The 55,228-nt window shown below is 68.2% G+C and carries 55 protein-coding genes (2 of these 55 running past the window's edge); 36 read left to right on the forward strand and 19 right to left on the reverse strand.

Features of this window, described 5'->3' with window-relative positions; all coding sequences use genetic code 11:
* The 9 genes from ACTIEY_RS12955 to ACTIEY_RS12995 all read left to right on the forward strand — a co-directional run.
* Nucleotides 1–887, forward strand: partial view of an ATPase domain-containing protein gene (locus ACTIEY_RS12955; RefSeq protein WP_439519546.1) — the 3' portion only. Its footprint begins 631 nt before the window's first position; 887 of the gene's 1,518 nt are visible here — the last part of the coding sequence; the start codon falls outside the window, past its left edge; its stop codon occupies nucleotides 885–887.
* The gene (locus ACTIEY_RS12960) at nucleotides 884–2,434 is read left to right on the forward strand and encodes an ATP-binding protein (RefSeq protein WP_439519547.1); all 1,551 of its coding nucleotides are present in this window, start codon (nucleotides 884–886) and stop codon (nucleotides 2,432–2,434) included. The genes ACTIEY_RS12955 and ACTIEY_RS12960 overlap by 4 nt, the downstream gene beginning before the upstream one ends.
* A gap of 60 nt (nucleotides 2,435–2,494) precedes the next feature.
* A complete protein-coding gene (gene chrA / locus ACTIEY_RS12965) occupies nucleotides 2,495–3,823 on the forward strand; it encodes a chromate efflux transporter (protein ID WP_439519548.1) in 1,329 nt (442 codons plus the stop codon).
* A gap of 141 nt (nucleotides 3,824–3,964) precedes the next feature.
* Nucleotides 3,965–5,560: a DUF4331 domain-containing protein gene (locus ACTIEY_RS12970; RefSeq protein ID WP_439519549.1), complete on the forward strand. Its 1,596-nt coding sequence runs from the start codon at nucleotides 3,965–3,967 to the stop codon at nucleotides 5,558–5,560.
* A gap of 28 nt (nucleotides 5,561–5,588) precedes the next feature.
* A complete protein-coding gene (locus ACTIEY_RS12975) occupies nucleotides 5,589–5,831 on the forward strand; it encodes a hypothetical protein (RefSeq protein ID WP_439519550.1) in 243 nt (80 codons plus the stop codon).
* A 63-nt stretch (nucleotides 5,832–5,894) separates the two neighbouring features.
* Complete coding sequence (locus tag ACTIEY_RS12980; RefSeq protein ID WP_439519551.1) at nucleotides 5,895–6,701, forward strand: DUF4198 domain-containing protein; 807 nt, start codon at nucleotides 5,895–5,897, stop codon at nucleotides 6,699–6,701.
* A gap of 152 nt (nucleotides 6,702–6,853) precedes the next feature.
* On the forward strand, nucleotides 6,854–8,089 hold the full coding sequence (locus tag ACTIEY_RS12985; RefSeq protein WP_439519552.1) for an ABC transporter substrate-binding protein: 1,236 nt from the start codon (nucleotides 6,854–6,856) through the stop codon (nucleotides 8,087–8,089).
* Between the two features lie 151 nt (nucleotides 8,090–8,240).
* On the forward strand, nucleotides 8,241–9,038 hold the full coding sequence (locus ACTIEY_RS12990; RefSeq protein WP_439519553.1) for an ABC transporter ATP-binding protein: 798 nt from the start codon (nucleotides 8,241–8,243) through the stop codon (nucleotides 9,036–9,038).
* Entirely contained in the window at nucleotides 9,031–9,735 is a 705-nt protein-coding gene (locus tag ACTIEY_RS12995) for an ABC transporter ATP-binding protein (protein ID WP_439519554.1), read from the forward strand. The genes ACTIEY_RS12990 and ACTIEY_RS12995 overlap by 8 nt, the downstream gene beginning before the upstream one ends.
* On the opposite strand, the gene ACTIEY_RS13000 is transcribed toward ACTIEY_RS12995, so the two are convergent.
* A complete protein-coding gene (locus tag ACTIEY_RS13000) occupies nucleotides 9,732–10,574 on the reverse strand; it encodes an AraC family transcriptional regulator (protein ID WP_439519555.1) in 843 nt (280 codons plus the stop codon). The genes ACTIEY_RS12995 and ACTIEY_RS13000 overlap by 4 nt on opposite strands.
* 25 nt (nucleotides 10,575–10,599) lie before the next feature.
* On the opposite strand from ACTIEY_RS13000, the gene ACTIEY_RS13005 reads away from it, so the two are divergent.
* Genes ACTIEY_RS13005 through ACTIEY_RS13030 form a run of 6 tightly spaced genes read left to right on the forward strand, consistent with a single transcriptional unit; the run spans nucleotide 10,600 to nucleotide 16,220 of the window.
* Nucleotides 10,600–11,493 carry a branched-chain amino acid ABC transporter permease gene (locus ACTIEY_RS13005; protein WP_439519556.1) on the forward strand — a complete coding sequence of 298 codons (894 nt, stop codon included), beginning with the start codon at nucleotides 10,600–10,602 and terminating at the stop codon, nucleotides 11,491–11,493.
* Nucleotides 11,490–12,443: a branched-chain amino acid ABC transporter permease gene (locus tag ACTIEY_RS13010; RefSeq protein WP_439519557.1), complete on the forward strand. Its 954-nt coding sequence runs from the start codon at nucleotides 11,490–11,492 to the stop codon at nucleotides 12,441–12,443. Before ACTIEY_RS13005 ends, ACTIEY_RS13010 begins: the two co-directional genes overlap by 4 nt.
* Nucleotides 12,444–12,486: 43 nt before the next feature.
* Nucleotides 12,487–13,317 carry a phosphoenolpyruvate hydrolase family protein gene (locus tag ACTIEY_RS13015; protein ID WP_439519558.1) on the forward strand — a complete coding sequence of 277 codons (831 nt, stop codon included), beginning with the start codon at nucleotides 12,487–12,489 and terminating at the stop codon, nucleotides 13,315–13,317.
* 22 nt (nucleotides 13,318–13,339) lie between these two features.
* Nucleotides 13,340–13,783 carry an SRPBCC family protein gene (locus ACTIEY_RS13020; protein ID WP_439519559.1) on the forward strand — a complete coding sequence of 148 codons (444 nt, stop codon included), beginning with the start codon at nucleotides 13,340–13,342 and terminating at the stop codon, nucleotides 13,781–13,783.
* On the forward strand, nucleotides 13,780–15,000 hold the full coding sequence (locus tag ACTIEY_RS13025; RefSeq protein WP_439519560.1) for a Tm-1-like ATP-binding domain-containing protein: 1,221 nt from the start codon (nucleotides 13,780–13,782) through the stop codon (nucleotides 14,998–15,000). Before ACTIEY_RS13020 ends, ACTIEY_RS13025 begins: the two co-directional genes overlap by 4 nt.
* Before the next feature lie 11 nt (nucleotides 15,001–15,011).
* Nucleotides 15,012–16,220: a tetratricopeptide repeat protein gene (locus ACTIEY_RS13030; protein ID WP_439519561.1), complete on the forward strand. Its 1,209-nt coding sequence runs from the start codon at nucleotides 15,012–15,014 to the stop codon at nucleotides 16,218–16,220.
* A 15-nt stretch (nucleotides 16,221–16,235) separates the two neighbouring features.
* On the opposite strand, the gene ACTIEY_RS13035 is transcribed toward ACTIEY_RS13030, so the two are convergent.
* Entirely contained in the window at nucleotides 16,236–16,517 is a 282-nt protein-coding gene (locus ACTIEY_RS13035) for a cupin domain-containing protein (protein ID WP_439519562.1), read from the reverse strand.
* Nucleotides 16,518–16,602: 85 nt separating this feature from the next.
* On the opposite strand from ACTIEY_RS13035, the gene ACTIEY_RS13040 reads away from it, so the two are divergent.
* From ACTIEY_RS13040 to ACTIEY_RS13065, 6 genes are all read left to right on the forward strand, one after another.
* Nucleotides 16,603–16,959, forward strand: coding sequence for a YciI family protein (locus ACTIEY_RS13040; RefSeq protein ID WP_439519563.1), 357 nt, complete (start codon nucleotides 16,603–16,605; stop codon nucleotides 16,957–16,959).
* Nucleotides 16,960–17,061: 102 nt separating this feature from the next.
* Nucleotides 17,062–17,484, forward strand: a complete 423-nt coding sequence (locus ACTIEY_RS13045; protein WP_439519564.1) for a YciI family protein — start codon at nucleotides 17,062–17,064, stop codon at nucleotides 17,482–17,484.
* A 27-nt stretch (nucleotides 17,485–17,511) separates the two neighbouring features.
* On the forward strand, nucleotides 17,512–17,952 hold the full coding sequence (locus ACTIEY_RS13050; protein WP_439519565.1) for an SRPBCC family protein: 441 nt from the start codon (nucleotides 17,512–17,514) through the stop codon (nucleotides 17,950–17,952).
* Nucleotides 17,953–17,974: 22 nt separating this feature from the next.
* Entirely contained in the window at nucleotides 17,975–18,385 is a 411-nt protein-coding gene (locus ACTIEY_RS13055) for a VOC family protein (protein ID WP_439519566.1), read from the forward strand.
* A 10-nt stretch (nucleotides 18,386–18,395) separates the two neighbouring features.
* The gene (locus tag ACTIEY_RS13060) at nucleotides 18,396–19,664 is read left to right on the forward strand and encodes an RNA polymerase sigma factor (protein ID WP_439519567.1); all 1,269 of its coding nucleotides are present in this window, start codon (nucleotides 18,396–18,398) and stop codon (nucleotides 19,662–19,664) included.
* Nucleotides 19,665–19,739: 75 nt separating this feature from the next.
* Nucleotides 19,740–20,903, forward strand: coding sequence for a flavin-containing monooxygenase (locus ACTIEY_RS13065; RefSeq protein ID WP_439519568.1), 1,164 nt, complete (start codon nucleotides 19,740–19,742; stop codon nucleotides 20,901–20,903).
* Between the two features lie 21 nt (nucleotides 20,904–20,924).
* On the opposite strand, the gene ACTIEY_RS13070 is transcribed toward ACTIEY_RS13065, so the two are convergent.
* Nucleotides 20,925–21,836 (reverse strand): LysR family transcriptional regulator, encoded by a 912-nt coding sequence (locus tag ACTIEY_RS13070; protein ID WP_439519569.1) that lies wholly within the window; start codon nucleotides 21,834–21,836, stop codon nucleotides 20,925–20,927.
* A gap of 109 nt (nucleotides 21,837–21,945) precedes the next feature.
* Between ACTIEY_RS13070 and ACTIEY_RS13075 the strand changes: the two genes are divergently transcribed.
* The 4 genes from ACTIEY_RS13075 (at nucleotide 21,946) to ACTIEY_RS13090 (ending at nucleotide 28,767) form a co-directional block, all read left to right on the forward strand.
* Nucleotides 21,946–22,779 (forward strand): alpha/beta hydrolase, encoded by an 834-nt coding sequence (locus tag ACTIEY_RS13075; RefSeq protein WP_439519570.1) that lies wholly within the window; start codon nucleotides 21,946–21,948, stop codon nucleotides 22,777–22,779.
* Between the two features lie 89 nt (nucleotides 22,780–22,868).
* Complete coding sequence (locus ACTIEY_RS13080; protein ID WP_439519571.1) at nucleotides 22,869–24,080, forward strand: efflux RND transporter periplasmic adaptor subunit; 1,212 nt, start codon at nucleotides 22,869–22,871, stop codon at nucleotides 24,078–24,080.
* A gap of 29 nt (nucleotides 24,081–24,109) precedes the next feature.
* Nucleotides 24,110–27,337 carry an efflux RND transporter permease subunit gene (locus ACTIEY_RS13085; RefSeq protein ID WP_439519572.1) on the forward strand — a complete coding sequence of 1,076 codons (3,228 nt, stop codon included), beginning with the start codon at nucleotides 24,110–24,112 and terminating at the stop codon, nucleotides 27,335–27,337.
* A gap of 23 nt (nucleotides 27,338–27,360) precedes the next feature.
* Nucleotides 27,361–28,767, forward strand: coding sequence for an efflux transporter outer membrane subunit (locus ACTIEY_RS13090; RefSeq protein WP_439519573.1), 1,407 nt, complete (start codon nucleotides 27,361–27,363; stop codon nucleotides 28,765–28,767).
* Nucleotides 28,768–28,769: 2 nt separating this feature from the next.
* Here ACTIEY_RS13090 and ACTIEY_RS13095 read toward each other — a convergent pair whose 3' ends face one another.
* Nucleotides 28,770–29,855, reverse strand: coding sequence for an AI-2E family transporter (locus ACTIEY_RS13095; protein ID WP_439519574.1), 1,086 nt, complete (start codon nucleotides 29,853–29,855; stop codon nucleotides 28,770–28,772).
* Between the two features lie 43 nt (nucleotides 29,856–29,898).
* On the opposite strand from ACTIEY_RS13095, the gene ACTIEY_RS13100 reads away from it, so the two are divergent.
* Complete coding sequence (locus ACTIEY_RS13100; protein ID WP_439519575.1) at nucleotides 29,899–30,369, forward strand: hypothetical protein; 471 nt, start codon at nucleotides 29,899–29,901, stop codon at nucleotides 30,367–30,369.
* Nucleotides 30,366–30,776: a YciI family protein gene (locus ACTIEY_RS13105; RefSeq protein WP_439519576.1), complete on the forward strand. Its 411-nt coding sequence runs from the start codon at nucleotides 30,366–30,368 to the stop codon at nucleotides 30,774–30,776. Before ACTIEY_RS13100 ends, ACTIEY_RS13105 begins: the two co-directional genes overlap by 4 nt.
* On the opposite strand, the gene ACTIEY_RS13110 is transcribed toward ACTIEY_RS13105, so the two are convergent.
* From ACTIEY_RS13110 to atzF, 15 genes are all read right to left on the reverse strand, one after another.
* Complete coding sequence (locus ACTIEY_RS13110) at nucleotides 30,763–31,230, reverse strand: DUF3237 domain-containing protein (protein ID WP_439519577.1); 468 nt, start codon at nucleotides 31,228–31,230, stop codon at nucleotides 30,763–30,765. The genes ACTIEY_RS13105 and ACTIEY_RS13110 overlap by 14 nt on opposite strands.
* Before the next feature lie 33 nt (nucleotides 31,231–31,263).
* Nucleotides 31,264–31,956 (reverse strand): GntR family transcriptional regulator, encoded by a 693-nt coding sequence (locus ACTIEY_RS13115; RefSeq protein WP_439519578.1) that lies wholly within the window; start codon nucleotides 31,954–31,956, stop codon nucleotides 31,264–31,266.
* A 14-nt stretch (nucleotides 31,957–31,970) separates the two neighbouring features.
* On the reverse strand, nucleotides 31,971–32,636 hold the full coding sequence (locus tag ACTIEY_RS13120; RefSeq protein ID WP_439519579.1) for a cysteine hydrolase family protein: 666 nt from the start codon (nucleotides 32,634–32,636) through the stop codon (nucleotides 31,971–31,973).
* A 2-nt stretch (nucleotides 32,637–32,638) separates the two neighbouring features.
* The gene (locus tag ACTIEY_RS13125) at nucleotides 32,639–34,213 is read right to left on the reverse strand and encodes an ABC transporter ATP-binding protein (RefSeq protein ID WP_439519580.1); all 1,575 of its coding nucleotides are present in this window, start codon (nucleotides 34,211–34,213) and stop codon (nucleotides 32,639–32,641) included.
* Nucleotides 34,210–34,899 (reverse strand): biuret amidohydrolase, encoded by a 690-nt coding sequence (gene biuH, locus ACTIEY_RS13130; protein WP_439519581.1) that lies wholly within the window; start codon nucleotides 34,897–34,899, stop codon nucleotides 34,210–34,212. Before biuH ends, ACTIEY_RS13125 begins: the two co-directional genes overlap by 4 nt.
* A 132-nt stretch (nucleotides 34,900–35,031) precedes the next feature.
* Nucleotides 35,032–35,952: an ABC transporter permease gene (locus ACTIEY_RS13135; protein WP_439519582.1), complete on the reverse strand. Its 921-nt coding sequence runs from the start codon at nucleotides 35,950–35,952 to the stop codon at nucleotides 35,032–35,034.
* Nucleotides 35,949–37,046, reverse strand: a complete 1,098-nt coding sequence (locus ACTIEY_RS13140; RefSeq protein ID WP_439519583.1) for an ABC transporter permease — start codon at nucleotides 37,044–37,046, stop codon at nucleotides 35,949–35,951. The genes ACTIEY_RS13135 and ACTIEY_RS13140 overlap by 4 nt, the downstream gene beginning before the upstream one ends.
* A 195-nt stretch (nucleotides 37,047–37,241) precedes the next feature.
* The gene (locus tag ACTIEY_RS13145; protein ID WP_439519584.1) at nucleotides 37,242–38,351 is read right to left on the reverse strand and encodes a BMP family ABC transporter substrate-binding protein; all 1,110 of its coding nucleotides are present in this window, start codon (nucleotides 38,349–38,351) and stop codon (nucleotides 37,242–37,244) included.
* Between the two features lie 49 nt (nucleotides 38,352–38,400).
* A complete protein-coding gene (gene hpxZ, locus ACTIEY_RS13150) occupies nucleotides 38,401–38,778 on the reverse strand; it encodes an oxalurate catabolism protein HpxZ (protein ID WP_439519585.1) in 378 nt (125 codons plus the stop codon).
* An 85-nt stretch (nucleotides 38,779–38,863) separates the two neighbouring features.
* Nucleotides 38,864–40,258, reverse strand: coding sequence for an AtzE family amidohydrolase (locus tag ACTIEY_RS13155; RefSeq protein WP_439519586.1), 1,395 nt, complete (start codon nucleotides 40,256–40,258; stop codon nucleotides 38,864–38,866).
* 1 nt (nucleotide 40,259) lies between these two features.
* A complete protein-coding gene (locus ACTIEY_RS13160) occupies nucleotides 40,260–40,466 on the reverse strand; it encodes a DUF4089 domain-containing protein (RefSeq protein WP_439519587.1) in 207 nt (68 codons plus the stop codon).
* Nucleotides 40,463–41,287: an ABC transporter ATP-binding protein gene (locus ACTIEY_RS13165; RefSeq protein WP_439519588.1), complete on the reverse strand. Its 825-nt coding sequence runs from the start codon at nucleotides 41,285–41,287 to the stop codon at nucleotides 40,463–40,465. Before ACTIEY_RS13165 ends, ACTIEY_RS13160 begins: the two co-directional genes overlap by 4 nt.
* The gene (locus ACTIEY_RS13170) at nucleotides 41,284–42,126 is read right to left on the reverse strand and encodes an ABC transporter permease (protein WP_439519589.1); all 843 of its coding nucleotides are present in this window, start codon (nucleotides 42,124–42,126) and stop codon (nucleotides 41,284–41,286) included. The genes ACTIEY_RS13165 and ACTIEY_RS13170 overlap by 4 nt, the downstream gene beginning before the upstream one ends.
* A 5-nt stretch (nucleotides 42,127–42,131) precedes the next feature.
* Nucleotides 42,132–43,151, reverse strand: coding sequence for an ABC transporter substrate-binding protein (locus ACTIEY_RS13175; RefSeq protein WP_439519590.1), 1,020 nt, complete (start codon nucleotides 43,149–43,151; stop codon nucleotides 42,132–42,134).
* A gap of 42 nt (nucleotides 43,152–43,193) precedes the next feature.
* Nucleotides 43,194–44,921 carry an allophanate hydrolase gene (atzF, locus tag ACTIEY_RS13180; protein ID WP_439519591.1) on the reverse strand — a complete coding sequence of 576 codons (1,728 nt, stop codon included), beginning with the start codon at nucleotides 44,919–44,921 and terminating at the stop codon, nucleotides 43,194–43,196.
* Nucleotides 44,922–45,050: 129 nt separating this feature from the next.
* On the opposite strand from atzF, the gene ACTIEY_RS13185 reads away from it, so the two are divergent.
* The 9 genes in view from ACTIEY_RS13185 to ACTIEY_RS13225 are tightly spaced (at most 49 nt apart) and all read left to right on the forward strand, a layout consistent with a single transcriptional unit that may run on beyond the window.
* Nucleotides 45,051–46,640, forward strand: coding sequence for a methyl-accepting chemotaxis protein (locus ACTIEY_RS13185; protein WP_439519592.1), 1,590 nt, complete (start codon nucleotides 45,051–45,053; stop codon nucleotides 46,638–46,640).
* 49 nt (nucleotides 46,641–46,689) lie between these two features.
* Nucleotides 46,690–47,886, forward strand: coding sequence for a glycosyltransferase (locus ACTIEY_RS13190; RefSeq protein ID WP_439519593.1), 1,197 nt, complete (start codon nucleotides 46,690–46,692; stop codon nucleotides 47,884–47,886).
* 27 nt (nucleotides 47,887–47,913) lie between these two features.
* Nucleotides 47,914–48,588: a TetR/AcrR family transcriptional regulator gene (locus ACTIEY_RS13195; protein WP_439519594.1), complete on the forward strand. Its 675-nt coding sequence runs from the start codon at nucleotides 47,914–47,916 to the stop codon at nucleotides 48,586–48,588.
* A complete protein-coding gene (locus ACTIEY_RS13200) occupies nucleotides 48,585–49,481 on the forward strand; it encodes an SDR family oxidoreductase (RefSeq protein WP_439519595.1) in 897 nt (298 codons plus the stop codon). Before ACTIEY_RS13195 ends, ACTIEY_RS13200 begins: the two co-directional genes overlap by 4 nt.
* A gap of 9 nt (nucleotides 49,482–49,490) precedes the next feature.
* Entirely contained in the window at nucleotides 49,491–51,137 is a 1,647-nt protein-coding gene (locus ACTIEY_RS13205; RefSeq protein WP_439519596.1) for an acyl-CoA carboxylase subunit beta, read from the forward strand.
* A 19-nt stretch (nucleotides 51,138–51,156) separates the two neighbouring features.
* Complete coding sequence (locus ACTIEY_RS13210; RefSeq protein WP_439519597.1) at nucleotides 51,157–52,329, forward strand: acyl-CoA dehydrogenase family protein; 1,173 nt, start codon at nucleotides 51,157–51,159, stop codon at nucleotides 52,327–52,329.
* Entirely contained in the window at nucleotides 52,326–53,123 is a 798-nt protein-coding gene (locus ACTIEY_RS13215) for an enoyl-CoA hydratase/isomerase family protein (protein WP_439519598.1), read from the forward strand. The genes ACTIEY_RS13210 and ACTIEY_RS13215 overlap by 4 nt, the downstream gene beginning before the upstream one ends.
* Nucleotides 53,120–55,036 (forward strand): biotin carboxylase N-terminal domain-containing protein, encoded by a 1,917-nt coding sequence (locus ACTIEY_RS13220; protein WP_439519599.1) that lies wholly within the window; start codon nucleotides 53,120–53,122, stop codon nucleotides 55,034–55,036. Before ACTIEY_RS13215 ends, ACTIEY_RS13220 begins: the two co-directional genes overlap by 4 nt.
* 4 nt (nucleotides 55,037–55,040) lie before the next feature.
* On the forward strand, nucleotides 55,041–55,228 hold the beginning of the coding sequence (locus ACTIEY_RS13225) for an acyl-CoA dehydrogenase family protein (RefSeq protein WP_439519600.1). 958 nt of this gene lie beyond the right edge of the window; only the first 188 of its 1,146 coding nucleotides appear in the window; it begins with the start codon at nucleotides 55,041–55,043; the stop codon falls past the right edge of the window.

The raw sequence follows: 55,228 nt of genomic DNA on the forward strand, positions 1-55,228 counted from the left end.
GCAAGCGCCTCATCGTGCTGAAGTACCGCGGGCACTCATTCAGGGCGGGCTACCACGATTACAAGATCGTGCGAGGCGGCCTGGTGGTGTTCCCGCGCCTCGTGGCCGCCGAACATGTGGAGCCGGTGAACCACGTCAAGTTGCCGAGCGGCTTGAAGGAGCTGGACGATCTGCTGGGTGGTGGCATCGAGCGCGGCACGAGCACGCTGCTGGTGGGCGCGCCGGGCACCGGCAAGTCGAGTGTGGCTGTGCAGTTTGCGGTGGCCGCCGCCGAGCGCGGCGAATGCGCATCGCTGTTCATATTCGACGAGAGCATTGCCACCTTGCGCTCCCGATCGGCGGGAATGGGCTTGCCGCTAGACAAGCACATTGAATCCGGTCGCATCCGACTTCGCCAGATCGATCCCGCCGAACTCTCGCCGGGGGAGTTCGTTCACGAAATCCGCGAGGCGGTCACCGAGCACCACGCCAGGGTGGTGATCATCGACAGCCTGAACGGCTACCTCAATGCCATGCCGGACGAGCGCTTCCTGGTCATCCAGCTGCATGAATTGCTGACTTTCCTCGGGCAGTCCGGTGTGGCGTCCATCCTGATTGGGGCGCAGCATGGTCTGATCGGCACGCAGATGACGTCGCCGGTCGACGCGAGTTATCTGGCCGACGCCGTGGTGCTCATGCGCTACTACGAAGCCGAAGGCGAAGTGCGTCAGGCGATTTCGGTGGTGAAGAAGCGCAGCGGCGAGCATGAGCGCAGCATCCGCAGTTTCCGCATTGGGGATGACGGCATGAAGCTCGGCCCCCCGCTGCGGCAGTTTCGCGGCATCCTCACCGGCGTGCCGGTGCCTCTGGAGGGCGTCGGCACCATTCCGGACACGATGTCCACATGACGGAGATGGCGGCGCAGACGAGCGAGTTGCGTGTCTTGCTCCGGATGGTCACGTCCAAGGACGCGTCCATGGTGATCCGCTTACTCGCCCGATCGGGCATCGAAGCGGAATCGTGTGCGGACGCGGCCGGCCTGGCCGCCCAGATGTCGGCGGGCGCCGGGGCTGTGGTGATTGCCGAAGAGGTGCTGGCGGACCAGGGCTTCGGCCGAGTCATGCTGGCGTTGCGCGCCCAACCGGCGTGGTCCGATGTGCCGGTCATCGTGGTGGCGCGCTCCGGCCTCGATTCGCTCGCCATCACCGAGGCGGTGGAACAACTCGCCAACCTCACCGTGCTGGAGCGGCCCATGCGGGCTTCTTCGCTGGTGAGTTCGGTTCGCACGGCGCTGGCTGCGCGCAAGCGCCAGTACCAGTTGCGCGCCACGCTCGAAGGCCTGCACGAGGCGGACCAGCGCAAGACGGAATTCCTGGCCACGCTGGCACATGAGTTGCGCAACCCGCTGGCCCCCCTGCGCACCGGGCTCACCATCCTCTCCCGCATGAACCCGAGCGCGGAGAAGGCGCAATCGCTCTACGCCATGATGGACCGGCAGCTCACGCACATGGTCCGGCTGATCGACGATCTCATGGAGGTCTCACGCATCACGCGCGGCAAGATCGAACTGCAGGCCACGCCGGTGGCGCTGGACCGGGTGGTGCTCGATGCGGTGGAAGTGAGCAAGCCCCTGTTTGTCGCGGCCGAGCAGGACTTGGTGCTCGACCTGCATTGCGCGACCTGCGACGTCCATGGCGACGCCGTGCGGCTCACGCAGGTGTTTGCCAACCTGCTCAACAACGCATCCAAGTACACGCCGCCCAGCGGGCGCATCGGGGTCACCATGCGTTCGGATGCGCGATCCGTGCAGGTGCAGATCACCGACACCGGTATCGGCATCCCGCCGCACATGCTGGAATCCGTGTTCGACATGTTCGTCCAGGTCAGCGGCACGTCGCGCGCTGCGCAGGGTGGCCTGGGCATCGGTCTCACGCTCGTGCGCAGCCTCGTGGAGCTGCACGGCGGAAGTGTCCGTGCCAGCAGCGGTGGTGCCGGATCCGGCACCACCATGACGGTGGAGCTCCCGCTGGTTGTCCCCGCGGCTGTGGCAACGAGCGAACCATCGTCTCCTGCCGTCAGGAACAACGCCGCCAGCGGGCACCACATCTTCGTGGTGGACGACAACCGCGACGCGGCCGATTCCCTGGCGCACCTGCTCGACCTGATGGGTGCCAGCACTTCGGTGGCCTACGGAGCGCGCGAAGCGTTGAACGCCATGTCGGCCCACCCGCCCACGGTCGCCTTCATCGACATCGGCATGCCGGTGATGGACGGCTACGAACTGGCCAACCGCATCCGGGCCACCGATGCGCTGGCCGGTGCGGTGCTGATCGCGCTCACCGGATGGGGCCAGGCGACCGACAAGGAGCGCATCATGGCCGCGGGGTTCGATCACCACCTGCTCAAGCCGGCCGACATCCACGAGCTGGCTCGGGTGTTGCAGACGGTGGGGTGACTGGCAACGCGGCAGCCGTTGGACTGCGCGCCCCGTTGCGCAGGCTATATTTGGTCGGCCATGACCCGACCCAAGCCCGTGACCTTCGCCGAAGCGCTGCGCTTCTGGCTCAAGCTCGGCTTCATCAGTTTTGGCGGTCCCGCCGGGCAGATCGCGATCATGCACACCGAGCTGGTGGAGCGGCGGCGCTGGATCAGTGAGCGGCGGTTTCTGCACGCGCTCAACTACTGCATGCTGCTGCCGGGCCCCGAGGCGCAACAGCTGGCGACCTACATCGGCTGGCTGATGCACCGAAGCTGGGGTGGCATCGTGGCGGGTGCCTTGTTCGTCCTCCCTTCGCTGTTCATCCTCATCGCGCTGTCGTGGGTGTACCTCGCCTTTGGCGACGTACCGCTGGTGGCCGGCGTGTTCTACGGCATCAAGCCCGCCGTCACCGCGCTGGTGCTGCACGCGGCGCACCGCATCGGCACGCGCGCGCTTAAAAACGGCTGGATGTGGGGCATCGCGGCCGCTTCGTTCGTCGCCATCTTCGCGCTGAACCTGCCGTTTCCCGCCATCGTGGCGGCGGCCGGTGTCATCGGCTGGGTGGGATCGCGTCGCTGGCCGCAGGTGTTCGCGCTGGGTGGTGGGCAGGGCACGGACGTCCGAGGCTACGGACCGGCACTCATCGACGACGACACCCCGGCGCCCGATCACGCCCGCTTCACGTACAGCCGGCTCGTGCGTGTGATTGCGGTGGGCCTGGCGCTGTGGCTGCTGGCCATGGGCGGCCTGGTGGTCTGGCAGGGCTGGAGCGCCACGCTCTCGCAGATGGGCTGGTTCTTCACGAAGGCCGCGCTGCTCACTTTTGGCGGCGCCTACGCGGTGCTGCCCTACGTGTACCAGGGCGCGGTCGAGAACTTCCAGTGGCTCACCGGCCCGCAGATGATCGATGGCCTCGCGCTCGGCGAGACCACACCGGGCCCGCTCATCATGGTGGTGGCCTTCGTGGGCTACGTGGGCGGCTGGAACCAGGCGGTGCTGGGACCAGACGCCCTGTTTCTTGGCGCAGCGCTGGCCGCTACGGTGGTCACCTTCTTCACCTTCCTGCCCTCATTCGTGTTCATCCTGGCCGGCGGGCCGCTGGTGGAAGCCACCCACGGCAGGCTGGGCTTCACGGCGCCGCTCTCGGCCATCACGGCGGCGGTGGTGGGCGTCATCCTCAACCTGGCGCTCTTCTTTGCCTACCACGTGTGGTGGCCGCAGGGTTTTCAGGGCGCGTTCGACGGCGTCTCGGCTGCGATCACGGTGGCCGCTGCGGTGGCTCTGTTCCGCTTCAGGGTCGGTGTGATCCCTATGCTCGGCGCATGCGCGGTGGTCGGGCTGGTCATCACACTGCTGACCGCCTGACCCGCGGGGAGACTTTGAATGGAGCCCGGGGCCGGTGCATGCCCGTGATGGCGCAGGGGTCAATCGAATCGTCGAATCCATCACGCTTCGGGCCACGTACTGGGAAGGCAGATCCCTGCACACACCACCCAGGAGCACCCCATGAAACTGAAACCCGCATCCTTCGCCAAAGGATGTCTGTTGATGGCAGTGGCCAGCGCGGCCCTCGCGTCCAGCCACCGTGAAGCCCCCTTCATCACCACCACGCCCAAGGTGGATGGCACCGACTTCTACATGTTTCGCAGCTACGAAGGCGTGGCGCCCAACGGTTCCGGCGGACGATCCGATTTCGTCACCCTGATCGCCAACTACCAGCCGCTGCAGGGGCCGTACGGTGGTCCCAACTATTTCTCGATGGACCCCAACGCGCTGTATGAGATCCATGTGGACAACAACGGCGACGCGCGGGAAGACATCACCTTCCAGTTCCGGTTCAACAACAAGCTCAACAGCGTGGCTTTGCCCATCGGCAACCAGAATGTGCAGATTCCGCTGATTCAGGCGGGTGCCGTTTCCGCCGTGAACGACCCCAATCTCAACCTCAATGAAAGCTACAGCCTGACCGTGGTTCGAGGCGACCGGCGCAAAGGCAGCATCCAGACCGTGGCGGCCTCGCTGCCCAAGCCGGTCGACTACATCGGCCAGAAGACGCTGGGGGATCCGGCCGCCTACAAGGCCTACGCCGACCGGCACATCCACAGCGTGAACATTCCGGGCTGCGGTGTGCCGGCCAAAGTGTTCGTCGGTCAGCGGCAGGAGGGCTTCGCGGTCAACCTCGGACGCATCTTCGACCTGGTCAATGCGCCGGTCGGTGTCTTGCTCAACCCCGCGCTCGTCGATGCCGAGGGCGCCAACGGCAACCATTACATCCAGAAGCAGAACGTGACCTCGCTGGCGCTCGAAGTGCACGCCAGTTGCCTGACCGCAGGCAGCGAGACGGTCATCGGCGGCTGGACCACCGCCAGCCTGCGCCAGGCCCGACTGCTCAACGGCAGCCCGCCGTCTGGCCACCAGGCCAGCGAGAAGGCCGGTGGCGCCTGGACGCAGGCGTCCCGCCTGGGCAACCCGCTGGTCAACGAAGTGGTGATCGGCCTGGGTGACAAAGACAAGTTCAACGCGTCGGCACCCAGGGACGACGGGCAGTTCCTGGGCTACGTGACCCACCCGACGCTGCCTGCGCTCCTGGGACTGGTACTGGCTGGCAACCCAGCGGCTGTCGCCCCGACCAACCTGCCACGCACCGATCTCGCCACCACCTTCCTGACCGGGATCACGGGCGTGAACAAGCCGGCCAGCCCGACGCCCTCTGAAATGCTTCGACTGAACACGGCGGTGCCTCCGGTGCCGTTCGCCAGTCAGAACCGCCTGGGGGTGGCGGGGAACGCGCTCAACACAGATCCGAACAAGGTCAACGACAACGCCGGCTTCCCCAATGGCCGTCGTCCCAAGGACGATGTGGTGGACATCGCGTTGGTGGCCGTGCTGGGTGGCCTGTGTGTGATCAATGGCGACAACAATGCACTCGGCCTCAACAGCGTGCCTGGCGTGCCGTCGCTCACATCCGCCTGCCGGCCTTCCAGTGTGCCGCTGGGGGGTCAGTCGGCCAACATCCACGACGCGGTGGATCAGTCAGTCGTGCCGTTCCAGCCCGCGTTTCCCTACCTCAACACGCCCAACCCGGGTTCGTTGAACCTGTGATGTCCTCCCCCACAACCAAGGACACGACATGAAGATCGATCTTGCGAAATGCGCGATGGCGGCGGTGATCGCCACCGTGGCACTGGTCGGTTGTGGCGGCGGGGGCGGCGATACCGCAGCCCCGGCCCAGCCCGCGCCTGCCCAGCCTTTCATGGGCACGACGGTGCAATCGTTGCTGGACTACATGAATCAGCTGATCGCCCAGACCGACGAAACCAGCGAGCCGCAGCCCGTGGACAACACTCCGCTGCCCGTGGACGACACCGTCTGAGGGCGGATTCTCACAACGAAACCGGACGGGTGGGCTCGCATCGTGAGTCCGCCCGCTTTTCACATGAACAAATGCATCGTTTCCAGCCTGCTCTGGCTGGCATCCGCCGCGCACGCTCATGAATTCTGGATGACGCCAGACCGTTTCACGCCACCAGCCGATTCGCCTGTGACGCTTTCGTTGCGGGTCGGCGAAGCTTTTCTGGGCGAGCCTGTCGGCTTCGGCCAACCGATGGCGATCGCCTTGCGCTGGCACAGCCAGCGTGGGAAAACCGATCTCACGCCGCGGCTGCCGGCCCAGCTCCAGCCTGGCGTCACGCTCTCCTTCGCTCGGCCCGGTTCGCAGATCATCGCGCTGGACACCCAACCGGTCATCAATGAACTTCCTGCGGAAGAGTTCAACGCGTACCTGCGCGAGGATGGTCTCGAACATGTGATCGCCCAGCGCGAAGCCAGCGGACAGGGCACGGCGCCCGGGCGCGAACGCTACCGCCGCCACGTGAAGACGCTGCTCCATGTCGACGGCAAGGCCGATGGGGCGTTTGGCCGGCGCACCGGACAGACCCTCGAGATTGTTCCGCTCAAGGATCCCCATGGCATGAAACCGGGCGATGCGCTTCCCGTGGAGGTCCTGTTCAAAGGCAGGCCCCTGCCGGGTGCGCTGGTGAAGCTGTGGAGCCGACGTGGGGAGCAGTTCGACATGTCGACGACCCGCACCGACGCTTCCGGCAAGACCACCACCACCCTGTCGTCCAGTGGCACCTGGATGGTCAGCGTTGTCCACATGGTGCCCAACCGGGAAGGACAGGGGCAGCAATGGGACAGCCATTGGGGAAACCTGACGTTTGCGGTCCCTGCCTCGCCGTCGTGACCTTCAGCCAACGTCGGGTTTCACGCTAGACGTGTGGATTTCAAGTATCCCCGTGTGCCTCCCGCCCATGGTTTCCCGCGCACCCCTCTCCTAGCATTGGCCGCACTCGAACACCGGGTTCGGGGCTACAACCCAATCAGGAGACAAAGAGCATGGAACTGAAACTGTGGGCAGCCGCATCGGTTGTCGCCGCGGCCAGCGTGGGCGTGGCTCAGGCGCAAACGGCGGCGCCAGCCAATCAACAAGGCAAGCTTTCCAACGACGTGCTGCGCATCGGCGTGTTGACGGACATCTCCGGCGTGTACGCCGACATCTCCGGCAAGGGCGCGGTGGAAGCCGTGAAGATGGCCGTGGAAGACTTCGGCGGCAAGATGTTCGGCAAGACCATCGAGGTGGTTTCTGCGGACCACCAGAACAAGGCCGACGTGGGTGCGGCCAAGGCGCGCGAGTGGTACGACGGCGGCGTGGACATGATCAACGACCTCGCCAACTCCGGCGTGGCGCTCGCCGTGGCCGGCGTGGCGAAGGAGAAGAAGCGCCACGCGATCGTGAACAACGCGTCCAACGTGGGTGTGACCAACGCGCAGTGCTCGCCCTACACGGTGCACTACGCGTACGACGCCTATTCGCTGGCCAACGGCACGGGCCGCGCGGTGGTGGAGGGCGGTGGCGACACCTGGTTCTTCCTGACGGTGGACTTTGCCTTCGGCATCGGCCTGGAACAGCAGGTGGGCGACGTGGTGCGCGCGAGCAAGGGCCGGGTGGTGGGCGCCGCGCGCCATCCGCTGGGCACGACCGATTTCTCTTCGTATGTGCTGCAGGCGCAGGCCTCCAAGGCCAAGATCGTGGGCCTGGCGTCGACCGGCAACGACACCATCAACGCCATCAAGGCGGCCAACGAGTTCGGTCTCACCAAGAACCAGAAGCTGGCCGCACTGCTGCTGTGGATCCAGGACGTGCACGCGTTGGGTCTGCCCACGGCGCAAGGTTTGCAGCTCACCAACGCGTGGTACTGGGACATGAACGACGACTCGCGCGCGTTCGCCAAGCGCTTCCAGCAACGCGTGGGCGGCCAGATGCCGAACATGGCGCACGCCGGGGACTACTCGTCGACCATGCACTACCTGAAGGCCGTGCAAGCCGCCGGCACGGACGACCCGGATGCCGTGTCGGCCAAGATGCGCGAGATGCCCATCAGCGACATGTTCACCAAGGCCGGCAAGATCCGCGAAGACGGCCGCATGGTGCACGACATGTACCTCTGGCAGGTGAAGACCCCGGCCGAATCGAAAGGCCCGTGGGACTACCTGAAGGCGGTGAAGACGATCCCCGCCGACCAGGCCTTCATGCCGCTCGCTCAAAGCACCTGCTACCTCGTCAAGAAGTAACCCCGCGGGGACCCTCCGAAGGTCACCGTTCGCCCTGAGCTTGTCGAAGGGCCTCGGTTCCGGGGGGTTGATGTGAACACCGGGAGGACTTCGACAAGCTCAGTCCGAACGGTGTTCTTCAAGCTCCAGAAGAGCCTTTCCTGAACCCATCATGTCCACCATCCTGCAAACGCAAGGGCTCTCCCGCACCTTCCACGGTTTTCACGCGGTGTCCAACGTGAACCTGTCGGTGCAGGAGGGCAGCATCCACGCGCTGATCGGCCCCAATGGTGCCGGCAAGACGACCTGCTTCAACCTGCTCACGCGCTTCATCGACGCGACGGCCGGGCGCATCCACTTTCAGGGCAACGACATCACGCGCACGCCGGCGGATGCGGTGGCGCGCCTGGGGCTGGTGCGCTCGTTCCAGATCTCGGCGGTGTTCGGGCAGCTGAGCGTGTTCGAGAACGTGCGCCTGGCGGTGCAGCGCCGCCGCGGGCATTCGATGGACTGGTGGCGCAGCGACAGGGATTTGGCGGTGTACGACGACCGCACCCGTGAGCTGCTGGCCGAGGCCGGACTTTCCGAATGGGCCGACCACCTCGCCGGCGAGTTGCCCTACGGCCGCAAGCGCGCGCTGGAACTGGCCACCACGCTGGCGCTGGAGCCGCGCGTGCTGCTGCTCGATGAACCCATGGCCGGCATGGGCGCCGAGGACATTGCCCAGGCCGCCGCGCTCATCCGCCAGGCGGCACGTGGCCGCACGGTGCTGATGGTGGAGCACAACCTCTCCGTGGTGGCCGATCTGTGCGACCGCATCACCGTGCTCGCGCGCGGCGAGGTGCTGGCCGAAGGCGACTACGCCACCGTGTCGAAGGACCCCCGCGTGGTGGAGGCCTACCTGGGCCACGGACATGCCGGACAACGCAAGCACCACCACGCGGTGGCGGTGGAGCGCGGGCATGAATGAACCCCTGCTGCAGATTCAGGACCTGCGCGCCTGGTACGGCCCCAGCCAGGCGCTGCACGGTGCCAGCCTGTCGGTGCGCGAAGGTGAACTCATCACGCTGCTGGGCCGCAACGGCGCGGGCAAGTCCACCCTCCTCAAATCCATCATGGGCATGATGGACCGGCGCCAGGGCTCCATCCGTTTCAAGGACCGGGAGCTGATCGGGCTGGCGCCGCACCACATCGGCCGGCTGGGCATCGCCTTCTGCCCGGACGACCGCGGTATCTATGCGTCGCTCACCGTGCGCGAGAACCTGCGCCTGCCACCGGTGGTGGCCGAGGGCGGCATGAGCGAGGCCGAACTCTTCGAGCTGTTTCCCAACCTGGCGCAGCGCGCGGGCTCGGCCGGCACGCACCTCTCGGGTGGTGAACAGCAGATGCTGGCGATTGCGCGCATCCTGCGCACCGGCGCGCGCGTGCTGCTGCTCGACGAGCCCACCGAAGGCCTTGCTCCCGTCATCGTCGACCGCATCGGTGACCTCATTCGCCAGCTCAAGGCGCGCGGCTACACCATCGTGCTGGTGGAGCAGAACGTGCACTTCGCCGCCGAGCTGGCCGACCGGCATTGCCTGATGGAATCGGGCCGCATCACGGACACGTTTGATGCCGCCACGCTGCTGCGCGACTTCGACGCCATCACCGCCCGGATTGGGGTCTAGAGATGCCGCAACCTGTAATCAGAGGGGCGAAATCCGGTGAGGCGCTTGAACGTGTTGGAGAACGCGAACGGGTTCACGTAGCCCACGCCGTGTGCGATGGCCTCGATCTTCTCGCTGGTGGTGGCCAGCAGGTGGGCGGCGTGCGCGATGCGCAGCGTGGCGAGCTGCTTGCCGGGGCTGCGGCCCAGGTTCTTCTGGCACAGGCGGCGCAGGTGCTCCTCGCTGGTGTTGGCCAGTGCGGCCAGATCGGCCAGCGTCCAGTCGCGCGCGAGGTCGTTCTTCACCGCGTTCCACACCGGCACCAGGCGGGGCTCGCGTTGCAGCGGCTCCAGGATGCGCGCCACATACCGTTCGATCACGTCCACCCACACCACACAGGTGCCGGGGTCGGCCGCGCCCTCCATCTCGGCGGCCAGGCCCAGGATGGCGGCCTGCAGCACACGCCCGTCGAACGCGGTCATGGTGGGCGCCATGGCGCCGTCCACCGATCGCACCGAATCGGGCTTGAAGCGCACCCAGGCCAGTTGCCAGCGCTTGCCCGGCACGCAGTGGAAGGCATGCAGCACGTGCGCGGGCGCAAAGGTGACGCTGCCCGGCTTGTGCGTGTACCAGCGCCCATCCAGCAGCGTCTGCCCCTCGCCGCCCAGGCACACCTGCATGAAGGCGCCGCTCAGGTTCGTTCGCACCACGGTGTAGGGCGCCGCGGCGTCCAGCACCGACACATGGGCAATGTGGCGCGCGGCCAGCGCGTCGCACTGCTCGGCACGCACCACCGTCTGCACGGTGTCATCACCCAGCAGCAGCGTTTCACGGGAGAGATCGGGATGTTTCGACGGCATGGCCTGCGCATCATAGGGACCGCACATGATTGAGGTATTCGGTCTTCCCCTGCCCGTGCTGGCGGGGCAGCTCATGCTGGGGCTGGTCAACGGTTGTTTCTACGCCGTGCTCAGCCTGGGGCTGGCGGTGATCTTCGGCCTGCTGCGCATCGTCAACTTCGCGCACGGTGCGTTCTTTATGGTGGGCGCCTTCGGCGCGTGGATGTTGCAGCTCTACCTGGGCTGGGGCTACTGGGCGGCCATCGTGCTGGTGCCGCTCATCGTGGGCGTGCTCGGAGGTCTCTTTGAGCGCGGCCTGCTGCGCCGTCTGTATGGCCTGGACCCGATCTACGGCCTGCTGCTCACCTTCGGCCTGGTGCTGGTGCTCGAAGGGGGCTTTCGCGTGGCCTATGGCACGTCGGGCCAGCCCTACCCGGTGCCTGCGAACCTGCAGGGCGTGTTCAACCTCGGCTTCATGGTGCTGCCGATCTACCGCGCGTGGGTGATCGTGGCCGCGCTGGGCGCCTGCCTGCTCACGTGGTGGCTGATCGAGCGCACGTCGCTGGGCGCGCGGCTGCGCGCGGCCACCGAGAAGCCGCAGCTCACGCAATCCTTCGGCGTCAACGTGCCGCTGCTGCTGACCTTCACTTACGCAGGCGGCATTGCGCTTGCTGCGTTCACCGGCGTGCTGGCCGCGCCCATCCTGCACGTGAACTCGGGCATGGGCTCCAACCTGGTCATCATCGTGTTCGCCATCGTGGTCATCGGCGGCATGGGCTCGGTGCTGGGCTCCATCGTCACCGCGCTGGGCATCGGCGTGATCGAGGGCCTCACCAAGGTCTTCTACTCCGAGGCCTCCACCACGGTGATCTTCGTGGTCATGGCTCTCGTGCTTCTTTTCAGACCGCGTGGACTCTTCGGCAAGGAAGGTGCTGCATGAACACGACGATGCCGACCTGGCAGAAGGCCTTCATGGCCGTGGTGGTGCTGGCGCTGCTCGTGGTGCCGTGGGCGCCGCAGGTGGTCTACCCGGTGTTCGTGATGAAGCTGCTGTGCATGGCGCTCTTCGCCTGTGCCTACAGCCTGCTGCTGGGCTTCGCCGGCATGATGTCGTTCGGCCACGCGGCCTTCTTCGGCAGCGCGGCCTACGTCACGGGCCTGGCGGCCAAGCACTGGGGCCTGCCGCCCGAGCTGGCCTTGCTCATGGGCACGGGCGCGGCGGCGGTGCTGGGTGCGGTGGTGGGTGGTCTGGCCATCCACCGCCAGGGCATCTACCTCGCCATGATCACGCTGGCGCTGGCGCAGATGGTGTATTTCATCTTCCTGCAACTGCCGTTCACCGGTGCAGAAGACGGCATGCAGCAGATTCCGCGCGGCACGCTGCTGGGCTTCATCGACCTGCGCAGCGACTTCGCCATGTACCACCTGGTGCTCTTCCTCACCATCGCCGGCCTGTGGCTCATCCACCGCGTGGTGCGCTCGCCCTTCGGCCATGTGGTGGTGGCCATCCGCGAACACGAGCCGCGCGCCCGCTCGCTGGGATATCCGGTGGAGCGCTACAAGCTCATGCTGTTCGTGCTCTCGGCCGCGCTCTCGGGGCTGGCGGGCTCCATGAAGGCGCTGGTGTTCCAGCTGGCCGCGCTGTCCGACGTGCACTGGCACCTCTCGGGCGACGTGGTGCTGATGGCGCTGCTGGGCGGCATGCACACCGTGTTCGGCCCCGCCATCGGCGCGGCGCTGGTGGTGGGCCTGCAGTACTACCTCGATGCCTTCGGCGGCTGGGTCACGCTGGTCACCGGCCTGATCTTCATGGTGTGCGTGCTCTCGTTCCGCAGCGGCATTGCCGGTGCGGTGGCGGCGCTGCGCACGCGCCCGCGCGACGGATCCTGACCCTTCACACCGACCATCCGATTTCCCATTCAAGGAGACCTTCATGCCCCGCTTCGAACGCCAAGCCCTCATGGCGAAATTCCAGGACATGGTGCAACGCCGTGTGCCCATCATCGGTGGCGGTGCCGGCACGGGCATCTCCGCCAAGTGCGAAGAGGCGGCCGGCATCGACCTCATCGTCATCTACAACTCCGGCCGCTACCGCATGGCGGGTCGAGCGTCCTCCGCTGGCCTGCTGGCCTATGGCAACGCCAACGACATCGTGCTGGAGATGGCGGGCGAGGTGCTGCCCGTGGCGAAGAAGACACCGGTGATCGCGGGCGTGAACGGTACCGACCCCTTCATCGTCATGCCGGTGTTCCTCAAGAAGCTCAAGGAACTCGGGTTTTCCGGTGTGCAGAACTTTCCCACCGTGGGCATCATCGACGGCACCTTCCGCCAGAGCCTTGAGGAGACCGGCATCAACTACGCGACCGAAGTCGAGATGATCGGCGAAGCCCACGCGCTGGACCTGCTGACCACGCCCTATGTGTTCTCCGCCGAGGAAGCCGTGGCCATGACCGAGGCCGGTGCCGACTTCGTCGTGCCGCACCTGGGCGTGACCACCGGCGGCACCATCGGCGCCACCTCCGCAAAGTCGCTCGCCGAGTCGGTCAAGCTCATCGACGAATGGGGCGAGGCCGCGCGCCGGGTTCGCAAGGACGTGATCGTGATCGCGCACGGCGGGCCCATCTCGTCGCCTGAAGATGTGGACTACGTGTTCAAGCACAGCCGGCATTGCAACGGTTTCTACGGCGCGAGCAGCATGGAGCGCCTGCCCACCGAGATCGCGATCAAGTCGCACGTGGAACGCTACAAGAACCTGAGTTTCTGAAACCCAAAGACAGGAGACCAACATGGCCCGGGTATATGTGAGCGCGGTGATGAACGCCACCATCGACCAGGCGTGGTCGTATCTGCGCGACTTCGGCGCTTTAGGCAACTACCACCCCTACTTCGAGAAGTCCTACATCGAGGACGGCAAGCCCTCCGACCAGATCGGCTGTGTGCGGCACTTCACCGTGCGCGAAGACGGCGGGTATTTGCGCGAGCAGTTGCTCGCCCTCTCGGACGACACCCACCGCTGCCGCTACCGGATCCTGCACATCGATGCGCCGTGGACGAACTACGTGGCCGAGATGCACCTGCTGCCCATCACCGAAGGCAACCGCTGCTTTGGTGAGTGGTGGGCCGAATGGGACGTGCCCGCCGACCAGGAGGCCGAGGCGATGGAACGGGTGAAAGGCACCTTCCGCACCTTCTTCGAGTGCGTGAACGCGCACCACGAGAAGCGCAAATGACCCCGGTGGCCCCGACCGCCTGGGTGGTGGGCACCTTCGACACCAAGGCGGCCGAGCTCAACTACCTGGCAGGCCTGTTGAGGACGGCCGGTCTGGGTGTGGTGACGGTGGACATCGGCACGCGCAGTGCGCCTGGCGTGGCCGATATCGAAGCGGATGTCGTGGCGGGCCACCATCCGCGAGGCGCATCGGCCGTGTTGGATCCTTCCGACCGCGGCGAGGCCGTCATCGCCATGGGCGACGCGCTGGCCGCGCTGGTGCGCGAGCGGTTGGCCGCCGGCGAGATCCAGGGCATGCTCGGCGTGGGTGGATCGGGTGGCAGCTCCATGATCGCGCCCGCCATGCGCCTGCTGCCCATCGGCAGCCCGAAGCTGCTGGTGTCCACCATGGCAGCGGGCGATGTGTCGGCCTACGTGGGTGTGGTGGACATGACCCTGATGTACCCGGTGACCGACATCGCCGGACTCAACCGGCTCTCTCGCACCATCCTGGCCAACGCGGCGCACGCGCTGGCCGGCATGCTGCTGCACCACGCGCCGGCCGACCAAGATCAGGACAGGCCGTCGATCGGCCTGACCATGTTCGGTGTCACCACGCCCTGTGTGCAGGCGTTGCGCGAGCTGTTGACCGACGAATTCGATGCGCAGGTGTTCCACGCCAACGGCGCCGGTGGCCGCACGCTCGAGTCCCTGGCCGCTGCCGGCATGCTGCGCGCGGTGGTCGACGTCACCACCACCGAGGTGGGCCAGCACCTGGCCGGCGGTGTGTGCGATGCAGGCCCGAACCGGCTGGACGCCGCCGCCCGCCACGGCCTGCCGTGGGTGGGCTCGGTCGGCGCGCTCGACATGATCAACTGGGGCGCACCCGCCACCATCCCCGAGCGGCACCAGGGCCGCACCTTCCATGTGCACAACGCCAACGTGACGCTGATGCGGAGCAACGCCCGAGAGCTCGAAGCGGCGGCGACGCGCATCGCCGAGCAGCTCAACCGTTCCAGTGCTCCGGTGCGCCTGCTGCTGCCGATGGGCGGTGTGTCGATGCTCGACGCGCCAGGACAGCCGTTTCACGATCCGGCTGCGGACGCGGTGTTGTTCGACACGCTGGAACGCCTGTTCATCCCCAGCGAAACCCACCGGCTGGTCAGGCTGCCCCATCACATCAACGATCCCGCTTTCGCGGCGGCGCTGGCCCAAGAGGTGAAAGCGGTCCTGGTGTAAGGTGTCGCGCCATGAGCGATGCCATCACCACCCAGGAAGCCAAGATCCATTTCTTTCGCGGCAACACCCACTTCGAGGCCGGTCGCCTGGAAGAGGCCAGGGCCAGCTACCTGCAGGCGCTCTCGCTGGTGCCGGGCCGGCCGTCCGTGCTGGCCAATCTCGGCGTCACCGAATGCCGGCTGGGGCTGTGGGCCGAGTCCATCGAACACCTGAAGCAGGCCACCGAGGCCGACCCGGCACACCGCGATGCCTGGGTGGCGCTGGGTCTCTCGCATGAGGCACTGGGTCAATGGGGACTGGCAGAACACGCCCTGCAGCGCGGCATGCGACTGGGCGCGGCCACTGCGCAACTCTGGCTCACGCTGGCGCTGTGCCAGCTGCACCTGGAGCAACCGGCCGATGCCCTGCAGTCGCTGGACGAAGCGCTGGCACTCGACGCCACGCTGGCCGACGCCTGGAGCCAGCGTGGCAGCCTGCTGCGCGATGCAGGACGCCACGCCGAAGCGGCCCTGTGTTTCGAACAGGCCCTCACGCACGGCGCCGACGAAGCCCTGCATCGCTTCTACCTGGCTTCGGTGCGTGGCGGCGATGCCACCCCGCCACAACCGCCGCGCGCGTACGTGGAAACGCTGTTCAATGAGTACGCCGACGATTTCCAGACGCACCTGGTGGAGCAGCTTCGCTACCAGGCGCATCAGACCCTGCTCGCGCCGCTGCGCGAAGGGGGCCAGCGCTACCCACTGGTGCTCGACCTGGGATGTGGCACCGGCCTGTGCGGCCAGCTCATCCGCGAGCAGGCCGGCGCGGTGGACGGCGTCGACCTGGCGCAAGCCATGGTGCAGCAGGCCCAGGCCACCGGTGCCTACCGCCGCGTGGTCCACGGCGACCTGCTCGGTTTCCTGCGAGACGGGCTCGAACCCGCCGACCTGGTGATCGCGGCCGACGTGTTCATCTACGTGGGCGCGCTCGACGACGCCTTCGCCGCGGTCCGCCAGCGCCTGCGGAACGGGGGCTGTTTCGCGTTCTCGGTGGAGCTGGCCAGCACCCAGGCCGATCTGCAGCTGCTGCCCAGCCTGCGCTACGCGCACTCCAGCGCCTACATCGAACGCCTCGCCCACGCCCATGGATTTCGCGTGCAGAAAACCTGGCAGGCACCGCTGCGCGAGGACCAGCGCAAGCCGGTGATGGGTCTCTATGTGCTGCTGGAGCCGGTGGCCTGAGGCGCCTGCCCCGTCTCAGTCGTTGCGCCGCGCCACCCAGTAGGCCGCGCCTTCGTGGCCGTAGCGTTCGGCGTGCGGTTCGTCGCGGCCGAGTTCGAAGCTGTCGCCCGGGCGCAGCTGGCGGGTGAGGTCGCCCACCGTGAGCCACATTTCGCCGCGCGTGACCACCGCCCGCACCGAAAACGGGTGGGAATGCATGTCCAGCAGCGTGAGGGGCGCCCACTCGCGTTCCAGCACCTCGTCGAACCCCTCGGTGAGGGCCTGGATGCGGAACACGTCGAAGTTGAGGTTGGGCATGGGCTGGCATTGTCGGGGTTTGGGTACAGCGGTCAAGCGGTAGCATGGCGGCCTTGTCTGGATTGCGACCTTGGAAAGGCACCCCATGTCCCACATGTTGTTGATCATCGAACCCGCCGGCCAGCGCACCACCCGCACGGAAGCCCAGGGCCGCGAGGTGTATGCGCGCATGGTCCGTTTTGGCGACGAACTGCGCGAACGCGGCAAGCTGCTGGCGGTGGAGTCGCTGGCTTCCGATGCCGGGGCGGTGCGGGTGAGCAAGGCCCCCGGCACGCGGGCGCAGGTGCTGGACGGGCCGTTCGCCGAGGCCAAGGAAATGATCGGCGGTTTCTTCCTGCTCCAGTGCGACAGCATGGAAGAAGCGGTGGCCATCGCGCACGAATGCCCGGCGGCCGAATGGGCCACCGTCGAGGTGCGTGCGCTGGGCCCCTGCTACGACTGATGAGCACCCCCGGGTTTCTACCTAGATGAAGGTGTCGAAGCGGCAGCGCCTGCATCGTCGTACCGGTTGAAGCCACGCCGTGGCCGTCAACCGGAGAGTGCCATGCGATTCATGATCATCGTCAAGTCCTGCGAGGAGTTCGAGGCCGAAACCAGCCCCGCGCCCGACGAAGACCTGATGGCGGAGATGGTCCGTTACCACGAGGCGCTGGCGCAGGCCGGCGTGCTGCTCGACGGCTCGGGCCTGCACCCCAGCCGCAAGGGCTGGCGCGTTCATTACAGCGCGGATGGCCAGAAGCGCGTGGTCGACGGCCCGTTTGCCGAAGCCAAGGAACTCATCGCCGGGTACACCCTGATCCAGGTGCGCTCGCGCGAAGAAGCGCTGGAATGGAGCCGCCGTTTTCCCAACCCGGCCGGTCGCGGCAAGGAGGCCGTGATCGAGTTGCGCCAGCTCTACGGGATGGACGACTTCCCGCCCAGCCAGCCGCTGGAAGACTTCAGGAAACTCGACGCCCTGGCGCGTTGAACCTCCCCCATTCAAGGAGAAAACACCATGAAACAGCATTTCGACATCCTCATCCAGGCGCCGCGCCAGCGCGTGTGGGCCACCATGCTGGAAGCACCCACCTACGAACAATGGACGAGCGCCTTCTGCGAGGGCTCGCACTACAAGGGCTCGTGGGACCAGGGCGCGACCATCCGCTTCCTCGACCCCGCCGGCAACGGCATGGTGTCGGAGATTGCCGAACACCGACCGGCCGAGTACGTGTCCATCCGGCATCTGGGATTCATCGAGAACGGCAAGGACGACACCACCAGCGAAGCCGTGCGGCAGTGGGCGCCCTGCCACGAGAACTACAGCTTCACCGACGAGGCCGGTGGCACCCGCGTGAAGGTGGACATGGACACCTTCGCCGGCTACGAGGACACGATGGCCCATGCGTGGCCGCGCGCGCTGCAGGCCCTGAAAGCCCTGTGCGAAGGCACTCACTGAACAACGTCGACAGGAGAACCCCATGCTGCGTGAAATCTTTGTCAACCTGCCCATCAAGGACATGGGCAAGTCCCAGGCCTTCTTCAAGGCCCTCGGCCTCACGTTCAACGCGCAGTTCACCAACGAGCAGGGCGCCTGCCTGGAGATCGCGCCCCACATCTACGCCATGCTGCTGGTCGAGCCGTTCTTCCAGGGCTTTACCAAGTTGCCGATCTCGGACGCGAAGAAGGCCACCGAGGTGTTGATCGCCCTCTCGTGCGACAGCCGCGACGAGGTGGACCAGCTCGTGGCCCAGGCCGTGGCGGCCGGGGGCACCACGCCCAACGCGCCCATGGACCACGGCTTCATGTACCAGCACGGCTTTGCCGACCTGGACGGCCACCAGTGGGAGGTTTTCTGGATGGACATGGCAGCAGCGCCTGCACAGATGTAGATTCCTGCGCATGCATTCCAGTGTCCACCAGGCCATTGCCACCGTCTGGCGCCTCGAATCCGCGCGCGTCACCGCGGCCGTGGCGCGCATGGTGCGCGACGTGGGCGTGGCCGAGGAACTGGCGCAGGACGCGCTGGTGGCGGCGCTGGAACACTGGCCGACCGAGGGCATCCCCGACAACGGCGGTGCCTGGCTCATGACCACCGCCAAGCGCCGCGCGCTCGACCACATCCGCCACCGCCAGATGGCCGATGCGCGGCACGAGGACATCGCCGCCGACATGGAAGCCCTGGGCACCACGCACGTGCCCGATTTCGTGGACGCACTCGACGAAGCCCGCCAGGACGACATTGGCGACGACCTGCTGCGGCTGGTCTTCACCGCCTGCCACCCGGTGCTCTCCACCGACGCTCGTGTGGCGCTCACGCTCAAGCTGCTGGGCGGCCTCACCACCCACGAGATCGCGCGCGCCTTCCTGGTGCCCGAGGCCACCATCGCCCAGCGCATCGTGCGCGCCAAGCGAAGCCTGAGCGAGGCCGGCGTGCCCTTCGAGGTGCCGCGCGCAGATGCCCTGGGCGAGCGCCTGGCCTCGGTGCTGGAGGTGGTGTACCTGGTGTTCAACGAAGGCTATACCGCCACCAGTGGCGGCGACTGGATGCGCCCGGCGCTGTGCGACGAAGCCCTGCGCCTGGGCCGCATGCTGGCGCAGATCTCGCCCCAGCAGCCCGAGGTGCACGGCCTGCTGGCGCTCATGGAGATCCAGGCCTCGCGCACCGCGGCGCGCACCGATGCCGAGGGACGCCCCGTCCTGCTGGCCGACCAGGACCGCTCGCGCTGGGACACGTTGCTGATGCGCCGCGGCCTGGCCGCACTCGACCGGGCCGACCTGCTGGCCGCCCAGCCCGGCCCGTACCACCTGCAGGCCGCCATCGCCGCCTGCCACGCGCGTGCCCAGCGTGCAAAGGACACCGACTGGTCGCGCATCGCCGATCTCTATGGCGAACTGGCCCGGATCGCACCCTCCCCGGTGGTGGAACTCAACCGCGCGGTGGCCGTGGCCATGCACGCGGGTCCGGCCGCAGGGCTGGTGCTGGTGGATGCGCTCATGAAGGAGAAAGCGCTGCAGCGCTACCAGTGGCTGCCCAGCGTGCGCGGTGACCTGCTGGAGAAGCTCGGCCGGCGCGAAGAAGCGCGCGCCGAATTCCAGCGCGCCGCCGGACTCGCGGGCAACGAGCGAGAGAAGGCGTTTCTGCTGGAGCGGGCCGCGGCCCTTGCCTGAACGGGCGGCGCCCCGGTTAAACCCGCATGGTCTTCTGCGGGCGAGCGGTCCAAACTGGGCGCGAACCAGGCTCCTATGGACCCGACAACAACAACAACCTCTTTCCAGGACGTCCTGGTCATCGGCGCGGGGCCGGCCGGTCTGGCCACCGCCGCCTGTCTGGCGCCTCTCGGACTGGACGTGAAGCTGATCGATCGCGCGCTGGAGCCCGCATCGTCCTGGCGCCACCACTACGAGCGCCTGCACCTGCACACCGTCAAGACGCATTCCGCGCTGCCGGGCCTGCCCTTCCCGGACAGTGCACCGCGCTACGTGCCGCGCCAGGGCGTGGTGGAGTACCTGATGGCCTACGCCGAGCACCATGGCCTGCGGCCCGAGCTGGGCCAGGACGTGGTGGCCATCGAACCGGCCCCGGCTGGCACCCTGGCCCGGTGGCGTGCCACCACGGCCTCGGGGCAGGCGCTGGCCGCGCGCCATGTGGTGCTGGCCACCGGCGCCAATCGAAAACCCAGCGCGCCCGAGCTGCCCGGCCAGGCCGATTTCGGCGGCCGCATCCTGCACAGCCGCAGCTACCGCAACGCCGCACCTTTCGCCGGCCAGCGCGTGCTGGTGGTGGGCATGGGCAACACCGGCGCCGAGATCGCGCTCGACCTGGTGGAGCACGGCGTGCGCGCAGCGATCTCCGTGCGTTCACCGGTCAACATCGTGCTGCGCGACGTGCTGGGCAGGCCGACCCAGCTCTCCAGCATCGCGCTGAGCAAACTGCCCGCCGCCTGGGGTGATGCTCTGGCCGTGGTGCTGCGCAACCTCACGGTGGGGGACCTCAGTCGATACGGCCTTCACACCGCAGCGCAATCGCCGCTGCGCCAGTTGCGCGAGGAAGGTCGCACACCGGTCATCGACGTCGGCACCGTGCGGCGCATCAAGTCTGGCGACATCCAGGTGTATCCCGGCATCCAGACGCTCACGCCGGGTGGCGTTCGTTTCACGGGCGGGGAGGTCCACCCCTTCGACGTGGTGCTGCTCGCCACCGGGTACGACGCCGCGTTGCATGAGCTGTTCCCCCGGACGTCGCTGCCGCTGGACGAGCGCGGCATGCCACCGGGCACGGTGGGCGAAGGCGCACTCGACGGCGTGTACTTCGTGGGCTTCGACGTGCGCCAGCCAGGTGGCTTGCTGCGCACGATAGGACCACAGGCCCGGGCGGTGGCGCAAAGCATCGGGGCATCGGGCCGATAGCCGGCCTGGCCGGGTGCGCGTTCAGCGCGACATCTGCGGATGCCCGGCAAACAGCTCCGCGACCCATTCCACGAACGCCCGCACTTTCGCGCTCAGGTGCCGGTTCGGCGGGTACACCACGTACAGCGGAATCGTCGGGCAGGTCCAGTCAGGCAGCACCTGCACCAGCTCACCGCGTTGGATGAGCGGCACGGCGGTGAAGGCGCCGATCTGCGAAACGCCCAGGCCGGCCAGCACCGCAGCGGTGAGCGCATTGCTCTCGTTCACCGAGACCTTGTAGCGGCCGGATACCTCCAACTTCTCGCCGTCCTTCTCGAACTCTTGCGGGTAGGGCCGCCCGGTGCGCGAGGAGAAGAAGTTCACCACGGTGTGCGCACGCTCCAGTTCGTCCGGGTGCCCAGGACTGCCGTGCGCTTGAAGATAGGCTGGCGACGCCACCGCCATCAGCGGCAGGTTGCCCACGCGCCGCGCCACCAGCGACTGCTCCGTCAGCTCGCCGCCGCGTATCACACAGTCGACGTTGTCGGCGACGATGTCCACGATCCGGTCGGTGACGCCAAGGTCCAGCTGGATGTCGGGGAAGCGCCGATAGAAATCGGCCAGGGCAGGAATGATGATCTGCTGCGCCACCGACGTGCCCACGTCCACGCGCAGGCGCCCGCTGGGACTGGCCTGCGCGTTGGTCATGCTGGCCTCGATGTCGTCCAGGTCGTTCAGCACGCGGACCGTGCGCTCGTAGTACGCGGCGCCATCGGGCGTCACGGTCACGCGCCTCGTGGTCCGGTTGAGCAGCTTGACCTTCAGGCGCGACTCCAGGTGCTGCACCAGCTTGGTCACCGTGCCCTTGGGGAGGTCCAGTGACTCCGCTGCCTTGGTGAATGTGCCGGCCTCCACCACCCGCGCGAACACCCTTATCGATTGAATCTGGTCCATTCCCTCTGTCCTTGTTTGCGCTTTGTGGCTGGATTGTTCGCGCAATCGAAACAGACAACTGGTGGGGCATGGCTTTATCCGCAGAAAAGGTATGCCTATAGTCCAACCCATGGTTTCAACTTCCACTTCCTCCGCCGTGTCGACCCCGACACAGACCCTGTCAGTGCCGGGCACGCCGCCGCTGGTCCTGCGCGTGTGGGGCCAGAAGACGCGTGGCCAGGCCATGCCGCTGGTGCTGCACTTCCACGGCGGCGCCTTCGTGTCGGGCAACCTCGAGAGTGGTGCCTGCATGGCCGAGTTGCTGTCCAGCTCGGGCGCGGTGGTGGCGTCGCTGGACTATCCCTTGGCGCCGGCACACCCTTTCCCCCAAGCGGTGGAGGCCGGTTTTTCAGCGCTGGAGTGGCTGTACAAGCAGCGCACCAGGCTGGCCGGCAGCGGCGCGCCGCTGTTCGTGGCGGGCGAGGAAGCGGGCGGCAATATTGCGGCAGCCGTGGCCCTGATGGTGCGCGACCGCGGCCACCCGCCGTTGGCCGGGCAGATACTGGTCGCGCCCATGCTGAATCCGTGCAACGCCACCGCCTCGTTGCGCGCGACCATGGGCGACGCCACTGGTTGCAAGTGGATGGATGGCTGGCAGCAGTACCTGCGTGGCCCGATGGATGCCGAGCACCCCTACGCAGTGCCCGGCCTTGCTCAACGGCTGGCCGGTCTGCCTTCGACCTTGATCCTGACGGGCACTGACGACCCGATGCGCGACGAAGCCCTGGCCTATGCCGAGCGGCTGCGCGAAGCGGGCATTGACGTGCACAGCAACGTGATGCCCGCGAAGACGGGCTGGCCTGACTCGTTGGGCGATCAGCCCGCCGAGGGGTGTCCGTGCTCGGTCCAGGTGCGCGCTCAAGTCCGGGCGTTCTTCCAGGCCGCGACACCCCCGCCGTCCTGACGCCCCGCGCTCCCTTTCTCAACACCCTGAAACGCCCAACCCGGTCATCCGCCGGGAAGGGTCCCGCTCGCCCTCAAAAAGGAAAAACCATGCGCCAACTGCCCAAATTCCATCACCGCCTCTGGTGGCCCACCGCCATCGTCCTGGCCGTCATCATCCTCGCGGGCACCGCGATCGTGCAGCAGGCAGGCGTTGCCCGCGCCAGCGCACCACCGAGTGCACCGCCACCCATGCCCGTGTCCGTGGCCACCGTGACCGAGAGCGACATCGCCGCCTGGGACGAGTTCTCGGGCCGGTTGGAAGCGGTGGAGCGGGTGGACATCCGCTCGCGCGTGGCGGGTGTCGTGCAGGCAACCCATTTTCGTGAAGGCGCGCTGGTGGCCAAGGGGGCTCTGCTGGTCTCCATCGACCCCGCACCTTACGAAGCCGAGGTGGCGCGCGCCGAGGCTCAGACGGCCGCAGTGCAAGCCCGTGTGGCCCACGCCAGCCATGAACACGCCCGCGCCCGCCGCCTGTGGGACGACAAGGCGATCGCCCAGCGCGAGCTCGACGACCGCGAGAACGCACTGCGCGAAGCAGAAGCGAATCTCAAGGCCGCGCAAGCCCAGTTGCAGACCGCTCGCCTGAGCCTGGGCTACACGCAGGTGCGCGCCCCGGTCGCCGGTCGCATCGGCCGGCTGGAGGTGACGGTCGGCAACCTGATCGCGGCCGGCCCGGGCGCGCCCGTGCTCGCCACGCTGGTCTCGGTCAGCCCGATCTACGCCAGCTTCGACGCCGATGAAAAAACCGTGGCCGGTGCGCTCAAGGGACTCGCGGGTGGCGCACGCCCGGCGGTCGAACGCATCCCCGTGCAGATGGGCACCTCGGCCACGACCGACACGCCCTATGTCGGCCAGTTGCAGCTGATCGACAACCAGGTCGACCCGCGCAGCGGCACGGTGCGCGTGCGCGCCGTCTTCGACAACAAGGACGGCAGCCTGATGCCGGGGCAGTTCGCGCGCATCCGCATGGGCCAGCCGCAGACCGCGCGCACCCTGCTGGTCAGCGAGCGCGCCGTCGGCACCGACCAGGACAAGAAGTACGTGCTGGTGGTGGGCGAAGGCGACAAGACCGAGTACCGCGCCGTCACGCTGGGCGCGCCGGTCGATGGCCTGCGCACCGTGCTCAGTGGCCTCAAACCCGGTGAGCGCATCGTCGTCAACGGCCTGCAGCGCGTGCGCCCGGGTGACGTGGTGCAACCGCAAGTGGTGCCCATGAACGCGCGTACCGATACCCCCGGGGTGGCCGTGGCCAAGTCCTGAATCGCCACGCAAATGAAAAGAAGAACACCATGAGTTTCTCGAAATTTTTCATCGATCGGCCGATCTTCGCGGGCGTGCTCTCGCTGCTGATCCTGATCGCCGGCCTGGTCGCGCTGCGCGGCCTGCCGATCTCCGAGTACCCTGAGGTGGCCCCGCCCTCGGTGGTGGTGCGCGCCCAGTACCCGGGCGCCAATCCGAAGGTGATCGCCGAGACCGTGGCCACGCCGCTGGAGGAATCCATCAACGGCGTCGAAGGCATGCTCTACATGGGCAGCCAGGCCACCACCGACGGCGTGATGACGCTCACCGTCACCTTCAAGCTCGGCACCGATCCCGACAAGGCCCAGCAGCTGGTGCAGAACCGCGTGTCGCAGGCCGAGCCGCGCCTGCCCGAGGAGGTGCGCCGCCTGGGTGTGACCACGGTGAAAAGCTCGCCCGACATCACGATGGTGGTGCACCTGGTCTCGCCCAACGACCGCTACGACATCAACTACCTGCGCAACTACGCGGTGCTCAACGTCAAGGACCGCCTCGCGCGCATCCAGGGCGTGGGCCAGGTGCAGATCTTCGGTGGCGGTGACTATTCCATGCGCGTGTGGCTCGACCCGCAGAAGGTCGCACAGCGCGGGCTCTCCGCGAGCGACGTGGTCGCTGCCATTCGCGGCCAGAACGTGCAGGCCGCCGCCGGCGTGGTCGGCGCGTCGCCGGGCCTGCCGGGCGTGGACATGCAGCTCTCCATCAACGCCCAGGGCCGGCTGCAGACCGAAGAGGAGTTCGGCGACATCATCGTCAAGACCGGGGGCGACGGCGCCGTGACCCGGCTGCGCGACATCGCGCGGCTGGAGATGGGCGCGGCCGACTACTCGCTGCGTTCGCTGCTCAACAACAAGCCGGCGGTGGGCATGGGCGTGTTCCAGGCGCCGGGCTCCAACGCGCTCGACATCTCGGCCGAGGTGCGCTCCACCATGGCCGAGCTGCAGAAGAACATGCCCGAGGGCGTGGAATTCCGCATCGCCTACGACCCCACGCAGTTCGTGCGCGCGTCCATCCAATCGGTGATCACCACGCTGCTCGAAGCCATCGCGCTCGTGGTGCTGGTGGTGATCCTGTTCCTGCAGACCTGGCGCGCCTCCATCATTCCGCTGCTGGCGGTGCCGGTGTCGGTGGTGGGCACCTTCGCGGTGCTGCACCTGCTGGGTTTCTCGATCAACGCGCTCTCGCTGTTCGGCCTCGTGCTGGCGATCGGCATCGTGGTCGATGACGCCATCGTGGTGGTGGAAAACGTGGAACGCAACATCGAGGCCGGCCTGTCGCCGCGCGACGCGACCTACCGCGCGATGAAGGAAGTGTCCGGTCCCATCATCGCGATCGCGCTGGTGCTGGTCGCGGTGTTTGTGCCACTGGCCTTCATCAGCGGTCTCACCGGCCAGTTCTACAAGCAGTTTGCCGTGACGATCGCGATCTCCACCGTGATCTCGGCGATCAACTCGCTCACGCTCTCGCCCGCGCTTGCCGCCCTGCTGCTGCGCGGCCATGACCAGCCCAGAGACGCGCTCACGCGCGGCATGGATCGGGTCTTCGGCGGACTGTTCCGGGGTTTCAACCGTTTCTTCCACCGCGGTGCCGAGGCCTACAGCAGCGGGGTGCGGCGCGTCGTCTCCCGCAAGGCGCTGATGATGGTGATCTACCTGGCGCTGGTGGGCGTGACCTTCGGCCTGTTCAAGGCGGTGCCCAGTGGCTTCGTGCCGGCGCAGGACAAGCAGTACCTGATCGGCTTCGCGCAGTTGCCCGACGGTGCCACGCTGGACCGCACGGAAGACGTGATCCACCGCATGGGCGAAATCACCAAGCAGAACCCGAACGTGGAAGACGCGATTGCCTTCCCCGGCCTGTCGATCAACGGCTTCACCAACAGCTCGAACTCCGGCATCGTGTTCGCCACCCTCAAGCCGTTTGCCGAGCGCAGGCGTGCCGACCAGAGCGGCGGCGCCGTCGCGGGCCAGCTCAACCAGGCCTACGGCAGCATCCAGGACGCTTTCATCGTCATGTTCCCGCCGCCCCCGGTGGCGGGCCTGGGCACCACGGGCGGCTTCAAGCTGCAGCTGGAGGACAAGGCCTCGCTCGGTTATGAGGCGATGGATGCGGCCGTGAAAGCCTTCATGGCCAAGGCCTACCAGACGCCCGAACTCGCCGGCATGTTCACGAGCTGGCAGGTCAACGTGCCGCAGCTCTACGCCGACATCGATCGCACCAAGGCGCGCCAGCTCGGCGTGCCGGTGACGGACATCTTCGACACCATGCAGATCTACCTCGGCAGCCTGTACGTGAACGACTTCAACCAGTTCGGCCGTACCTACAGCGTGCGCGCCCAGGCCGACGCGCCCTACCGCGCACGCGCCGAAGACGTGGGCCTGCTCAAGGTGCGTTCGAACACCGGCGAGATGGTGCCGCTGTCGGCGCTGATGAAGGTGAACTCCAGCTTCGGCCCGGAACGCGCCATGCGCTACAACGGCTACCTCTCGGCCGACATCAACGGCGGCCCCGCGCCCGGCTTCTCGTCGGGCCAGGCGCAGGACGCGATCGAGCGCATCGCCGCCGAGACGCTGCCGCAAGGCATCGGCTTCGAATGGACCGAGCTCACCTACCAGGAAATCCTGGCCGGCAACTCCGCGCTGTGGGTGTTCCCGCTCGCCATCCTGCTGGTGTTCCTGGTGCTGGCCGCACAGTACGAGAGCCTCACGCTGCCCCTGTCCATCATCCTGATCGTGCCCATGGGCCTGCTCGCGGCCATGACCGGGGTCTGGCTGGATGGGGGTGACAACAACGTGTTCACGCAGATCGGGTTGATCGTGCTGGTGGGACTCTCGGCAAAGAACGCGATCCTGATCGTGGAGTTCGCGCGCGAGCTGGAATTTGCGGGCAGGTCACCGGTGCAGGCAGCGATCGAGGCCAGCCGCCTGCGCCTGCGCCCCATTCTCATGACCTCGCTGGCCTTCGTGATGGGCGTGCTGCCGCTGGTGCTGGCCACCGGGGCGGGCGCCGAGATGCGCTCGGCCATGGGCGTGGCCGTGTTCGCCGGAATGATCGGCGTGACCGCCTTCGGCCTGTTCCTCACGCCGGTGTTCTACGTGCTGCTGCGCCGCCTGGCGGGCAACCGCGCGCTGCGCCAGCACGGCGAAATTCCCCACTTCGAAGGCTTCGCCTCCGGCGGTGGCGGCACCGCGCGCGTGGTGCCCGCCGCCCCCTTGACCCATTGAAGAAGACACAGAAGGTGCACACCATGAAGAAGCTCCATCACCTGCTGCCGCTCGCCGTCGCCCTCTTTCTGGCCGGCTGCGCCACCGCGCTGCCGCCGCTGCCATCGCCGATCGAGACGCCGCCCCAGTTCAGGGAACAGCAGCGACAGAACGAACGCTGGATCATTGCCCAGCCCGCCGAGGCCCAGAGCCGCGGCACCTGGTGGAAGGCGTTCAACGACCCGGTGCTCGACGACCTGGCCGAGCGCGCCGGTGCGAACAACACCAGCATCCAGGAGGCCGCGGCTCGCCTGACCCAGGCGCGATCGCTGGTGCGCGGCGCACAGGCCGACCGCGCGCCGCAGATCGGCGTGGGGGCCGATGCCTCCCGCGGCGCCGGTGCCAACACCGCCAACGGCGCGACGCCGGCCACCCTGCTGCAGGCCGGCGTGAACCTCTCGTACGAGGTGGACCTGTTCGGCCGGCTGGCGGGCGTGCGCGACGCCGCCACGCTGGACGCGCAATCGCGCGAAGCCCTGCTGCAAAGCACGCGCCTGCTGGTCCAGGCCGAGGTGGCGCAGACCTACCTGGCGCTGCGCGCGGCCGACACCGAACGCACGCTGGTGCAGGACACCGCCACCGCCTACGGCGACACGCTGCGCCTCACGCAGCGCCGTTTCGAGGCCGGCGACGTGGCCGAGCTTGATGTGATCCGCATCCAGACCGAACTTGCCGCCACCGAGGCCGAGGTGTTCGCGCTCAGCCGAAGTCGCGCCGAGCTGGAACACGCGCTGGCCGTGCTGGTCGGCGAACCGGCATCGGGCTTCGCGCTCGCATCCAACAGTGGCGCCCGCGCCCTGCCCGTGATACCGGCCGGCGTGCCGGGCACGGTGCTCGCTCGCCGTCCCGACGTGGCCGCAGCACAGGCGTCGCTGCTGGCCGCGCAGGCCCGCGTGGGCGTGGCGCAGGCCGCGTGGTTCCCCAGCGTGTCGCTCACTGGCGCCGCTGGGTACGCGTCGCCGGACATCGGCGACCTGTTCAAGTGGTCGGCACGCGCCTGGGGCATTGGCGCGTTGATGTCCTTGCCGCTGTTCGATGGCGGTCGGCGCGAAGCCGGCGTGCAGGGCGCCCAGGCGCAGCTGGACGCCGCCGCCGCGAGCTACCGGGGCCAGGTGCTGAACGCCTTCCGCGAAGTGGAAGACCAGTTGTCCGCCCTGCGCCTCTTGCAGGAGCAGTCGCAGGCCCAGGGACGTGCGGTCAGCGCCGCGCAGCGCGCCAGTGCCATCTCGGAAACGCGCTACCGCAACGGCCTGGTGAGCCAGCTCGAACTGCTCGACGCGCGTCGCAACGAGTTGCAGAACCGGCGGCAGGCGCAGCGTGTGGAGTCAGCCCGCCAGCAGGCCACCGTGCTGCTCATCCGGGCGCTGGGCGGCGGCTGGGACGCGGCCTGAAGTCAGGTGGAGCGCGGATCCTGGGTTTCTGGGCCCGACGCCTCGATGCTGCGCAACCACTCACGCCAGATCGCGACCAGCAGCGCCATCAGCACCGGCCCCACGAACAGACCGACGAAGCCCATGGTGGTGACGCCGCCCACCAGGCCGAAGAAGGTGGGCAGAAAAGGCAGCTTGACCGGCCCGCCCACCAGGCGCGGTCGCAGCGTCTTGTCGACGATGAAGAGTTCGACCGAACCCCAGACGAACAGGGCAACGCCCGCGGCCGGGTGGCCCGAGCCCACGAGGTAGAGCGAGACCAGCGTGAACGACAGCGGCGCGCCGCCCGGAATGAGCGCCATGAAGCCGGTGATGACGCCCAGCAGCACCGGAGACGGCACGCCCGCGATCCAGTAGGCCACGCCCAGCACCACACCTTCGCCCACCGCGATCACGCCCATGCCGATCACGGTGGCGCTCACCGTGGCAGGCACCACGCGCGAGAAGCGCTGCCAGCGATGCTGCAGCACGCGCTCGCCGACCACGTCGAGTTGCCGCGCGATGCGCGTGCCGTCCTTGTAGATGAAGAACAGCGTGATCAGCATGAACAGGATGGTGAGCGCCAGGTTGAACAGGTTGCCCGTGGCGGCGAGCGCCATGCGGTAGATGTTGCCCACATGCTGGCCACTCAGGAGCTGGATCCACTCGCCCAGCGCGCCGGGCGCGCCCAGGTGTTCGCGCCAGTAGGTGGCGAGCTGCTCGCCCACGAAGGGCAGCGCGGCGATCCAGTTGGGCACCGGTGCGCCGTTGCGGTTGGCCGCCAGCAGCCAGTTCACCAGGATCGTGGCCTCCTGCAGGGCGTAGTGCAGGGCCACCATGAGAGGGGCCACCAGCACCGCCAGCACCACCAGCAGCGCCACGCTGGCGGCCAGCGCGGTGCGGCCCCGGCAGCGCTGTACCAGGCGTTCGTACAGCGGCCAGCTCGCAAACCCGATGATCAGTGCGGCGAGCACCGGCACCACGAAGCCCCGGAAAAAATACACGCCGGCGGCGAGCAGCAGAAGCAGAAGACCACGGGCGACGAGCGAAGCAGGAAGGACTGGGGGCATGCGGAAATTCTGACACGCCCCGCCGGAGCCGATAAAGTGCGTCATGGACCGCATCACCACCCTGCACATCGGCGAGCAGTCGACCCGACTGACCGCGACCACCGACCCCGGCCTGGACAGCGTGCTCGCGCTCGGAACGCACGAACTCGGATCCGGCCCGTGGCGCAACGAACCCCCATCGCCACTGGAACTCGAGAACGCCATCGCCTTTGTCGAAGACCTGCTCATGCCGCTCACGCGAACGCTGCCCGAGGGCACCACCCTGGTGACCCACGACGCCCACGCCCGCCACGTGGTGGTGGTGGCCCGGCCCGGTCTTGACCCGGCACCGCCCCTGTCCATCGATGACGTCGAACGCGTCTTCAACGGCCTGGTGGCCGTCTCGCAGGGGCGACCCGTGGCATCGAGCGGCCTGCCCAGCGAGACCGATTTCGCGGCCTACGTCCTGATCCTGCGGGAGCTCATGCAGCACCTGGGCTTCGACGCGGTCACTGTGAAGGAGCCCATCGAATGAGTGAAGACAAGCGCCCGGGCGAATACCTCGTCATCTCTCGCGGCCAGTGGGACGCGGATGCGTCTCCGCAGGACATCCAGACCGCCATCGACCGGTTCTACGACTGGCACGAAGACCTCGTGGCCAAGGGCCAGATGAGGCGCGGCCAGCGGCTGGCGCGGGACAGCCGGCTCGTCACCCGCGAACGCATCATCGACGGGCCGTTTGCCGAGGCCAAGGAGGTGGTGGGTGGCTACTGGTGGATCCTGGCGCACAGCCTGGACGAAGCCGCGCGCATCGCGGCCGACAACCCCTGCCTGGCCTATGGCCTCGCATTCGAGATCCGTCCGATCGAGGACGTGCGCGCCAGCGCGTTTGCAGTGACGAACGAAACGCCCGACGAAAGAAGGCGCTCTACTGCACCGTGAAGCAGGCGATGTCCACGCGGTCGGGCAGGCGTGTGCCGCTCCCGATGAAGAGCCGCTCGTTGATCCAGCCCAGCGTGGACGAGGCCGTCTCGAACGTGGGCGCGCAACGGAAGTAGACCTGCGCGGGGTCCACCGGCTCGCCCCTCACCAGGCGGGCCGTGATGTCGGCTGAAGCCACGCGGATGGCGCGGTTGCAGACGTAGATCAGTTCACCCGCATCGGTCTCGAGCACGTACCGCGCGTCGAGCTGCGCCAGCGTCGGCGAGACGATGGCCTGGAAATCGGCCCCACCCGGCAGCACCCGGGCGCTCCAGCCGTCACCTTGCACATGGCCTCCCAGGATGGGAATCACCCGCCGGTTGCCAGCGGCCGTCTGGCCCACCTCGTGAGCCGGAGCGACCTGGATGGACAGGGTGGCGAAGAAAGAGAGCGAGGGTGGGGCGGGCGCGTTCATGCAGGCATTGTCCACATCCCCACTTCACTCTCTTCAAGCCGCCGGCGCCACCTGCTGCGCCATGTACACCTGGTGCAGCGTGATCTTGCGCACCTCGACCTGGCTGGCCTGGATGTGCGAGCGCAGCAGCAGGTCGGCCCGGTCGGCCTTGCGGGCGAGGATGGCGCGCAGGATCTTGGCGTGTTCGTCGTAGGTGGCGTCGATGCGCATCTGCTTGAGGAAGTCGAGCCGGCGGATGATGCGGATGCGCTCGGTGACCTCGTGGTGCACGCGCGCCAGTTCCGCGTTGCCGGCCGCGCTCACCAGGGTTTCGTGGAAGGATTCGTCCCAGGCGGCGACCTGCGTGGCGTCGCTGCTGCGCTCGGCCACCGGCACCAGCCAGCGCTCCTTCAATTCCGTCAACAGCGGTTCGGACGTGGCCACCTCCTGCTGGCACAGCCGTTGCACGGCGGTGGTCTCCAGCACCATGCGCAGGTCGTAGAGCTGGTCGAACTTGTCGAAGTCGAACGGCAGCACGCGCCAGCCGCTGCGGAACATCACCTCCACCAGGCCTTCCTGCTGCAGGCGGAAAAGCGCCTGGCGCACCGGCGTGCGAGAGACCTCCAGCCGCGCGCAAAGCTCGTGCTCGGTGAAGCGGTCGCCGGGCACGAGCCGGAAGTCGGCGATGTCGCGCTTGAGCTGTTCGTAGACCTCGTTGGCGCGTGAGGGATGGGGTGTTTTCTGCACAGGGAAACTCTATCTCATCGCGCGTTCAGCGCCGCGAGCAGTTGCACACTGGTCGCGGTCCAGCCGATGATGGCCCCTTGCGCGCGCAGCATCTCCACCGCCGCGGCCTTGAAGTGCGGGAAGTAGCTCTCGGTGCAGTCTTCCAGCAGCAGGCAGTCGTAGCCCCGGTCGTTGGCCTCTCGCATGCTGGTCTGCACGCACACCTCGGTGGTCACGCCCATGAACAGCAGATGCGTGATGCCGCCCTTGTGGAACTGCTCGTGCAGCGTGGTGCCGTAGAACATGCCTTTGCCCGGTTTGTCGACCACCGTCTCGCCGGCCATGGGTGCCAGCGCGGGGATGATCTGGTTGCCGGGTTCACCGGCCACAAGAATGCGGCCCATGGGCCCGACATCGCCGATGCGCAGCGAAGGATGGCCCCGCAGGCGCTTGGCCGGCGGGCAGTCGGAGAGATCCGGCCGGTGCGCTTCACGCGTGTGCACCACCAGCCCGCCTGCGCGGCGCCACGCGCCCAGCACGGCCTGGCAGGTGGGCACGATGGCTTCGAGCAGCGCCACGTTGTTGCCCAGCGTCTCGCCGAAGCCCCCTGGCTCGATGAAGTCGCGCTGCATGTCGATGATGACCAGCGCGGTGTGGGCAACGTCGAAGTCGTAGGGGAAGGGTAGGGCGTCGACCTGCATGCTCAATGTCCTCCGCCCATGTGGGCGCCGAGAATCTGTCGGTCGGCCTTCGCGCCGGGGGTTTCGAACACCACGCGGCCTTCGCTCATCACGACGATGCGATCGGCCAGTTCCAGCAGTTCGTCCAGGTCCTCGCTGATCAGCAGCACGGCGCCACCCTGGTCGCGCACACCGCGCAGCCGGGTGTGGATCTCCTTGACCGCCGCAAAGTCCAGGCCGAACACCGGGTTGGCGGCGATCAGCACATCGATGTCGCCATGCAGTTCGCGCGCCAGCACCGCACGCTGCACGTTGCCGCCCGACAGGCTGCGAATGGGCGCGCCTTCGCCCTGGGTCTTGATGCCGTAGCTGGCGATCCATTCGCGCGCACGGCTGCGCCACTGGCCAAAGCGCAGGCGTCCGCCCACGCACAGCGGCGGCTGGTCGAAATCGCGCAACGCCATGTTCTGCGCCACGGAGAGGTCCCCCACGCAGGCGTTGCGCAAGGGCTCTTCCGGCAGGCTGCGAACCTTGAGCCGGTGGTTCTCCTCGCGCCGGGCCGCGTAAGGTTCTCCGCGCACCGACACCGCGCCGGACGCGCGCAGCCGCTGGCCCACCAGCGCTTCCACCAGTTCGCGCTGACCGTTGCCGGAGACGCCTGCAATGCCCAGGATCTCGCCGCCTGCCACCGACAGGCTGAGCCCGCGAACGGCGAGCGTGCCCCGGTCGCCCATCACGTCCAGGTCTTTCACCTCCAGTGAAGCGATGCCCGGCGCCGTCGCGCTCGCGGCCGCCGCCACCACCGCTGCGGTGGCGCGTTCCGGCGCCGCCGCGCCCGATTCGCCCACCATCGCATTCGCCAGCAGCGCCGGGGTGGTGTCGGGCACGGCGCAGTGGTGCACCGCCTTGCCCCGGCGCAGCACCGTCACGTCGTCGGCGTAGGTCATCACCTCGCGGAACTTGTGGGTGATGATGAGCACGGTGCACAGCCCGCTGCGCGCGAACTGGCGCACATGGCCCAGCACCTCGTCCGCTTCCTGCGGTGTGAGCACCGAGGTGGGTTCGTCCAGGATCAGCAGGCGTGGCTTGAGGTAGAGCTGCTTGAGCAGTTCCAGCTTCTGTTTCTCGCCCGCGGCCAGTTCCTGCGGTCGCGCATCCAGGTCGAGCTTGAAAGGCGTGGTCTCGAGGAACTGCGCCAGGTCGGCGCGCTTCTGTTTCCAGTCGATCACGGCCGGCGCCTGGCCGCCTGCGAGCAGCAGGTTCTCCGCCACCGTCATGCCCGGGGCCAGCGTGAAGTGCTGGTAGACCATGCCGATGCCCAGGCTGCGCGCCACCACCGGGTTGGGAATGGTCTGCTCGCGCCCGTCGATCAGGATGCTCCCTGCGCTGGGCCGCTGGAATCCGGCCACGCACTTCACCAGCGTGCTCTTGCCTGCACCGTTCTCGCCCAGCAGCGCGTGCACCGTGCCGGGCCACACCTTCATGCTCACCTGGTCGAGCGCGGTGAAGCTGCCGAAACGCATGCTCATGTGGTAGGTGTCCAGCCCCAGCGCGCCGGTGGGCGGCGGCAGGGCGCCGATGGGATGGGCTTCGTTCATTCGATGGCCTCCATGAGCGCGGTGGACGTGGCATGCGCGCCGAACACGCCGCCCTGCATGGTGATCATCTTCAGCGCGGCCTCGTGGTTGCCCTTGTCGGTGGCGGCGGTGCAGTCCGAGAGCAGTAGGCATTCGAAGCCGCGGTCGTTGGCGTCGCGCATGGTGGTGTGCACGCACACGTCGGTGGTGATGCCGGCGAGGATGAGGTTGGTGATGCCGCGCGTGCGCAGCAGCAGTTCGAGGTCGGTGGCGTAGAACGAGCCCTTGCCCGGCTTGTCGATGACGGCCTCACCCGGCAGGGGCGCCAGTTCCGGAATGATTTCCCAGCCGGGTTCGCCGCGCACCAGGATGCGCCCGCAGGGCCCGTCGTCGCCGATACCCACGCCTTCGGTGCCGATCTGGCGCGAACGCCAGCGCTTGTTGGCCGGCAGGTCTGAGAGGTCGGGCCGGTGGCCCTCGCGCGTGTGGATCAGGTGGTAGCCCGCCTCGCGCATCGCCGCCATCAGCAACCTGAGTGGCGCGATCGGTGCGCGCGTGAGCGAGATGTCGTAGCCCATCTTGTCCACGTAGCCACCCACGCCGCAGAAGTCGGTCTGCATGTCGATCACGATCAGCGCGGTGTTCTCGGGACGCAGGTCGCCGTTGAACGGCCAGGGGTAGGGGTGGGCGTCGATGAAGCGTTCCATGTCGGTTTCCTTCAGTACCGTTCGCCCTGAGCTTGTCCTTCCACCGGCTCAGGACGATCGGAGTACAGGGTTCTCGCGGAGTTGGCCCGGAAGGGCTTCGACAGGCTCAGCCTGAACGGACAGGTGTTCATGTCAGCGATTGGAAGAGAGTTCTGTGGGACTGCCGGGCACGATCACGCCCGGGCGGCAGGTGATCACCAGGATCAGCAGCGTGAGCACGTAGGGCACGATGTTGAAGAGGTGGTAGCCCCAGCCGATGCCCACCGACTGCAGCGCCGGGCCGAAGGCACCCGCGCCGCCGAACAGCAACGCCGCGCCCACGCAGCGCAGGGGACTCCAGCGCGCGAAGATCACCAGCGCCACGGCGATCAGGCCCTGCCCGCTGGAGATGCCCTCGTTCCAGCTCCCCGGATAGAACAGCGTGAGCGAGGCCCCACCCAGGCCCGCAATCAAGCCGCCGGCGGCGGTGGCCGCCATGCGGATGCCCGACACCGAGTAGCCCAGCGCGCGCGTGGCGTTGGCCGAGTCACCCGCCATGCGCACCAGCAGGCCGGCGCGCGTGTTGGCGAACGCCCACCACATGGCACCCGCCAGCGCCAGGCCGATCGGCAGCAACGCGTTCACCTGGAGCGCCGAACGCACGGCGGCCGAGTCGCTCCAGTTGCCCAGCGCAATGGCCGGCAGTTGCGGTGCCTGGGGCTGGATCAGCGGCTTGCCGAGGTAGAACGCCAGCCCCATGCCGAGCAGCATCAGCGCAATGCCGGTGGCGATGTCGTTCACGCGCGGCAGCGAGCACAGCACGCCATGCAGCGCGGCCAGCAGCGCACCCGAGATCCCGCCCGCCAGCACGCCGATCCACGGCGAACCGCTGAGGTAGGAAGCGCCGAAGGCCGTCATGGCCGAGAGCACCAGCACGCCTTCAAGCCCGAGGTTGATGCGGCCCGATTTCTCGGTGAGGCATTCGCCCAGGCTCACGAACAGGAACGGCACGCCCACGCGCAACGCGCCGCCGACAATGCCGGCGAGGAAGATCAGCAGCTGGTCCGATGTCATTTGCGTTCATCTCCCGCGGGTTCGGTCGAGGGCATCACGATGGGCACCGGTTCGGACGGTCCGAAGCGGACGAAGCGATCGAAGAAGGCTTTCCAGTCGCGGTCACGCAGTGCTTCGCTGGCCAGGATGAGCACGAAGGCAATGCCCTGCAGCAGCAGGACCGACGCATCCGGCAGGCCCAGGCGGCGCTGCAGCAGGCTGCCCGCGGCGCCAAAGCCGCCAAAGAGGATGGCCACCGGGATCACCGCCACCGGGTGGTGCCGCGCGATGAACGAGACCAGGATGCCCGCATAGCCATAGCCCGCGATGAGCGCGGCGTTGGCGCTGGTGTGAACGGCCGCCACCTCGATGGCACCGGCCAGGCCGGCGGCCGCACCGCCGAGCGCGCAGGCCACGAGGATGAGGCGCGTGGCCGGCAGCCCCACCAGCTGTGCCGCGCGCGGGTTGCCGCCCACCACGCTCACGGCGAACCCCGAGGGCGTGAGCCGCAGCCACAGGCCCGCCACCAGGCACACCACGATGCCGATCACCAGGCCCCAGTGCACGTCGGATCCGGCCATGCCGGTGATGAGGAGGCCTTCGTCCAGCGCGGGCGTGGACGGCTTGTTCAGGCTGGCCGGATCGCGCAGCGGGCCTTCGACGATGTGCTTGAACAGGCCGATGGCCACATAGGCCAGCAACAGGCTGCTGATGGTCTCGTTGATGCCCCGCACCTGCCGCAGCCAGCCCGCCAGTGCGATCCACAGCCCACCCGCCACGGCCCCGACGATGCACACGGCCAACGTGCCCAGCGAATTGGCCGGCAGCGGCACCGCGTGCGCGAGCGCGGCGCAGGCCAGCCCACCCAGCACCAGCGCACCCTCGCCACCGATGACCGTGAGCCCGGCGCGCGCGGGGATCGCCACGCACAGCGCGGTCAACATCAGCGGCGCGGCGCGCTGCAGCGTGTTCTGCCACGAGTACCAGTCGCCGAACGCGCCCTTGAAGAGCAGCGTCCAGACCTCCACCGGATTCACGCCCGCGAACGAGACGAAGAGTCCGAACAGCAAGAGGGCCGCCAGGATGGCACCGATGGGGAGGAGGATGTCTCGCATGGTCACGGGTCTGTTCAAGCTGAATCCACACCCGTTCGGGCTGAGCCTGTCGAAGCCCATCCATGCCCGCATCGCAAAAAGCCTTCGACAAGCTCAGGCCGAACGGCGAAGCGGCGCTCAGGCCGAACTGGGAAGAGGGGCTCAGGCCCTTCGACTGGCTCAGTGCGAACGGAGTTGGCGCATGCGGTGCTCATTTCACACACTCCCGTTCACGCCTTCCACCAGGTAGTTCATCTTTTCCAGTTCCAGGTCGGTCTGCTTGAATGCCTTGCCGGCCGGGATCACGGTCGCGCCCTTGTTGTCCTTGAGCGGGCCCTTGAAGATGTCGAAGCTGCCGGCCATCATCTGCGCCTTGATGCCGTCGGCCTGCTTCTTTGCCGCATCGGTCACCGCCGGTCCGTAGGCCGATGGCTTCACGAAGCCGTCTTTCAGGCCGCCGCGCACGAAGTTGGGGTGCGGCTTGCCGCTGCGTGCCGCCTCCAGGAAGGCGGTGTAGGCGGTGAGCCAGTTCCATTCGGCGCCGGTCAGGTAGGCCTGTGGGGCCAGCTTGGCCTGGCTGGCGTGGTAGCCGCAGACCATCTTGCCGCGCTTGGCGGCGGTCTCCACGATCACCTTGGGGCCGTCCACGTGCATGGTGAACACGTCCACGCCCTGGTCGGCCATGCTGTTGGTGGCTTCGGCTTCCTTGACCGGCATCGACCAGTCGCCCGTGAAGATCACGTTGGTGGTGATGCCGGGCTTGACCGAGCGCGCGCCCATGGTGAAGGCGTTGATGTTGCGCAGCACCTGCGGGATCGGCTTGGCCGCCACGAAGCCGATCTTGCCGCTCTTGCTCATGTGGCCGGCGATCACGCCGTTGAGGTACTGGCATTCGTCGATGTAGCCAAAGAAGCTCGCGGTGTTCTTCGGGTGCTTGCCCTCGGTCCACATGCCGCCGCAGTGGGCAAAGCGCGCCTCGGGAAACTTCGCTGCCACCGCCAGCATGTGCGGGTCGAAGTAGCCGAACGATGTCGGAAACACGAGCGAGGCGCCGTCCTGCGCGATCATGCCGGTCATGGTGCGCTGCACCGCCGCGGTCTCGGGCACGTTCTCCTCCTCCACCACCTTCACGCCGGCCATCTTCTTGAGCTGGGCGGCGGCCTCGGCCTGGGCCTGGTTGTAGCCGTAGTCGTCGCGCGGGCCGACGTAGATCACGCCCACGGTGATGGGCTTGGCTTGCGCGAAGGCCAGCGGGCTGCTGGCGGCCGCGCCGAGTGCGGCCAGGGTCTTGAGGGAATCGCGGCGATTGGGCAGTTGGAAGTTCATGGTGAAAGCTCCAGGACGGGGTGGGGTGGAAGGTGGTGGCTGGGAAAGATCAGGCGAGAAAACTCACGTGCGCCGCGACCACGCGCCAGCCCTCGGGGGTCAGCATCCAGGTCTGGCTCTGACGGCCCGTGCGGTCGCTGCCGGTGCGGTGGAATTCGGTGTTGGCGGTGGCGAAGGCGCGGCCGTAGGTGGTGATGACCGTCCTGCCGAGCGTTCGCGCCAGGCCTGCCGATGGCCTGGCGGCGCGAAAGGCGCGGATCTCGTCGATGCCGTACAGGTTCTCGGTGGCGCCGTAGCGCAGCGTGTGCGGGCTGTCCCAGAACAGCTCGTCGAGCACGGCCACGTCGTTGCGGACCAGCGCCACTTCGTACCGTTCGAAGGCGGCCGTGACCTCGGCCAGCACATCGGGAATGTTCACTTCGATCATGGTGTACCCCCACGCTCCCCCACGGCGTGTGGGTCGCTGACCCCCAGGGGGGCCGAAGTCGCCTTGGGGCGGCCCTGCGGCGCCTTCACAGGCTGGCCTCCTTCACATGCGCCACACCCGCCTGCGACAGCGCCCAGCCGGCGCGCAGCGCCAGGTCTTCGCGCCAGGGTGCGGCGATGAGCTGCACGCCGATGGGCAGGCCTTCGGTGCCTGAGGGCCACAGCGGCGCGGCCACCACCGGGCAGCCGGCGAACGAGATCGGTTGCGTGAGCAGGCCGATGGACGGGCGGCAGGGAAAGGGTTGGCCATTGATATCGATCCACTCGGTGCCGATGGCGGGGGCTGCCACGGGTGTGGCGGGCGCGATCAGCACGTCCCAGTCCCGGAACAGGGCGTTTACCTTGTCGCGGTAGACGCGGCGAAAACGCTGCGCGCGCAGGTACCAGGCGGCGGGCTGCAGCGCGCCCGAGATGAAACGGTCCACCGACAGCGGCTCGAAGTCGGCGGCCTGTGTGCGCAGGCTCTGCAGGTGCAGCGCACCGCCTTCGCTGGCGCTGGTGATGAAGGCCGCGGCACGCGCCTGCGCCGGGTCGGGCCACGCCACGGTGGCGCTGGCGCCCAGCGCCGAGGCGGCGCGCGCCACGGCCTGTTGCGCCGGCGGGCTGGCCAGCTCGGCGAACCAGCCGCCCAGCACGCCCACGCGCAGGCCATGCGCACCGAGGCCCAGCGAGCGCGTGACCGGCTGGACGCTGGTGGCAAAACATCCGGGGTCCAGCGGGTCGGGTCCCTGCAGCGCGTCGTAGGCCAGCGCCAGGCCGGCCACGTCGTCAGCGAACGGACCCAGGTGGTCGATGCTGTTGACGAAGGGGTAGGTGCCGCGGCGCGAGAGCCGGCCGAAGGTGGGCTTTAGGCCCCACACGCCGCAGAAGGACGACGGCACGCGGATCGAACCGTTGGTGTCGGAGCCCAGTGTGAGGGGCACCTGGCCGGCCGCCACCGCCGCACCCGAGCCGCCCGACGAGCCGCCGGCCACATGGCCCAGCTTGTGCGGGTTGTGGCAGGGGCCGTAGTGCGTGTTTTCGGTGGTGAAGCCGTAGGCGTATTCGTCCATGTTGAGCGAACCCACCAGCACCGCGCCAGCGGCCTGCAGGCGCTGCACCAGCACCGCGTCGGCGGTGGCGGGCGGGTTCGCGCGGTTCACTCTGGAGCCGGCCAGCGTGACCTCGCCTTCGATGTCGAACAGGTTCTTCACCGCGAACGGCACGCCGGCCAGCGGTCCCAGCGTGTCGCCGCGCGCGCGCTGCGCGTCCACCCGCGCTGCCTGCGCCCGGGCGGCCGCAAAGCGCGTGCCGGTGAAGGCGTTGATGCGGGCGTCGGTGGCCTCGATGCGGGCGATGCAGGTCTCCAGCACGTCGGCAGCGCTCTGCTGGCCGGAGGCCACCGCCTGCGCGGTCTGGCTGAGGTTCAGGGGCAGGGTCATGTCAGGTGGAGGCGGGAATGAAGGGGGCGGGGCAGAAGATCTCGACCACTTCGTCCTCGTCCTGCAGGGGAAAGGCATCCAGCAGCGCGGCCATGGCGGCGGTGCGCTGCAGGTGGGTCGCCACGCGAGCGGCCTGCGCGTCGTCCAGCGGCAGGCCCACCGCCACGGCGGCGGCCTGCACGTAGGCCAGGGTCTGCGCTTCGTTCACCGCCGCACCTCGCGCTGGAAGATCTCCAGGCTGCGCTTCTTCGCCTCGATGAAGCTCGCCTCCGACAGCGTGGCCGTGGTGCGCGGGCGCGCATCGTTGTACGGCAGGATTTCAGCCACCCGGGTGGGCCGCTTGGTCAGCAGCAGCACCTGGTCGGCCAGGTACACCGCTTCTTCCAGATCGTGCGAGACCAGCATCATGGTGGTGCCGGTCTGCATGAAGACTTCCTGGAGCTTCTCGCGGATGAACAGCGTCATCTCGAAGTCCAGCGCGGAGAAGGGTTCGTCCAGGAACAGCACCTCCGGGTTGGGCGCCAGCGCCCGCATGATCGACGCGGTCTGCTGCTGCCCGCCCGAAAGTTCGTAGGGGTAGCGGTTCAGGTCGAACTTCACATCGAATGACGCCACCAGCTCGGCCATGCGCCGGTCCACCTCGGCCTTGCTCTTGCCTTCGAGCTTGAGCGGGTAGGCGATGTTGTCGATGGTGCGCATCCACGGGAACATCGCTTCGCGGTAGTTCTGGAACACGTAGCCGATCTTGGTGTCCTTCAGGCTCTTGCCGTCGAACAGGATCTCGCCGCTGTCGATCGGCACCAGCCCCGCGATCATGTTGATCAGCGTGCTCTTGCCGCAACCGTTGGGGCCGAACACCGACACGATCTTGTGCTTGGGGATGTCCAGGTCGAAGTTCTCGTACAACGGCCAGCCCGCGAAATACTTGGTGAGGCCCCGGATGGTGATGTGCGTGCCGGCGGGGCCGGGCTTGAACTCGGGGGCAGGCACGTCGGCGTCGAAGGCAGGGGCATTGAGGACAGCGTTCATCTTCCGCTCCAGTGGACGATTTTTCTTTCGATCAGAAGGAACAACACATTGAGCGCATAGCCCAGCGCACCCGCCGCCAGGATCGACGCGTACATGTCCTTCACGTTCATCACCTGCTGCGAGTTGATGATCCGGTTGCCCAGGCCGCTGTCGGCGCCGATGAACATCTCGGCCACGATCACGATCACCAGGGCCATGGACACGGCCGAGCGCAAACCCACGAAGCTCGGCTGCAGGCTCTCCCACACCAGGACGTCCTTGAACACCTGCCAGCGCGTGGCTCCCATCACCTTGGCCGCCATCACGCGCTGCTTGCGTGCGTTGATCACGCCGTACGCGCTGTTGAACACCACGATCAGCAGGGCGCCGAACGCGGCAATCGCCACCTTGTTGATGTCGGACACGCCGAAGATCATGAGGAACAGCGGGATCAGCGCCGAGGACGGCGTGGAGCGGAAGAAGTCGATCAGGAACTCCACGCTGCGGTAGGCCTTCTCGTTGCTGCCGAGCAGCACACCCAGCGGCATGCCGACGATGGCGGCGATCAGGAACGCCTGCACCGTGCGCCACACCGTCACCGCGAAATCGCCGAGCAGCGGGCCACCCGCCAGACCACCCAGCAGCGCACCGAGGGCGTCGATCGGCGGCGGCAGCAGGATGGCCTTGATGAAGCCGGTGCGCACGGCGAGGTCCCAGATGATGAAGAGCACGACCGGGCCCACGAAGGGCAGGGCCTTGCCCCAGTCGGTCTTCTTCGGCAGCACCGGCGCGGCGTTGGCGGCCGGTGGTGTCCAGGGTTTGCCGGCGACCTCGGCCGGTGCGGGCGTGGTGGCAGCCATCCTGTTCAGCCCTTGTAGAGCATGGTGTCGACCACCAGGCGAGAGCTGAAGATGCCCTTCTCGCTGAACAGGTCGAAGAACTTCTGGAAGTGCGCCACGTCGGCCGGCGTGAACTCGTTGTACATGGTGTACGCAGCCAGCGGCACCTCGCTGGTGAGTGCGCCTTCGATGGCGGTGTAGCCCTTCAGGTACTGCCGCGCCTCCACCGACTTGGTGCGCACGTAGTTCACGCCCTTGCCGTACGCGGCGACGAACTTCTTCGCCGCGTCCGGGTTCTTCTTGATGAAGTCCGAGGCCAGCGAGGCCGAGCCGCCGAACCACGGCGCCATCGGGTCGCCCAGCACGTAGCGTGCGATCACGCCGGCTTCCAGCACCTTGGTGGTGCCGTTCATGCGGCCGATGGTGCCCGTGGGTTCGAGCGTGTAGGCGCCGTCGACCTGGCCGGCCGCGAGTGCGGCCACGTGCTGGCCGATGGGCAGTTCCACCACCGTCGCACCCACCGCGCCGCCGCGCTCGAGCACGGTCTTGGCCAGCGTCACGTTCTGGATGCCAGGGCCCGAAGCCACCCGCTTGCCCTTCAGGTCGGCCATCACCTTGGCCGGGCTGGCCACCGGCACGATCACCTCGTCCAGCACGTTCTTCACGTTGCTCGGGTTGGAGCAGAAGATCTTGAACGTGCCGGGTTGCGCAATCTCGCCGATGGCGATGTTGGCCGAGCCGGTGCCGTTGGCGGTGCCGTCGGCGCGGCCCGAGAGCACCGCCTCCATCACCTGTTGCGCGCCCGCGAACTTGAGCGGCTCCACGTCGAGCCCGGCTTCCTTGAAATAGCCGAGTTCGATGGCCGAGTAGAACGGCAGGCCGGCGGCAATCGGCCAGTAGCCGATGCGGATCTTCGGACCGGTCTGTGCGCGCAACACGCCTGGCGTGCCCAGCACACCCAGCGCTGCACCGGCGACGCCGATCTGCAGCACGCGGCGGCGGCGCGCGTCGACGGGGGAAGGCAAGGGGGCTTGAAAGGTTCTCATGGGGGCTCCTGCAGGTTGACGGAAGAGAAGAACGAAGAAGGCTCAGGTGGTGGCCACGGGCGCGGGGGCGAGCGACGCGATGTACGCGCGCCAGCCGCCCAGGTGGGTGATGTCGGTCGCGCCAGCGAGCGCCAGCGGCTCGCACAGGAAGCCCTGCACGGTGCTGCCGTCGGCCAGCGTCAGCGTGCCGATGGACAGCGGCTGCGGCACCAGCGCGACAAAGCTGCCGTAGTGCGCCAGCGGCATGTCCCACAGTTCCACCTCGATGCGATCGCCCTCGCCGGGCGCCACGCGCAGCAGGCCGGGCTTGGGCGGCGTAGTGCGGGGCAGGGCGTACAGGCGGTAGTGCGCCGCGGTGTGGGTGCGCGCGGCCAGGCTGGCACCACGTTCGGTGAGCTGGCCGTTCAGGGGCATGCCCGAGAGGTGCGCACCCACCACCGCCACCCGCACCGTGGCCGCCGGGCTGTTCGGGTCCGCCAGGCCAGGCACCGGTTCAGGCGCCGGGAGCGGCAGACCGGTGGCGCCCTGGGTGAGGCCGGTGGCGTGGTGAAAACGCTGGCCCAGATCGGCGAGCTGCCAGTCGGAGCCGCAGCGGCCAATGAGCGTGATGCCGAAGGGCAGGCCGTCGGGCCGGATGCTGGCCGGCACCGAGAGCGCGGCGTAGTCCAGCAGGTTGACGAAGTTGGTGTAGGCGCCGAGCTGGCGGTTGAGCACCACCGGGTCGGCCTGCATGCGCGCGATGGTGTGGTGTGTGGGCGTGGTGGGCACCACCAGCAGGTCGATGCCCTGCCACAGCGCCTGCGCCTGCTGGCCCAGCTCGGCCAGCCGGGTCTGCGCGGCCACCAGGTCGCTCGCGCTGTAGGCCCGGCCAGAGGCAATGATGCTTCGCACGGGCTCGATCACCTCGGCTTCGTGCGCGTCGAAGAAGTCGCGCACGGCCTCGTGCCGCTGCGCCACCAGCGCGCTGCCGTACAGCATGTCGGCGCACTCGGAGAGCGGCGCGAAGTCCAGCGCCACCGCTTCGCCACCCATTGCCTGCAGTTGCGCCAGCGCGCCGTCGAAGGCGAGGCGCGCGGCCTCGTCGCCGAAGAACGCCAGCTCGGCGGGCACCCCAAAGCGGAACCGCGCGCCCAGCGGTGCGGTGGCCAGGGCCAGCGGGCGCGAATACGGATCGGCCGGGTCGTGGCCGAGGGCGGCCGCCAGGACGCGCACCGCACGCGCCACCGTGGTGGCAAAGATGGACACGCAATCCACCGCCTGCGCCGCCGGCACCACGCCGCGTGCGCTGACGAGCCCGCGCGAAGGCTTGAGGCCCACGATGTTGTTGAGCCCGGCCGGCACCCGGCCCGAACCGGCGGTGTCGGTGCCCAGGGCAAAGTCCACCTGCCCCGTGGCCACCACGTAGGCCGACCCTGAGCTGGAGCCGCCCGACACATACAGCGGGTTGATGGCGTTGGGCACCGCGCCATACGGCGAGCGTGTGCCGCTCAGGCCGCAGGCGAACTGGTCCAGGTTGGTCTTGCCGGTGACGGATGCACCAGCTTCGAGCAAACGGCGCACCACGCTGGCGTGGGTATCGGGTGTGTAGGCGAACGCCGGACAGGCGGCGGTTGTCGGCCAACCCGCCACGTCGATGTTGTCCTTCACGGCGAAGCTCAGGCCGGCCAGCGCACCGGTGGCCGCCCCGGGCATGGGGCGGTCCGGGTGGTGGATCCACGCCTGCGGCGCCAGCGGCGTCGCCCGGTGGGGGAGGGTTGTTTCTTGCACCATGTTCAAGCATTCCATCTTGGATACAAGAACACATGCAAGTTGAATGCCAGCCATCCGCCGCCCGACAGCCGGCGCTCAAGGCCGCTCATTTCGCCGTCGATATTCACGAAACAGTCACCTGGAGGTCACATGCTTCATCTGTCCCGCACGCCCATTCGCACCCAGCTCTCGGTCCTGCTGACCGTGGCGGCGCTGTTCCTGGTCTCGGTGGCGGCGGTGGGCGCCTGGGGGCTTCAGCGCAGCGCGGCCATTGCCCAGGCCGGCAACGACGTGAACACCCCGCGCCAGCGCGTGGGCAACCAGCTCATCCAGGCGGTGGGCGCCCGGGCCGTGGCAGCGCGCAACCTCACGCTGGCCACCACGCCGGCCGACCGCGACGCCGAGCTGGCGCGCATCCGTCAAGCCCACGCCGCGACCCAGGCCGCCGTGAAGGAACTCCAGGGTCTTCTGGGCGACCACGCCGACCCGAAAGAACGCGCGCTGGTGGCCGCCGTAGTGGCTGCCGAAGCCGAATACGGCCCGGTGGCCCTCACCATCACGGGCGTGGCCGCCAGCGGCGATTCGCAGAAGGCGGCCGCCATGATCATGGAACTCTGCCGGCCGCTGTTGCTGAAGCTGGAGCAGGCCGTGGACCAGCTCCTCCAGCACGAAGCCGCCGCCGCGCAGCGCGACCACGAAAGCCTGGTGGCCGGCACGAAGAGCGCCATGGGCTGGGTGGCCGCGCTCGGCACCGGCGCCTTGCTGCTGCTGATCTGGATGGGGCTGCTGATCACCCGCGGGCTGGTGGGCAGCAGCCAGGCCGCGCTGCAGGCGGTGGAGCAGATGGCCGCCGGCAACATGGCGCTGCACCTGCAGGCCGAGGGCAACAGCGAACCGCAACGCGTGCTGCGCTCGCTCGACGGCATGGCCCAGCGACTGCGCGAGGTGCTGGGCAGCGTGCGCACGGCGTCCGACCAGATCGCCATCGCCAGCACCGAGGTGGCCAAAGGCGCGCAGGACCTGTCGATGCGCACCGAGCAGGCCGCCAGCAGCCTGGAGGAAACCGCCGCCAGCATGGAAGAAATGACCACCTCCGTGCAGCAGTCCAGCGGCTCGGCCCGCCAGGCCAACCAGCTCGCGGGCGAGTCGGCCGAGGTGGCGCGGCACGGCGGCGAGGTGGTGGGCCAGGTGGTGCAGACCATGGCCGACATCCAGCGCGGCAGCAGCCGCATCGGCGAGATCATCGGCGTCATCGACGGCATCGCCTTCCAGACCAACATCCTGGCGCTGAACGCGGCGGTGGAAGCCGCCCGTGCGGGCGAGCAGGGCCGCGGCTTTGCGGTGGTGGCGGGCGAAGTGCGCAACCTCGCACAGCGCAGCGCGCAGGCGGCCAAGGAAATCAAGCAGCTCATCCAGGATTCCAACGCCCAGGTGGACGGCGGGACGCGCCTGGTGCAGGAAGCGGGCGGCACCATCAACGAAGTGGTGGCCAACGCGCAGCGCGTGAGCGGCATCGTGGGCGAGATCATGGCCACCAGTGCCGAACAGGCCGACGGCGTGGCGCAGATCAACGTCGCGGTTTCGCAGCTCGACCACATGACCCAGCAGAACGCTGCGCTGGTGGAGCAGACCTCCGCCGCGGCCACCAGCCTGCAGGAACAGGCCCGCGTGCTGGCGCAGGCCGTGTCGGTGTTCCGCATCGACGGCGCGGCCAGCACCGGGCGCCTGCAGTTCGCCTGAGCACCGGCCCCGCCACGGTCCTGACACAAAGCGCCGATCCAATCGGCGCATGAAGACCGTCGACCTCATCTACTTCAACGCCGGGGGCGGTCACCGCGCTTCGGCGCTCGCCCTGCAGGCCGTGCTCGCCGCCCAGGAATGGCCCTGGCAGGTGCGGCTGGTGAACCTGTTCGAGGTGCTGGACCCGCGCCAGCGCTTTCGCGCCGTGACCGGCAAAGCCCCGGAAGACTGGTACAACCGCCGCCTGGCGCGCGGCTGGACCATCGGCATGGCGCAGGAGCTCAAGCTCCTGCAGGGGCTGATCCGCCTGGGCCACCCCATGCTGGTGAAGCAGCTCCAGCAGCACTGGCTGCGCACCGAGCCCGACCTGGTGGTGTCGCTGGTGCCCAACTTCAACCGCGCCATGTTCGACAGCCTGGCCAGCGCCCTGCCCGGCGTGCCCTACGCCACGCTGCTGACCGACCTGGCCGATTTCCCGCCCGCCTTCTGGATCGAGCGCGACCTGCCGCAGCATTTCATCTGCGGCACGCCGCGTGCGGTGGTGCAGGCGCTCGCCATGGGTCACGATGCCAGCCGCGTGCACGCCACCACCGGCATGCTCGTGCGGCCCGAGTTCTACCTGCCGCGCCACGCCGCAGACCGTGCGCAGGCACTGGCCGAACTGGGCCTCGATCCCGCGCGGCCCACCGGCCTGGTGATGTTCGGCGGCCACGGCTCGCGCGCCATGCTCGGCATTGCCGAACGCCTGTGCGCCACCACGCAACTCATCTTCGTCTGCGGGCACAACGCCGCGCTGGCCCGGCGCGTGCAGGAACTGCCCGCCGGTGCGCCACGCCATGTGGTCGGCTTCTGCGCCGATGTGCCGCGCCTCATGCAGTGCGCCGACTTCTTCATCGGCAAGCCCGGCCCCGGCAGCCTGAGCGAGGCGGTGCAGATGGGCCTGCCGGTGATCGTGACCGACAACGCCTGGACCATGCCGCAGGAGCGCTACAACGCCCAGTGGGTGCGCGAACACCGACTGGGCATCGTGCACCGCAGCTTTCGCACCATCGACCGCGCCGTGGCCGACCTGCTGGCCGACCTGGAAGGCTATCGCCAGCGCGTGAGGCGGGTCAACAACCGCGCACTGTTCGAGGTGCCGCACATCCTGGAGCGCATCCTGAACCAGGCGGACCAGCTGCCCGCCTCGCCCGGTCCAGAAGGCGACAGTGCAGGGTTATTTTTACAAAGCACACGCTTGCCATAAATAGGCGCCACTGCTAAGGTGCGCTCCATGAACCTGGAGACACCCGACCTCGAGACGCCGCGCCGCGCGCGTGGCCGCCCGCGCAAGACCGTCGATGAGCGCGATGACGGCAACCGGCGCCGCGAGTTGATCGAAGGCGCTGCGCGCCTGTTCCGCCAGCAGGGCTTTGCCGCCACCACCACGCGCGACATCGCCGCCGCCGTGGGCATGCGCTCGGGCTCGCCCTTCTACCACTTCGAAAGCAAAGAGGCGCTGCTGGCCGCGGTGATGCTCGAAGGCATGCAGGGCGCCTTGCGCCGCCAGAACGCGGCGCTGGCGCTGCTCGCGGTCGACGCCCCGGCGCGTGATCGCCTGCACGCGCTGGTGCGCAACCATTTCGACGTGCTGCTCGGTCCCGACAGCGACTTCATTCCCGTCATGCTGTACGAATGGCGCTCGATCGACGTGGCGCAGCGCGGCGAGGTGAACCGGCTGAAAGACGAGTACGAGGCCGCCTGGTCGCCGGTGCTCAAGGCCCTGCACGACCAGGGCCGGCTCGCAGCCGATCCGGCGCTCGCGCGGCTCATGATCTTCGGTGCGCTGAACTGGTCGGCCCAGTGGTACGTGCCGCCCTCGGGCCGCAGCGCCCGGTCGCGCGGTCGGGCATCGCTCGACGAGCTCACCACCTCCGCCCTGCAACTTTTCCTGAAGGAGCCCCGATGAGCCACGGGAACACCTACCGCTCGGCGTTCGCACCGGGCCTCTTCGCCGGCCGTGTGGTGGTGGTCACCGGCGGCGGCTCGGGCATTGGGCGCTGCACCGCGCACGAACTCGCCAGCCTGGGCGCGCACGTGGTGCTGATCGGGCGCAACCTCGCCAAGCTGCAGGACGTGGCCGGCGAGATCGTGGCCGACGGCGGGCGCGCGAGCTTCCACGCCTGCGACATCCGCCAGGAAGACACCGTGCGCACCGTGGTCACCGCCATCGTCGGCGCGCACGGCCGCATCGACGCGCTGGTCAACAACGCCGGTGGCCAGTACATCTCGCCGCTGGAGAACATCAGCGCCAAAGGCTGGCAGGCGGTGATCGACACCAACCTCACCGGCGGCTTCCTGATGGCGCGCGAATGTTATGTGCAGAGCATGCAGGCCCAAGGCGGCGCGGTGGTCAACATCATTGCCGACATCTGGGGCTCCATGCCCGGCATGGGCCACAGCGGCGCCGCGCGCGCCGGCATGGTGAGCTTCACCGAGACAGCCGCCATGGAATGGGCCAAGAGCGGCGTGCGCGTGAACGCGGTGGCGCCGGGCTACATCGCCTCCAGCGGCATGGACCACTATCCCCCGGAGGCCGGCTCCATGCTGCGCGAGATGCGCGAAACCGTGCCGGCCGGCCGCTTCGGCAACGAAGCCGAAACCTCGGCTGCCATCGTCTACCTGCTCTCGCCCGCGGCCAGCTTCGTCAGCGGCACGGTGCTGCGCGTGGACGGCGCGCGCCCACAGGTGCGCATGGGCTGGGGCCAGGTGGCGGCACCGGTGGACGTGCAGGCGCGCGACGCCGTTAAGCCCTTCGACGGGTTTCACCGGTATGTGACGCCCAAGGTGTTCCAGTCCTGAAGCGGCACCATGTTTGAATCGAGCTTCAACCCGCAGAGCCCGCAGGCCCTGCAGCGCCGCGAAGCGATGCTCGCGCGCATTGCGCAGTTGCGCGCGCTCGAAGACCGCGCCGCCCAGGCCTCGGCAAGGTCGAAACCGGTGTTCGACAAGCGCGGCCAGTTGTTGCCGCGCGAGCGCGTGGCCCTGCTGCTGGACCCCGGCGCGCCCTATGTGCCGCTGTGTTCGCTGGCCGGCTTCCTGCAGGACACGAAAGACCCGGAGAAATCCGTGCCTGGCGGCGGCATCGTGGCCGGCATGGGCTTCATTGCCGGTGTGCGCTGCATGGTGGTGGCCAGCGACTCGGGCATCGAGGCCGGCGCCATCCAGCCGCGCGGGCTGGAGAAGATCCTGCGTGTGCAGGAGATCGCCCTGCAGAACAAGCTGCCTTTCGTGCACCTGGTGGAAAGCGCCGGCGCCAACCTCACCAGATACCAGGTGGAAGGCTTCGTGCACGGCGGCTCGCTGTTCCGCAACCTGGCGCGCCTCTCCGCCGCCGGCATCCCGGTGATCACCGTGCAGCACGGCTCGGGCACGGCCGGCGGTGCCTACATGCCCGGCCTGAGCGACGTGGTCATCATGGTGCGCGGTCGCTCGCGGGCCTTTCTGGCCGGGCCGCCGTTGTTGATGGCGGCCACCGGTGAGGTGGCCACCGAAGAAGAGCTGGGCGGGGCGGAGATGCACACCGGTGTGTCCGGGTTGGGCGAGTACCTGGCGGAGGACGACCGGCAGGCGCTGGGGATTGCGCGGCGCATCATGGCGCAGTTGCGGCCCACCGTTCGGGCTGAGCCTGTCGAAGCCTTTGAGAGCCCTTCGACAGGCTCAGGGCGAACGGGTATCGCGAAACCTGCGTCGGATGCGGACGACCTGCTTGCCCTCATGCCCCCGCACCACCGCGAGCCGGTGGACATGCGCGAAGTCATGGCCCGCATCGTCGATGGCGCCGAGCTGCTCGAGTTCAAGGCGCTCTACGGCGCCGCCACGCTGTGCGTGCAGGCCCGCATCGGCGGCCACGCGGTGGGCATCGTCAGCAACAACGGCCCCATCGACGTGGCCGGCGCCAACAAGGCCACGCACTTCATCCAGTGGATGTGCCAGCTCGGCCACCCGCTGATCTACCTGCAGAACACCACCGGCTACATGGTGGGCAAGGAGAGCGAGCAGGGCGGCATGATCAAGCACGGCAGCAAGATGATCCAGGCGGTGACCAACGCCACCGTGCCGCAGATCACCATCCAGTGCGGCGCGTCGTTCGGCGCGGGCAACTACGGCATGTGCGGACGCGGCTACGAGCCGCGTTTTCTCTTCAGCTGGCCTCAGGCAAAAACGGCGGTGATGGGCGGCGAGCAGGCCGCGCGCACGATGCAGATCGTGGCCGAAGCCGGCATGGCGCGCAAAGGCATCACGCCCGACCCGGTGCAGATGCAGGCCCAGTTCGACCACATCGTGAACGTGTTCGAGACCCAGGCCGACGCGTTCCACACGAGTGGCCTGGTGCTCGACGACGGCGTGATCGACCCGCGCGACACGCGCGCCGTGCTCACCTTCTGCCTCGACACCGTGGCCGAAGCTAATGAAAAAACCTTGCGACCCATGCAGTTCGGCGTGGCGCGCATGTAGACCCACAGGAGACGACCCCATGCAGTTCACCCACGAACACCGCGAGATCCAGAAGACGCTCAAGCGCTTCATCGACGAACAGATCAATCCCCATGTGGACGAGTGGGAGGCGGCCGAGATCTTTCCTGCGCACGACGTGTTCAAGGGCCTGGGCCAGCTCGGCCTGCTGGGCCTGACCAAGCCCGAAGCCCAGGGTGGCGCGGGTCTGGACTACTCCTACGGCATGGCCATGGCCGAGACGCTGGGCCACATCCATTGCGGCGGCGTGCCCATGGCCATTGGCGTGCAGACCGACATGGCCACGCCCGCGCTCGCGCGCTTCGGCAGCGATGAACTGAAGGCGCAGTTCCTGGCTCCTGCCATTCAGGGCGACACCGTCGGCGCCATCGGCGTGAGCGAACCCGGTGCCGGCAGCGACGTGGCGGCCATCAAGACCTACGCCCGCAAGGACGGCGACGACTACGTCATCAGCGGCCAGAAGATGTGGATCACCAACAGCCTGCAGGCCGACTGGATCTGCCTGCTGGTGAACACCAGCGAAGGTCCGCAGCACAAGAACAAGAGCCTGGTGATGGTGCCCCTGCGCGAGAACGGCAAGACCGTCAAGGGCTTCGAAGTCGGCAAGAAGATCCGCAAGATCGGCATGCACAGCAGCGACACAGGCCTGATCTATTTCGACGAGGTGCGCGTGCCCCAGCGCTACCGCATTGGCCAGGAGGGTGCGGGCTTCATCTACCAGATGCAGCAGTTCCAGGAAGAGCGCCTGTGGTGCGCGGCGAGCACGCTGCAGAGCCTCACCAACTGCATCGAATGGACCGTGGAGTGGGCGCAGGAGCGCAAGCTGTTCGGCGCCAGCCTGTCCGACCAGCAGTGGGTGCAGTTCAAGCTGGCCGAACTCAAGACCGAGGTGGAAGCCCTGCGCGCGCTCACCTACCAGGCGTGCGAGCATTACATCGCCGGCGAAGACGTGACCGAATGGGCCACCATGGCCAAGCTCAAGGCCGGGCGCCTGAACCGCACCGTGCCCGACACCTGCCTGCAGTTCTGGGGCGGCATGGGCTTCACGCTGGAGAACAAGGTCTCGCGCATGTACCGCGACGGCCGGCTCGCCTCGATCGGCGGCGGTGCCGACGAGGTGATGCTGGGCATCCTCTCCAAGATCATGGGCATTGCGAAGAGGCCTGCCCGATGAACGAAGTCTTTCAGATCGAACGCGACGGCGGCGTCGAGCGCTGGACGCTCCACGACCCCGGCACCCGCAATGCCCTCAGCGAGCCCATGGTGGTCGGCCTGTACGAGGCGACGCTGCGCGCGCAGAAGGACACCGCCCTGCGCGTGGTCGTGCTCACCGGCGCGGCGGGCGCATTCAGTGCCGGCGGCAGCCTGGGCGCCTTTGCCAGCGCCATCGGCCAGCCGCTGCAGCCGGGCGAGTCCGACCCCCTGATCCCCGTGAACCGCCGCTTCGGCGACGTGCTGCATGCGCTGTGCGCGCTGCCGCAGATGCTGGTGTGCGCGGTGGACGGGCCGGCCATGGGCGGCGGCTTCGGTCTGCTCTGCTGTGCGGACCACGTCATCGCCACCGAGCGTTCGGTGTTCGCCACGCCCGAGGTCACGCTCGGCCTGCCGCCGGCCCAGATCGCGCCCTTCGTGTGGCAGCGCCTGGGCGACGCCAAGGCCCGCCAGTGCCTTCTGCAGGGGCGCAGCTATTCGGGTGAAGAGGCCAGGGCGCTCGGCCTGGTGGACGAACTCGTGGCCGACGGCGCACTGGGCACCGCCCTGCGGGCCCGCCTCACCGAAATGCTGCGCACCGCGCCCGGCGCCATGGCCAGTTCCAAGCGGCTGCTGCAGTTGCTGCGCGATGAAGTGGCCGACCTGCGCGACGAGGCCGCCATCGCCTTCGCCGATGCGCTGCGGGGCCCCGAGGCCCCCGCCGGACTGACCGCTTTCGCGAAAAAGCAGCCCCCACCCTGGGCCCCAAAGTCGTGAAACGCCTGCTGATCGCCAACCGCGGTGAAATCGCGCGCCGCGTCATCCGCACCGCTCACGCCATGGGCATCGACACCGTGGCGGTGTACTCGGCGCCAGATGCCCACGCGCTGCACGTGCGCGAGGCCACCACCGCGTTTGCGCTGGGCGGCAGCAGCTCGGCCGATTCCTACCTTCGCGTGGACCGCCTGCTGGCCGCCGCGCGCGCCACCGGCGGCGATGCCGTGCACCCCGGCTACGGCTTCCTCAGCGAGAACGCCGACTTCGCGCAGGCGGTGATCGACGCCGGCCTCATCTGGGTCGGCCCGCCCCCTGCGGCCATCCGCGCACTCGGCAGCAAGTCCGCCGCCAAGGCGCTGGCCGAGTCGCACGGCGTGCCCTGTCTGCCGGGCTATTTCGGCAGCGACCAGCGCGAGGAAACCTTCATCGCCGAGGCCGAGCGCGTCGGCTTCCCGCTGATGGTGAAGGCGGTGGCCGGTGGCGGCGGTCGCGGCATGCGGCTGGTGACCGAAGCCGCCCAACTCAAGCCGGCCCTGCAGAGCGCGCGCTCCGAAGCGCTGGCGGGTTTTGCCAATGGCGACCTGCTGATCGAGCGCGCGCTGCTGCGTCCACGGCACGTGGAGGTGCAGGTGTTCGCCGACGCGCACGGCCACTGCGTGCACCTGGGCGAGCGGGACTGCTCGGTGCAGCGCCGCCACCAGAAGATCATCGAGGAATCCCCCAGCCCGGCCGTGTCGCCTGAATTGCGCGAAGAACTGGGCCGCTGCGCCGTGGCCCTGGCGCAGGCGGCGGGCTATGTGGGTGCGGGCACGGTGGAATTCTTGCTGGAGGGCGAAGCGTTTTATCTGATGGAGATGAACACCCGCCTGCAGGTGGAGCATCCTGTGACCGAAGCGCTCACTGGACTCGACCTGGTTGAATGGCAGATTCGCGTCGCGCGCGGTGAACCACTGCCGCTCACGCAGTCGCAGGTGCAGCTCAGCGGCCACGCCATCGAGGTGCGCCTGTGCGCGGAAGACGACCGCTTCACGCCGCACACCGGCCGCGTGCTGCACTTCGCCGAACCGGCTCTGTCCGGCGGTCTGCGCTTCGACCACGCGCTGGAGACCGGCAGCGAAGTCACCCCGCATTACGACGCCATGCTCGGCAAGCTGATTGCCCACGCGCCCACGCGCGCCCAGGCCATCGAGCGCCTGGCCCACGCGCTGGACAGCACCCAACTGCTCGGGCTGCCCACCAACCGCGCGTTTCTGGCGGCCTGCCTGCGCCACCCGGTGTTTGGCGCGGGTGAGGCGCTGATCCCCTTCCTCGCTGAACACGGCGACGGCATCCGCGAATCGCTGCAGCCACCGGCCGATGCGCTGCTGGCCGCGGTGCTGGTGGCGGCGTTCTTCCCGCAAGCACCGGCGCAGGCCCTGCCGTGCCCGTTTGCGCGCGCGCTGCGCTGGCAGCACGGCGACGCGGTGCTGGAACCGCTGGTGCGCGAAACCGGCCAAGGCACCTTGAGCGTGACGCTGGACGAGCGCAGCGCGCAGGCCAGCCTGGCGCCGGGCCGCGTGCTCATCGACGGCGTGGCCTGGCCTGTGGCTGCCGCGCCGCTGGGCGGTGGGCGCTGGCAGGTGCAGGCGGGTGCGCACACCCTGGAACTCACCGACCTCAGCCTGGCACCGCGCGAGCGCGCGGGTGGCGCCAGCGCCGCGCGCGAACTGCGCGCCCCGTTCAACGGCAAGCTCATCGCCGTGCACGCGCAAGCCGGCTCGGCCCTGGCCAAGGGCGCGCCGCTGCTCGTGATCGAATCCATGAAGCTCGAACACACCCTGGCCGCCCCGCGCGACCTCACGGTGGAGGGCGTCTCGGTCCACATCGGTCAACAGGTGGCGCCCGGCCAGCTGCTGGTGACCTTTTCCGCCTGACTGCATGAACACCGCAGAAGACCGCGCTGCGCTCATCGACACGGTGAAGCGCTTCGCCACGCAAGCCATTGCCCCCAACGTGAACGCCTGGGACGAAGCCGGCAAATTCCCCCGGGCGCTGCACCAGCAGGCCGCCGAACTCGGCCTGCTCGGCCTGGGCTACCCCGAACATCTCGGCGGCACGCCCGCGCC

The sequence above is a fragment of the Hydrogenophaga sp. genome, assembly GCF_051858985.1.
Lineage (GTDB): Bacteria > Pseudomonadota > Gammaproteobacteria > Burkholderiales > Burkholderiaceae_C > Hydrogenophaga.

Bases quoted from the DNA above. Each gene is read 5' to 3' on its own strand.
- ACTIEY_RS12960 (WP_439519547.1), top strand. From the start codon at position 884: ATGACGGAGATGGCGGCGCAGACGAGCGAGTTGCGTGTCTTGCTCCGG.
- chrA (WP_439519548.1), top strand. From the start codon at position 2,495: ATGACCCGACCCAAGCCCGTGACCTTCGCCGAAGCGCTGCGCTTCTGG.
- ACTIEY_RS12970 (WP_439519549.1), top strand. From the start codon at position 3,965: ATGAAACTGAAACCCGCATCCTTCGCCAAAGGATGTCTGTTGATGGCA.
- ACTIEY_RS12975 (WP_439519550.1), top strand. From the start codon at position 5,589: ATGAAGATCGATCTTGCGAAATGCGCGATGGCGGCGGTGATCGCCACC.
- ACTIEY_RS12980 (WP_439519551.1), top strand. From the start codon at position 5,895: ATGAACAAATGCATCGTTTCCAGCCTGCTCTGGCTGGCATCCGCCGCG.
- ACTIEY_RS12985 (WP_439519552.1), top strand. From the start codon at position 6,854: ATGGAACTGAAACTGTGGGCAGCCGCATCGGTTGTCGCCGCGGCCAGC.
- ACTIEY_RS12990 (WP_439519553.1), top strand. From the start codon at position 8,241: ATGTCCACCATCCTGCAAACGCAAGGGCTCTCCCGCACCTTCCACGGT.
- ACTIEY_RS12995 (WP_439519554.1), top strand. From the start codon at position 9,031: ATGAATGAACCCCTGCTGCAGATTCAGGACCTGCGCGCCTGGTACGGC.
- ACTIEY_RS13000 (WP_439519555.1), bottom strand. From the start codon at position 10,574: ATGCCGTCGAAACATCCCGATCTCTCCCGTGAAACGCTGCTGCTGGGT.
- ACTIEY_RS13005 (WP_439519556.1), top strand. From the start codon at position 10,600: ATGATTGAGGTATTCGGTCTTCCCCTGCCCGTGCTGGCGGGGCAGCTC.
- ACTIEY_RS13010 (WP_439519557.1), top strand. From the start codon at position 11,490: ATGAACACGACGATGCCGACCTGGCAGAAGGCCTTCATGGCCGTGGTG.
- ACTIEY_RS13015 (WP_439519558.1), top strand. From the start codon at position 12,487: ATGCCCCGCTTCGAACGCCAAGCCCTCATGGCGAAATTCCAGGACATG.
- ACTIEY_RS13020 (WP_439519559.1), top strand. From the start codon at position 13,340: ATGGCCCGGGTATATGTGAGCGCGGTGATGAACGCCACCATCGACCAG.
- ACTIEY_RS13025 (WP_439519560.1), top strand. From the start codon at position 13,780: ATGACCCCGGTGGCCCCGACCGCCTGGGTGGTGGGCACCTTCGACACC.
- ACTIEY_RS13030 (WP_439519561.1), top strand. From the start codon at position 15,012: ATGAGCGATGCCATCACCACCCAGGAAGCCAAGATCCATTTCTTTCGC.
- ACTIEY_RS13035 (WP_439519562.1), bottom strand. From the start codon at position 16,517: ATGCCCAACCTCAACTTCGACGTGTTCCGCATCCAGGCCCTCACCGAG.
- ACTIEY_RS13040 (WP_439519563.1), top strand. From the start codon at position 16,603: ATGTCCCACATGTTGTTGATCATCGAACCCGCCGGCCAGCGCACCACC.
- ACTIEY_RS13045 (WP_439519564.1), top strand. From the start codon at position 17,062: ATGCGATTCATGATCATCGTCAAGTCCTGCGAGGAGTTCGAGGCCGAA.
- ACTIEY_RS13050 (WP_439519565.1), top strand. From the start codon at position 17,512: ATGAAACAGCATTTCGACATCCTCATCCAGGCGCCGCGCCAGCGCGTG.
- ACTIEY_RS13055 (WP_439519566.1), top strand. From the start codon at position 17,975: ATGCTGCGTGAAATCTTTGTCAACCTGCCCATCAAGGACATGGGCAAG.
- ACTIEY_RS13060 (WP_439519567.1), top strand. From the start codon at position 18,396: ATGCATTCCAGTGTCCACCAGGCCATTGCCACCGTCTGGCGCCTCGAA.
- ACTIEY_RS13065 (WP_439519568.1), top strand. From the start codon at position 19,740: ATGGACCCGACAACAACAACAACCTCTTTCCAGGACGTCCTGGTCATC.
- ACTIEY_RS13070 (WP_439519569.1), bottom strand. From the start codon at position 21,836: ATGGACCAGATTCAATCGATAAGGGTGTTCGCGCGGGTGGTGGAGGCC.
- ACTIEY_RS13075 (WP_439519570.1), top strand. From the start codon at position 21,946: ATGGTTTCAACTTCCACTTCCTCCGCCGTGTCGACCCCGACACAGACC.
- ACTIEY_RS13080 (WP_439519571.1), top strand. From the start codon at position 22,869: ATGCGCCAACTGCCCAAATTCCATCACCGCCTCTGGTGGCCCACCGCC.
- ACTIEY_RS13085 (WP_439519572.1), top strand. From the start codon at position 24,110: ATGAGTTTCTCGAAATTTTTCATCGATCGGCCGATCTTCGCGGGCGTG.
- ACTIEY_RS13090 (WP_439519573.1), top strand. From the start codon at position 27,361: ATGAAGAAGCTCCATCACCTGCTGCCGCTCGCCGTCGCCCTCTTTCTG.
- ACTIEY_RS13095 (WP_439519574.1), bottom strand. From the start codon at position 29,855: ATGCCCCCAGTCCTTCCTGCTTCGCTCGTCGCCCGTGGTCTTCTGCTT.
- ACTIEY_RS13100 (WP_439519575.1), top strand. From the start codon at position 29,899: ATGGACCGCATCACCACCCTGCACATCGGCGAGCAGTCGACCCGACTG.
- ACTIEY_RS13105 (WP_439519576.1), top strand. From the start codon at position 30,366: ATGAGTGAAGACAAGCGCCCGGGCGAATACCTCGTCATCTCTCGCGGC.
- ACTIEY_RS13110 (WP_439519577.1), bottom strand. From the start codon at position 31,230: ATGAACGCGCCCGCCCCACCCTCGCTCTCTTTCTTCGCCACCCTGTCC.
- ACTIEY_RS13120 (WP_439519579.1), bottom strand. From the start codon at position 32,636: ATGCAGGTCGACGCCCTACCCTTCCCCTACGACTTCGACGTTGCCCAC.
- ACTIEY_RS13125 (WP_439519580.1), bottom strand. From the start codon at position 34,213: ATGAACGAAGCCCATCCCATCGGCGCCCTGCCGCCGCCCACCGGCGCG.
- biuH (WP_439519581.1), bottom strand. From the start codon at position 34,899: ATGGAACGCTTCATCGACGCCCACCCCTACCCCTGGCCGTTCAACGGC.
- ACTIEY_RS13135 (WP_439519582.1), bottom strand. From the start codon at position 35,952: ATGACATCGGACCAGCTGCTGATCTTCCTCGCCGGCATTGTCGGCGGC.
- ACTIEY_RS13140 (WP_439519583.1), bottom strand. From the start codon at position 37,046: ATGCGAGACATCCTCCTCCCCATCGGTGCCATCCTGGCGGCCCTCTTG.
- ACTIEY_RS13145 (WP_439519584.1), bottom strand. From the start codon at position 38,351: ATGAACTTCCAACTGCCCAATCGCCGCGATTCCCTCAAGACCCTGGCC.
- hpxZ (WP_439519585.1), bottom strand. From the start codon at position 38,778: ATGATCGAAGTGAACATTCCCGATGTGCTGGCCGAGGTCACGGCCGCC.
- ACTIEY_RS13155 (WP_439519586.1), bottom strand. From the start codon at position 40,258: ATGACCCTGCCCCTGAACCTCAGCCAGACCGCGCAGGCGGTGGCCTCC.
- ACTIEY_RS13165 (WP_439519588.1), bottom strand. From the start codon at position 41,287: ATGAACGCTGTCCTCAATGCCCCTGCCTTCGACGCCGACGTGCCTGCC.
- ACTIEY_RS13170 (WP_439519589.1), bottom strand. From the start codon at position 42,126: ATGGCTGCCACCACGCCCGCACCGGCCGAGGTCGCCGGCAAACCCTGG.
- ACTIEY_RS13175 (WP_439519590.1), bottom strand. From the start codon at position 43,151: ATGAGAACCTTTCAAGCCCCCTTGCCTTCCCCCGTCGACGCGCGCCGC.
- atzF (WP_439519591.1), bottom strand. From the start codon at position 44,921: ATGGTGCAAGAAACAACCCTCCCCCACCGGGCGACGCCGCTGGCGCCG.
- ACTIEY_RS13185 (WP_439519592.1), top strand. From the start codon at position 45,051: ATGCTTCATCTGTCCCGCACGCCCATTCGCACCCAGCTCTCGGTCCTG.
- ACTIEY_RS13190 (WP_439519593.1), top strand. From the start codon at position 46,690: ATGAAGACCGTCGACCTCATCTACTTCAACGCCGGGGGCGGTCACCGC.
- ACTIEY_RS13195 (WP_439519594.1), top strand. From the start codon at position 47,914: ATGAACCTGGAGACACCCGACCTCGAGACGCCGCGCCGCGCGCGTGGC.
- ACTIEY_RS13200 (WP_439519595.1), top strand. From the start codon at position 48,585: ATGAGCCACGGGAACACCTACCGCTCGGCGTTCGCACCGGGCCTCTTC.
- ACTIEY_RS13205 (WP_439519596.1), top strand. From the start codon at position 49,491: ATGTTTGAATCGAGCTTCAACCCGCAGAGCCCGCAGGCCCTGCAGCGC.
- ACTIEY_RS13210 (WP_439519597.1), top strand. From the start codon at position 51,157: ATGCAGTTCACCCACGAACACCGCGAGATCCAGAAGACGCTCAAGCGC.
- ACTIEY_RS13215 (WP_439519598.1), top strand. From the start codon at position 52,326: ATGAACGAAGTCTTTCAGATCGAACGCGACGGCGGCGTCGAGCGCTGG.